The following is a 52,428-nucleotide window of genomic DNA, read 5'->3' as shown; positions in this document are numbered from 1 at the left end:
CGAGGGACAACTCGCCCTTGATCACGTTGAACAGCTGCGGCAACTCGTCCAGGGACGTCCGGCGGATGAAGCGGCCCACCGGCGTCACCCGCGGGTCGTTGCGCGTCACCAGCTTAGCGGCTCCCGCATCGCTCTGGGTCACGTACATCGAGCGGAACTTGTAGACCTCGATGAGTTCGTTGTTGAAGCCGTAGCGCTTCTGCCGGAACAGGACCGGACCGGGCGAGGTGAGGGCGACGGCCAAGGCCACGCCGAGCATCACCGGGCTGAGCGCNTCGTTGTTGAAGCCGTAGCGCTTCTGCCGGAACAGGACCGGACCGGGCGAGGTGAGGGCGACGGCCAAGGCCACGCCGAGCATCACCGGGCTGAGCGCCACCAGCATGGCGAGRCCGACGAGGCGGTCGAACACGCTCTTGGCGATGATGTCCCAGTCGGCCATSGGYTTGTCGAACACGTCGAGCACCGGCACCGTGCCGAGGTAGGAGTAGGCGCGCGGGCGCAGGCGCAGYTTCGAGGCCTGGGCCGAGAGGCGGATGTCGATGGGCAGGACCCAGAGCTTGGCCAGCATCTGGAGGATGCGGTCCTCGGCGGTGATGGGGATGGTGAAGATGACGAGGTCGAGGCGGGTGGTGCGGGCATAGGCGACGAGGTCGTCGACGGTGCCGAGCTTGGGGTAYCCCGCCACSACGGTGTCGGAGCGCCGGTCGCCGCGGTCGTCGAACACGCCGACGATGCGGATGCCGGACTCGGCCTGGGCGTCGAGGGCGCGGATCAGGTCCTCGGCCACGGGCCCGCCGCCCACGATGGCCGTGCGCCGGTCGAACCGGCCACGCCGCNCGCCGCGGTCGTCGAACACGCCGACGATGCGGATGCCGGACTCGGCCTGGGCGTCGAGGGCGCGGATCAGGTCCTCGGCCACGGGCCCGCCGCCCACGATGGCCGTGCGCCGGTCGAACCGGCCACGCCGCGTCTGGGCACCGATGATCCGGGACAGGATGAAGCGGCCCAGCAGGAGCAGGCCGAGGCCCGCGACGAAGACGGTGCCCAGCCAGACGCGCGAGTAATGGTCGGCGACCTTGGCAAACACCATCACGGTCGCCACGACGAGGAGAACGAGCGTCCAGGCGGCCACGAGGCGCAAGGCCGGCTTCAGGAAGCCGCGCAAGGCCCCGATGCCGTAGAGCCCCATGACTTGGAAGAGGATCACCGCGACCGTGGCGATGCCGAGGATCGCCGTGGCGTAACGCGGACCGAGCGGAACGACGCCCGCGAGCTGGAGCCATTGCGTGGCCAGACCCGTGACACCGATGAGGGCGAACTCCGCGATCCGCACGCAGCCCGTCAGCACGACGGGCGAGAAGGCCGGTGCCGGCCGAGCCGTGGCCTCGGCCGGGGGGATCGCGCTCGAGCCGCTCGGCAGAGAAGCTTCCTGTTCGGAAGCGGGAAACGGTCGGGCCGCGGCTTCCAAAAGGTCGCGGACGTCGAAGGCACTCATCGTCAGGGCTTCCGGACTTCGGTCAACGTCGCGTCACCACGACGATGATCCACTCTGTCAGGAAGGCCTCACGGAACGTTTAACGGCCCCGGTGGTACGGGCTCCGGATCAGATCGCCTGTCCCGCATGCGCGGCGGCGGGCTCGGCTTTGACACGGGCTCGGAAGGCGGCGGCATAGCCCGACAGGACATCGGCGCCCATGCGCTTCATCGAGAAGCGCACCTGGACCGAGGCACCGAGATCGGCGAACCGCGCCGCGCGGGCATCGGGGGCTTCGTCGAGCACCCGGACGATGGCGTCCTTGAGAGCGCCCGCATCCCGGGGAGGGACGAGGTGGGACGCAGCCGCCCCGAAGATTTCGGGAATCCCGCCGACATTCGTCGCCACCAGGGGGTGCTGGGCCGCAGCCGCTTCGAGCACCACGTAGGGCAGGGATTCGGCCAGGGACGGCACCACCATGATCCTGCCCCGCGCCAACACGGCACGGATGGGCTGAGGCGCCTCGAACGCGACGGCGTCGCCGAGTCCCATGGCCCGGACACGGGCGGCCAGGAGGTCGGCATCGGGACCGGAGCCCACCATCAGCAGGCGTAAGGTCCGGCCCTCTTCTCGCAAACTCGCCAAGGCTTCGAGGAGAAAGGGCACACCCTTGGCATCCCGCAATTCGCCGATATAGAGCAGATCGTAGGGATCTGCCGCGGGCGCGACGGGCAGGAACTCGGATTCGCAGATCCCATTGTGGACGATCCGGGTCAAGCGGGCCGTACCCGCATGAGCGCGGTGGCGCCCGGCGACGTACTCGCTCTCGAACAGGAACAGATCCGTCCGCAGGGCCAGAAGGCGCTCGATGCCCATGTAGAGCCTGTGCCGGATCGTGCCGGGCTTGTAGTTGTAGCTGCCCCCATGGGGCGTATAGGCCCGAATCGGATTGGGTCCGGCGACCCTCGCCGCCCGCGCGTAGACGCCGCCCTTGGCTCCATGGCCGTGCAGCACCGTAGCCCCCGTGATCCTGGCCCGCTCGGCGAGGACGCGCAGAGCCGTCAGGTCGGAGGGATGGGGATTCCGGTGCATCGGCACCCGAACGATCCCGAGTGCCAGGCTGGGCGCGAGTGCTGCGAAGGCCTGGGCCGCCCGATCCCCACCGGTGTTCGCATCGCAGACGATGCCGACCTGATGACCGGCCGCTGCCTGCAGTCGGGCGAGATCGACCACGTGGCGGAACAGGCCCCCCACGGGGGCTCGGAAAACGTGGATGATGCGGTGAGAGGTGGGTGACGGGCCTTCGGCCAGGGTGGCGGAACGAGATGCGTTCGAAATGGAAGCGGACGCACTCACGATCGGATTCTCCACGCGGCAACCGGCGGGCGGCGGCGCCCGGATGGCCGTGATCCTGTCGTCAGCGGGATGGCGGGAACATTAAGAGCATCCCGGTCACATGCTCCAACTTCGACTTGCGGTTACGCAAGGCTTAAAGGCGCCGTTTCGCGCGGATGCCTCAGAAGAAGCGCTCCTTGACCACAATGGTGTCGCCCGGGCGAACCGGGTAGGTCATCGGCACGATGCCCGAGACGAGGCCGCCACGACCCTCACGGGTCAGGACAGCGTAGTCGCGCGCCGCCCGCGGGCCGAATCCCGCGGCGATGGCCACGGCCGTCTCCACGGCCATGCCGTTGACGTAAGGGTATTGGCCGGAGTTCGTGACTTCGCCCAGGATGTAGAATGGGCGGTAGGCATCGACCTCCACGGTGACGTGCGGCTCACGCACGAAGCCGGACGCGAGCTTGGCCTCGACGGTACGGGCGGCCTGCGCCGTGGACTGACCGCCAACCTTGACGAGGCCGATGAGGGGCATCGCGATACTGCCGTCCCCATCGACGGCATAGATGTTGGATAGGTTGTCCTGCCCGAAGACGATCACCCGCAGGCGGTCGCCCGCCGACAGGGTGTAGCGCGCACCGATCGAGCCCGTCGTCGTGGCGTCGAGCTGTTCCGTCCGGAAGTCCGGACGCAGGCAGCCGCCCAGCGCGAAGCTGGACGAAAGAGTGAGAAGAAGTGTGCGTCGGTTCATCACCAATGCCGCCATGACCATGAATTCTGGTCTCGATCCCTAGGGGCATATGGTTAAGGAATGCTGATCCGGGCTCCTGCCCGGTGGTTCTGTGCCGGGACTGCCCGGTCTTAACGCGTGATCAACCTTAATATGATTGCCTGATGCGACGAAGGCCGGCCTACGGCCGCTGCCTCGCACGAGCGTAAAGATCGATCCATGCCTCGCTCATCGCCGAACTTTGCCGGTCCGTCGGTCCTGCACAGGGCCGGGGACGGCCTCGGGCTCGCCCAGCTCGCCAGCCTTCTGCGCCGCTCCTGGCGTTGGATCGCCGTCCCGACGGTGGTCGCGGGGCTCGGTGCCATCGCGTTCGTACAGGTTGTGCCGCCGCGCTACACCGGCGAGGCGAAGCTTCTCCTCGAGAGCCGGGAGGCAGCCTTCACGCGCTCGACCCAGGAGCGGGGCGAGCAGGTGGCGCCCATCGACGAGCAGGCCGTCGCCAGTCAGGTCCAGGTGGTGATGTCCCGCGATCTCGCTCGCGAGGCGATTCGCCGGCTCAAACTCGTGGGCAACGCCGAGTTCGATCCGGAGGTGGCCGGCATCGGCCCGGTTCAGCGTCTTCTCATGATGATCGGCCTCGCCAAGAACCCCCTGGAACGGGCGCCCGAGGATCGGGTGCTCGAAGCCTATTTCGACCGACTCCTGGTTTATCCGGCGGGGAAGTCGCGGATCCTCACGGTCGAGTTCCGCGCGAAGGATCCGGAACTCGCCGCGCAGGCCGCCAACACCATCGCCGAACTCTATATCACCTCTCTGGAGGCCGCGAAGACCGATACCGCCCGCTACGCCTCGACCTGGCTCGGCGGCAACATCGAGACCCTGCGAACCCGCGTCGCCGAAGCCGAGGCGAAGGTCGAGGCGTATCGTGCCCGCAACGGCCTCATCGGAGGCGGTACGGCGAGCCAGCCGCTGAGCGCGCAACAACTCGGCGAACTCTCGACGCAGCTATCGCAGGCCCGCACCGTCAAGGCCGATCTCGCCGGACGGGCCAAACTGATCAAGGAAATGATCAAGGACGGTCGTGCCTTCGAGATCCCGGATGTCGCCAACAACGAAATCATCCGCCGCACGGTGGAGCAGCGCATCACCCTGCGCGGCCAGCTTGCCCTGGAGGCCCGCACGCTCCTGCCGGCCCACCCGCGCATCAAGGAACTGACGGCGCAGATCGCCGACCTCGACACGCAGATCAAGGCCACCGCCGAGCGCATCGTCCGGACCATGGAGAACGACGCCCGGATCGCCGAGGCCCGCGTCGAAAGTCTGAGTGCGACCGTCGATGCCCAGCGCGATGTCGTCTGGAAGGGCAATTCGAGCGAGGTTCAACTGCGGGCCCTCGAGCGCGAGGCCAAGGCCCAGCGTGAGCAGCTCGAATCCTACCTATCCCGCTACCGCGAAGCCTCCGCTCGCGACGCCGAGAGCGCGACCCCCGCCGACGCCCGCATCGTTTCGCGCGCCGTGGTGCCGGAAACTCCCTCCTTCCCCAAGAAGCTGCCGGTCATCACGCTGGCTGTGATCATGGCTCTTCTGTTTTCGATGGGCGGCGTCATCGCCCGCCATCTTCTCACGGATCCCGATGATATCCGGCGCAAGCGCGCGGATGCGGATGCTGAGACCAAGGCCGAAGCCGATGGGGGCGAGCCGTCCGGCTCCGCATCGTCGCGCTTCACCTTCCCGGAGGCGTCGCCGGCATTGGCCCGCCACGGCGTCACCACCGCGACTTCCTTCGAGCCCATGGTCGCCTCGGCATCGGTCGTTCCCGCCGCCGCGCCCGTTCCTGCAGTCACTCCGGCGCCCGGCCGGTTTGCGCTCGACGGGCTCGTGGCGCGCCTGAGTGAGGATGCGTACGCGGGAATCGGCCGCCGGGTCCTCTTTGCGGAAACCCTGGATCCGGTGGAAACCCAGGACGGCGGCATGGGTGACCCCGCCGGAACCCTGGCGGGTACCCTGGCCGAAGCCCTTGCGGTCGGTGCGCGCACCGTGGTGCTCGATCTGAATGGCCCAGCCTGTGGCCCCGAGGATGCCGGCCTCACGGACCTCGTCGCCGGCGAAGCGGCTTTTCTCGATGTGATCCAGCGAATTCCCGGGTCGCGCCTCGACAGGGTCCAGCGCGGCTTCCTCGACATCGACGTGCTGAGCGAGGAGCCGGAAGCCTTGGAGATTGCCCTCGATGCCCTGGCGCAAGCCTACGATTGGGTGCTCTGCCGCCTTCACGGAGCGGAGACCGAAGCGGCCCAGGCGCTTCTGTCGGCGGTGGGCGGCGCCATGGACACGGTGGTGATCGCTTCGAACCGGGAGGCGGACGATGCCGAACTCGTTCATCTCTTCGCCCTGGCAGAAGCATCCGGCGCCAGCCGTATTCTCGTGGCCCGGGACCGGACCGTCGCCGAGACACCCGTTCGGGGGTTCGGTGCCGACCTTGAACTGCGTCGCTCGGCGGCCTGAACGGGCGCCGACCTCTGCGCCTTCCGAGCGCCGGCCGCCCCCCGAGCCGACGCCTCCCGCGCTACTGCGCGAGCGCACCTGCCCGCCAGTGGCGTAGGCGGCCGACCAGGGTCGACAGGCGCGGATCACGCTTGATCCGCCGCTTGAGCCGGGCAACGCCCACGGTCTTGAGGAGGAGGATCCGACCGGGCAGGGACACGGGAATCGTGACCTCGCCGAGCTCGATGGTCTCGTCACATGTGTTGGCCTTGTAGCGCGCCTCGCCGACGCCGAGGTCGAGGGCGCGGCGGCCACGCTCCGCCTGATCCCGGATCAGATACTGCAGCAGAATATCACCGGGGCTCGATCGGCTCACAGCCGGATCCTGGTCGAACGACGTCATCATGCCGCTGTAGCGGGCCGCGTCCACGGCGCCGGCGAAGACCGCGAACACCCGCCCGCTCTCGGTGCCCACCAGGGCCGCGACTTCGATGGCCGGTTCGTCGGAGCGTCCGTGCCGGCGCGCGCCGGCGGCGAGGAAGCCGCGCACGCCCGCATCGGCATAGGGGTTGGCGATCCCCATGGCGGAAAAACGCGATGCCTTCTGGGCGTAGAACGCGTCGAGGTAGGCGGTGACCTCCGCATCGGTCCGCGCCATCCGGTATGCCACCGGGCCGAACGCCTCGACGAGCTTCTTCTCCTTGGCGCGCAGTTTCTTGCGGGCGTCGGTGCTGAACACCCGCTTGACCGTGGATTCCGCATCGGGCCCCAGCAGGAGGCCGTAGGCGTCGCTCGGCGAAGGCTCGGCCCGGAAGCCGAGGGGGTTGGCGGCACCCTCCCAAAAAAAGGGCTGGTGCGAGAAGGCGTAGGCGGCGATGCCGGTGGCCCGGGCTGCCGCTCGGAGAGGCTCTGCCAGATCCTCGGGCCGCAGGGCGGCTGCCGCGCGCGAGGCGAAGAGGGGCATATGGAAGTTGGCGTGCTTCCCGCCGACGACCCGTGCGACGCGCAGGCCGTGCTCGTACGTCAGGTGACAGGGGATCAGCACCTGCGGTCGACCGGCCGCGTCGCGTACCACGAAGACACGAAGCACGGCGTCCGGTTCGGTCCGCAGATAGGCGGAGACCCAGTCGAAGCGCTGGTAGGGGGTCATCAGGACAGCCGGATCGGCTTCCAGGCCGCGCCACAGGGCCTCGACGGCGGCCAAATCGGAATAGACCTCCGTGGTCAGGCTGCCGCGCGCCGTATCCCGTATCATCTCCACTCCGCCTAGATCGTGCACGCCGCCCGTCACCACCGTCGCTCCCGCTCGCTCGGCGTCGAGGGAGCGCTCAGGCTCTTAAACGACGGGTGAAGCGCCGGGGCCGTCCTGTCGGCGTGGGTAACGAAACCTTGCCGGTTCCGGGACGACTATCGCTGGCCCACGTTCGGAGTTTCGATGTCGACAGCCCGCCGCCACCGCCTGTTCGAGGCCGGGTTCCGGACCATCGCGGCGACGGGGGCCGACCGCTGGCTCGCGCCCCTGGCCCGGGGACGGGGGGTGATCCTCACCTTTCATCATGTCCGCCCCGAGCCGCCCGGCGCCTACGCGCCCAATCGGCTGCTGGCCATCACACCGGACTTCCTGGATCACGTCCTCCTCACCCTGGCCCGACGCGGGTTCGAGGTGATCTCCCTCGATGCGGTGCCCGAGCGGCTCGCGGGGACGGGGCGCGCGCCCTTCGCCGTCCTGACCTTCGACGACGGCTACCGGGACAATGTCGAGCACGCCGCCCCGGTCCTGAGACGGCACGGCGCCCCCTGGACCCTGTTCGTCACCAGCGACTTCGCCGGTGGGCGCGGTCGCCTGTGGTGGCTCGAACTGGAGCGGGCGATCGGTCGCCTCCGGCGGGTGCGGCTTCCCGGTACGCAGATCGACCTGCCCGCGGGCAGCGACGCGGAGAAACGGGCGGCGTTCGAGGTGGTCTACCGCCACCTGCGCGCCGGACCCGAAGGGCATCTTCTCGCGGAGATCGCGGGCCTGTGCGAGCAGGCCGGCATCGCGGCAGGGACCCTGGCACGCGAACTGTGCCTGAGCTGGGACGAGCTCAGGGGGCTCGGCCGCGACCCGACCGTGACCTTCGGCGCCCATACGATCAGCCACCCGATGCTCGCCAAGCATGACGCGGCGACCCTGCGGCGGGAGGTCGAGGCGGGCCGCGAGGATCTCGCCCGCGAACTCGGCCGCCCGGTGCGGCACCTGTCCTATCCGGTCGGCGACCCGAGTTCCGCGGGCCAGCGGGAGTTCGCCCTGGCGCGGCAGCTCGGCTTCTCGACGGCGGTGACGACGCGGCCGGGCCACCTGTTCCCTGGGCACGTCGACCACCTGCAGGCCCTGCCGCGCGTCTCGGTGAACGGCTGCCACCAGAGCCCGGCCGCCCTCGCGTCCCTGCTCTCGGGTGTGCCGTTCCTGGCCTGGAACCGGGGGCGGCGCCTCAACGTCGGTTGAACGGAAAGGTCTTGGCGATCAGTCGGATCAGCGCCGGCGGTGACGGCGATACGAGCGCGACCCGCCGCCGGTGTCGAAGCTCGCGCTCTGGCGGCCGTGGCGGCCGTAGCGACTGCGCCGTCCCCGACGGCCGGTCTCCTGCACCGTCGGCAGGGCGGCGGCGATGCTGGACGGCAGGGCCGCCAGGGCCGTGGCGACGGAGGCCGAGGCGGTCGCCGCTCCTGCGGAAATGCCGGCCGCAACGTTCTTGGCGGCAGGGCCGAACATCGCCAGGCACTGGTTGTAGGCGAGATCGTTCTTGAGGCGTTCGCACTCGCCCACGGAGCGCGGTGCGCCTTGGGCGGCGGCCAGGGTGGGGGCGAGGAAGGCCAGGAGAACCAGAGTCGGGCGGAGCGGCATGATGCGGGGAATCGACCTTCGGCGCGTTCGGGAGCGGGGCCGTTTGTGCCCCGCGAGTGCGGCGAAATCCCGGCGCCTTCCGGTCAAGCGTCGGAGTCGGGCCGCTGCATCCAACTGATGAGGGGCATCAGCGGGATGATCCAGGCGATGCCCAGGATGCAGTAGAGCACCGCCTGCACGGGGGCCGGGGTCTGCGAGATGCGGCTGTCGGCGAGCGCCATGGCGAGCGGCGCGTAGACGACGACGAAGGCCAGCATCGTGATGGTGCCGATCAGGGAGCGGGTGCGGCGGCGCATCGGCCTTCTCCTCGGGCGGTCCTACGGAGAAAACGGACGCCCCGGGCGGGGTTAAGCCCGGCGCACGCGCGGCGCAATGCGCCGGTCCGTCGCCCGGATGGAACGGCGCACGCCCCCCATGCGCCGAAGGCGCCGGTACGGTTCGGCCGGCGCGGCGCCGTCACAACTCGGCCGAGCGGCCCGACAGTTCGGTCCGCAACTGGCGGGCGGCCTCCAGCAACGCGGCGTCGCGGCGGCGGCGGGGCCGGGGCACCGTGACGGTCATCTCCGCGGCGACCCGGCCGGGGGCGCCGGCCAGGACCACCACCCGGTCGGCCAGGGTGACGGCCTCGTCGATGTCGTGGGTGACGAACAGGATGGTCTTGCCGGTGGCCGCCTGGATGCGCTGCAGCTCGTCCTGCAGGCCTTCGCGGGTGAAGCTGTCGAGGGCCGAGAACGGTTCGTCCATGAGGAGCACGTCGGGATCGACGGCGAGGGCCCGGGCGATGGCGACGCGCTGGCGCTGGCCGCCCGAGAGCTGGTGCGGCCAGCGCTGGCCGAGGTCGGCCAAGCCCACCAGCGCCAGCATCTCGGCCGCCTTGGCGAGGCGCTGGGCCTTGGTGAGGCCGCTGCCCTCCAGCCCGAAGGCCACGTTGGCGACGACCCGGCGCCACGGCAGCAGGCGGGCGTCCTGGAACACCAGGGCCATGGGCGTGCGGCAGCCGGGGCGGGGCTCGACGCGCACGGTGCCGGCGCTCGGCTGGGCGAGGCCGATGAGCACCCGCAGGACCGTGGACTTGCCGACCCCGGATTCGCCGACGATGACGAGGAATTCGCCCCGCGCGATGGTGAGGTCGAGGTCGGCGAGGATCGTGTTGCGCACTCCTTCCCGCTCGTAGGCGAGGCTGAGGCCCTGGATGGCGATGATGGGCGAAGAGACGGGCGGGGGGACGGGCGTGCTCACGCGCGCCACCGCAGGAGCCAGCCCTGGAGGGCGACGAAGCCGGTGTCGAACAGGCCGTAGAGGCCGGCCATGGTGAGCATGTAGACGACCACGATGTCGGTGGAGAGGAGGCTGGAGGCCTGCATCATCCGGGCGCCGACGCCCGGCACGCCGAAGATCTCGGCGGCGACCACGGCCATCCAGGCCTGGCCCAGGGCGGTGCGCAGGCCCACGAGGATGCCCGGGGTGGCGGCCGGCAGCAGGATCTTGACGAGGCGCGACCACGGCGAGCGGAAGCCGAAGGCCTGCGCCACCTCGACGAGGTCGCGGTCGACGCCGCGCACGGCGCCTTGGGTGGCGAAGAACACGATCCAGAACACGCCGATGGCGATGATGAACACGGCGGCCGAGGGCTGGACCCCGAACCAGATGATGGCGAAGGGCACCCAGGCGAGGCCGGGGATCGGCCGCAGCAGCCGCACGATCCAGGCGGTGACGGCCTCGAACCCCGAAAACATGCCGCTGAGGAGGCCGAGCGCGATGCCGGCCCCGGCGCCCACAGTGAGGCCGACGACGTAGTGGCTCAGGCTCGACCACACGGCCTCGCCCCACACGCCAAGCTGGATCTCCCGCAGGAAGGCGGCCGGAATCGTGCTCGGCGGCGGCAGGAAGGCCGGGTTGATGAGGCCGAGGCGCGGCATCGCTTCCCAAAACACCAGGAAGGCGGCGAGGCCGAGGGCGGAGAGCGCCGTGGCGCGGAACGCGGGCATGCGGTTCAAGCGGGCGCGCGGCTCAGCGCGCGGTCGCCTTCTCGTAGGGGCGCGGGTCGAACAGACCGTCCAGCGGCACGTCCTTGTCCAGCGTCCCGATGGAGACCTGATAGGCCTGCATCGCCTTGGTGGCCTCGACGATGGCGCGGGGATCGGCGGTGAATTTCGCCGCCGGCGAGGTGATGGCCTTCTGGATGGTGGCCAGATCGGTGATGCCCTTGCCCAAAGCCGCCTCGACGGGCTTCGCCGCGCGGGCCGGATCGGATTTCAGCAACTCGCTCGCCTTGATCACGGCCTTCACCAGGCCCTCGACGGCCGCCGGGTTCTTGTCCGCGAAGGCGCCGAACACGCCCACCACGGTGCCGGGCTGGTTGGGGAACATCTCACCGCCCGTGGCGATGAGTTTGATCGCCGGGTTGCGCTGCTGGACGATGGTGAGCGCCGGCTCGCGGATGGAGGCGCCGTCGACGGCCCCGGCCAGCACCGCCTGCTGGGTCGCGTCGATGCCCATGGCGACGACCTCGGCATTCGCCTTGTCGGCCTTGGCGACCTGCCAGAGCCAATGCTGCAGGGTGGTGTTGGGCACGGAGCCCGGCGGCTGGGTGGCGAGGCGGGCGGGCCGGCCCTCCTTGGCCTTGAACTGGGCGAAGGCCTCGGCCTTGCCGGCGCCGTTCGCGAAGTAGGGGGCGAGCTTCGGCCCGGCCACGAACACCATCTCCTCGATGGCGGTGGCGGCCACCACGCGGACGTCGATGCCCTTGGTGCGGGCGACGGCGAGCGGCGCGACGCCGGCGACGTAGACGTCGATGGTGCCCGACGCCAGGGCCTGGATCATGTTGGGGCCGGATTCGAAGGTGGTGAAGGTGGGGGCGAGCCCCGCCTCCTTGAGCCAGCCCTCGCCATTGGCGACGAAGACCGGCGCCGCGCCGACGACCGGGATCACGCCGATGCGCACGGGCACGGGGGCGGTGCTCTGGGCCGAGGCGACGCCCGTCATGGAGAGCAGCAGGGCGAAAACGGGCAGGAGGCGCATCGGTCAGGTCCGGTCAGGGGCGTCGAGAAGGGTGGCCGACGGCACGGGGCGCCCCAGGGCTCCACCGCACGGATCGATCGGGGCTTCTGGTCCCGGGCCTTGGCACGGGGCGCCGGGGCACGCAAGAATTTGCTCGCGTCTCCGGCCTGTTGCCCCGTGCTTTGGAAGATCCCTCTCCGTTCGCGGGGGCGGGCAGGGCGGTTCTGTCGCGGCCCGGGCGGGTTCCGGCGCGGCTTTCGGGAACGGCCTCGTCTCGCTTCCGTTATCCCCCCGCTGCGGCCACCGGGCCGGCGGCGGCACCAGAATCAGGGATTTCCACCATGAGCCTCCTCGGCAGCATCGTCAGCAAGATCCTCCATCCCTTCGGAGGCGGCGACGCCCAGGCCAAGCCCGCCGACGCCCCGGCCACCACCGGCGGCTCCGACGCCTCCACCTCGACCGGCACCGCCACGGGCGGGTCCGTCCCGGCCGGCTCCGTCGATGTCGAGGAGGTTCTCAACGGCATGGCCACCAAGAACGGCCAGACCCTCAACTGGCGCACCTCCATCGTCGACCTGATGAAGCTCCTCGACCTCGATTCGAGCCTCACCGCCCGCAAGCAGCTCGCCGACGAGTTGCACTACACGGGCGACAAGGAGGATTCGGCTTCCATGAACGTCTGGCTGCACAAGCAGGTGATCAAGAAGCTTGAAGAGAACGGCGGCAAGGTGCCGGCCGATCTGAAGGATTGATTGTCAATTCAGGCTCGGAGCGCATTCGCGCCTGAGCCGTTCGGCAGGCCCGGTTGCCCTTGCGGCAGCCGGGCCTTCGTCGTTTGAATGCCGAGGGGAAGGCAGCAAAGCCGCTTGGACGTCTCGGATACGTCGGCCCGTGATCCTACGCGCACCGACCGGGCATCGATCGTGGCGAAGATCGAAGGCGGAGGTCTTGCTGGCGATCCAAGGGTGTCGTGGGAGCCGTGCCTCCGGTTCAAAGCGTAGGTTGCCCTCGGCAAATCGAGGTGTACCTTCTGTCGCTTCGAAGCGGGATCTATCAACTTCGCTTTAGGATTGCGTGTGCATGGTGTGTGCAAACTAGGGTTCGCACATGCATCCGAGAGTCTTGGCGTCGACCACTGCCGCCGCCGTGACGGCGTGCGCCCTCGGCATGACGGTCGCGACCGGGCTTCGGGTCGAGTTGTCTCACTTGCTGCTGTGGGCTGCGGGCATCTGCGTCCTCTTCGCACTCCAGGCGTTCTACACCTTCTACCGGCGGGAACCTTTCATCGCCGATAGCCTCGGTACGCTCGCCGTGACCGGGTGCAGTCTGACCATGCTTGGGGTTCTTGCGTTGGCAGGCCTGGCCGTCAACGCGCCGCTCATCGATGGGGCGCTGATTCGAGCCGATGAGATGATCGGTCTCGATGCGCGAACGATCGTGGCGTTCGTGTCCCGGGTGCCGGCACTGCACGACCCCCTGGTCTTCGCTTACCACGCGTCGTTCAAGGTACTCATCTTCGTGCCCCTGATCCTCATTCTCATGCGGAGAGCGGACGCGGCATGGCGGTTCTGTGCGATGATCGCGCTCGCCGGGTTCACCTGTGCCCTCATCGCGATTCCATTTCCGGCCATCGGAGCCTTCGCCGGACTGCAACTCGCCGAGGATGTCGTTTCACAACTACCGGAGGGCGCGGGCCTCTATCACCTCGCAACGTTCGATGCGTTCCGCTCCGGAACGACGAAGCATGTCCGTCTTTCCGAGTTGAATGGAGTCATCACGTTCCCCTCGTTTCATGCGGCCTTCGCCTGTGTGACCGCCCACGTGTTCATGTCCTTGCGAATATTGCCCGTGCGCCTGTTGCGCCTATCGATCCTGATCTGGACCGCCATCGTCATGGTATCGACGATCGTCATCGGCGGGCATTATTTCGTGGATGTGTTCGCCGGTGTCGCCCTGTTTGCGGTTGTGGTGTCGATCACGCGGACGCGGAAGCCCTCTCCCGATCTGTCCATGCCGTTGCGAGCCCTGAACCCCGCGACGTGAGGGGGGGGTCGGCTCGCGACCGTTCCGACGAGGGTTACCGGTAACACCCTGTGCCTCGAACGTGGTCTCGGCCGGGACGCTCCTCGCAGGGCGCGCCCGGCCCGGCGCCGGAGAGGGGCGATCCGGTTTCGGGATGTCCATTCAATCGAAGGCGGCGCTTGGAGCCTTCTTCCCGCAGGAGTATGCCTCGGTGAGCCGCAGAGGCTGGTTCGAGGAACTGGGTCATGGCGTGGAGCGCGCGAACCTTCTGCATCGTCATTGGTGGCGCTGCCGCACAGCTTCTGGTCTATCATGCCCTGCGAGGGTGGGCCGGTCTGACATCACCCGTGGCGAGCGTGCTTGCGGGTGTGCTCGTCACCTCCGCCTGTCTCCTTGTGGCGAGCGAGCGCCCCGCGCGTCTGCGATGGGGGCTCGAGGACTATTCTGCCCTTCACATAGTCTCGTTTCTGGCACTGCTGCCGGCGGCGCGCGATGGGTTCAATCTCTTCGTCGGGTTGGCCTCCGATTCGTTTGCGGCGGCGACCGCTTTCATCTGCCTCCCGTTGCTGGCGATCCAGGCGCTGACCCGACGCATTCTCTTCAGCCGGGCGGAAATCGAGAGCCTGCGCGGAGACCGAACCCGGTCCCGCGCGCTCGAGGAAGAGCGGGGCGTTTAGTGTCTGTCACAAAACTCCCGCTGCACCGCCGTATTCAGAGCGAGAACCGATGGTGACCGGCAGGTTTGCGAGGCACTCTTAGCGCCCGTCCCCGCGTCCGGGCTGGAAAGCGGGGGCGTGCGCCGGACGATCCGCGCGGTCACCCCAACCGCTGCCCCAGCCGCCCCGCCAGATCCTGAATGTACTGGAACGCCGTGCGCCCCGAGCGCGAGCCCCGGGTGGTCGCCCATTCCAGGGCCTCGGCCCGCACGGTGTCGGGGTCGGCGGTCAGGCCGTGGCGGGCCACGTAGGCGCGGACCATGGCGAGGTATTCGTCCTGGCTGCACTTGTGGAAGCCGAGCCACAGACCGAAGCGGTCGGAGAGCGACACCTTCTCTTCCACGGCTTCGCCGGGATTGATGGCCGTGGAGCGCTCGTTCTCCACCATGTCGCGGGCGAGCAGGTGCCGGCGGTTGGAGGTGGCGTAGAACAGCACGTTCTCGGGGCGCCCCTCGATGCCGCCGTCCAGCGCCGTCTTCAGGGACTTGTACGAGGTGTCGTCGCCGTCGAACGACAGGTCGTCGCAGAACACGATCCAGCGGTGCCGGTCGCCCCGCAGGGTCGCCATGAGGTCGGGCAGGGCCTCGATGTCTTCGCGATGGATTTCCACGAGCTTGAGCGGGAGGGCGTCGCCCCGGCCCGCGTTGATCTCGGCGTGCACGGCCTTGACCAGGGACGACTTGCCCATGCCGCGCGCGCCCCACAGCAGGGCGTTGTTGGCCGGCAGGCCGGCGGCGAAGCGCCGGGTGTTCTCGGACAGCGTGTCGCGGGCCCGGTCGATGCCCGTGAGCAGGCCGATCTCGACGCGGTTGACGGAGCGCACCGGGATCAGCCGGCGCTCGGGCCCCCACAGGAACGCGTCGGCCGCCGCGACGTCCACCGCCGGGCGGGCGGGGGGCGCGGCCCGCTCCAGGGCGGCGGCGATGCGCTCCAGCACGGGCAGCAGATCGGGGTGAAGGGTTTCGTGCGGGGCCGGGTCGGTGGCAGAGGTCATCGCGAAAGGTCCTTCGGGCGGGCGCGGGGGCCGGTTTAGGGCAAATCCGCCGAAAGATCAGCGTCCCCGGGGCAGGGGGCTTGCGCCCGGGACCGTTTCGCCCCAGGCCCACGCCGTTGCTTTCACTTAGGCCGTGGCTATAGTCCGCGCGCTTTTTCGACAGGCCCGCACGCCCCCTCGCCCGAGGGGATCGGGGCCGTATCCTTGAGGAGTCACGCGCTTGATCACCCCCGCCTTCGCGCAAGGGGCCTCCGCGGCCGCTGGCGGAGCGGACATCGCCTTGCAGGTGGTGCCGTTCGTCCTCATCTTCGTCATCATGTACTTCCTGATCCTCCGCCCGCAGCAGCGCCGCGTGAAGGAGCATCAGAGCATGGTCAAGAACGTGCGCCGCGACGACACCGTCGTCACCACCGGCGGCATCGTCGGCCGCGTCACCAAGGTCGCCGACGACGCCTCGGAGATCGAGGTCGAGATCGCCCCCAACGTCCGCGTCAAGGTCGTCCGCACCATGATCGCGGAAGTCCGGGTCAAGGGCGGGCCGGTCAAGGCCGCCTGAGCCATCGACGGACGAGGCCGGCGCAAGGGCCGGCCTCGCAATCAAGAAACGGCAAGGGACGGGACTTCCGGATGCTGCGCTTCTCGCGAACCAAGATCGTCACGACGCTGGCCGTCATCCTCATCGGCCTCAGCCTCGCCGTGCCGAGCTTCTTCTCGCCGGAGCAGCGCAAGGGCTTCATGGCGGGGCTGCCGGGCTGGTTCCCGAGCTGGATCATCCCCCAGCGCGCCATCGTGCTCGGCCTCGATCTTCAGGGCGGCTCGCAGCTCCTGCTGGAGGTCGACCAGAACGAACTCGTGGCGTCCCAGGGCAAGGCGCTCCGCGACGACGTGCGCCGCATCCTCCAACAGGAATCCGTCCGGGCCGAGGGCGGCATTCAGCTCTTGCAGCGCGGCGTTCAGGTCCGCGTCCCCGACGATGCGGCGCGCGCCAAGGTGCTGCCGAAGCTGCGCGAACTCGCCCAGCCCATCGCCAATCCCCTCGTCGGCCAGGGCTCGGGCCGCACCCTCGACATCGCCGAGCAGCCCGACGGCGCCATCCGCCTGAGCCTCACCGATGCGGGCATCACCGAGCGCACCCGCCGCGCCGTGAGCCAGGGCATCGAGGTCATCCGCCGCCGCCTCGATTCCACGGGCACCACCGAGCCGTCGATCCAGCAGCAGGGCGCCGACCGCATCCTGATTCAGGTGCCCGGCGAGCAGAACCCGGAGCGCCTCGAGAAGCTCCTGGGGAGCACCGCCAAGCTCGAATTCCGCATGCTGTCGGACTCGGCCTCGGGTGACGTCGATCTGCTGCCTTCCAAGGACGAGAAGGGTGCCAAGGTCCCCGTCGAGCGCCGGGTCATGGCCGATGGCGGCGACCTCACCGACGCCCAGCCGGCCTTCGACCATCAGACCCAGGAGCCGATGGTCTCCTTCAAGTTCAACCTGAAGGGCGCCCAGCGCTTCGGGCAGGCGACGGCCGAGAACGTCGGCCGCCGCATGGCCATCGTGCTCGACAACGAGGTGGTCTCGGCGCCGCGCATCAACACGCCGATCACCGGCGGCTCCGGCCAGATCACGGGCAACTTCACGGTCGCCCAGGCCAACGACCTCTCGGTGCTCCTGCGCGCCGGCGCCCTGCCGGCGAAGTTCACCGTGGTCGAGCGCCGCGTCGTCGGCCCGGGCCTCGGCCGCGACTCGATCCAGGCCGGCAAGCTGGCGACGTTGGTCGCCGGCGCCCTGGTCATCGTGTTCATGTTCGCCACCTACGGGGTGTTCGGCTTCTTCGCCAACATCGCCCTCATCGTCCATGTCGGCCTCATCCTGGGCCTGATGTCGGTGCTGGAGGCCACCATGACCCTGCCGGGCATCGCCGGCATCGTGCTCACCATCGGCACGGCGGTGGATTCCAACGTGCTGATCTACGAGCGCGTGCGCGAGGAGGTGCGGGCGGGCCGCTCCATCGTCTCGGCCCTGCAGGCGGGCTTCGACAAGGCGTTCGCCACCATCATCGACTCGAACTCGACCATGGCCATCGCCGCCCTGATCCTGTTCTTCCTCGGCTCCGGCCCGGTGAAGGGCTTCGCCGTGGTGTTCATCCTCGGCATCCTCACGACCGTTATCACCGCCGTGACCCTGACCCGCATGATGATCGCCCTGTGGTACAATATCGCCCGGCCGAAAGCCCTGCCGTTCTGATCGTCCCCACCGGGGACGCCCGCCGGCCCTTTCGACCCTGAGACACATTCGAGACCGATCATGCGTCTGCTCCGCCTCTGGCCCGACGAATCGCACTTCGATTTCATGCGCTTCCGGCGGTTCACCTTCCCGCTTTCGGCGCTGATGTCGGTGGCGACCGTGATCCTGTTCCTCACGGTGGGCCTCAACTTCGGCATCGACTTCAAGGGCGGCACCCTCGTCGAGCTCCAGGCGAAATCCGGCACCGCCGATGTCGGGGCCGTGCGCCACACGGCGAACGGCTTCGGCTTCGGCGAGACCGAGGTGCAGGAACTCGGCGGCCAGGGCACCATCCTGGTGCGCTTCCCGCTCCAGGCCGGCGAGCAGGGCCAGACGGCGGTGATGCAGAAGGCGCACGCCTCGTTCGACGCCGAGTACGAGTTCCGCCGCACGGAGACCGTCGGCCCCCGCGTCTCGGGCGAACTCGTGCAGTCCGGCACCATCGGGGTGGTGCTCTCGGTGCTGGCGGTGCTGTTCTACCTGTGGTTCCGGTTCGAGCGGGAACTCGCCCTCGGGGCGATCGTGGGCACCCTCCACGACATCGTGCTCACCATCGGCATCTTCGTCATCACCCGCATCGAGTTCAACATGACCTCGATCGCCGCGATCCTCACCATCGTGGGCTACTCGCTCAACGAGACCGTGGTGGTGTTCGACCGGACCCGCGAACTGATGCGCCGCTACAAGACGATCCCCACGGTGGAGCTCCTCAACCTGTCCATCAACTCCACCATGTCCCGCACGGTGATGACGGCGACCTCCGCCTTCCTGTCGCTGCTCGCCCTGGTGCTGTTCGGCGGCGAGGCGATCAAGGGCTTCGCCATCGTGATGCTGGCCGGCGTCGTCATCTGCACCTACTCGGCGATCTTCGTCTCGACGCCGGTGCTGATCTACCTCGGCCTCATGCTCTCGGGGGTGAAGGCGCAGGCCGCCCGGTCGGGCGGGCGGGTGCCCCAGGCGGCGGAGTAGCGCATGGCAGCCGGCAGCCTCCACGACGGCTACGTTCCCGGCCGCCACATCATCGACGCCTACGGCAACGGCGGCTTCCGCTTCGCCGAGATGTCCCATCGCGGCTCGATCCTGATGCTGCCCTCGGGCGTCCGCGCCTGGGCGCCCGACGACGCCCGGGCCATCGACCGCAACGCCCTGCGGCCCGTGGTGGCGGAGGGGGGGGCGGTCGAACTCCTCCTCATCGGGACCGGCCTCGACATCGCGCCCCTGCCCGACGCCCTGCGGCGCTGGCTGAAGGAGGCCGGCATCGGCCTCGACGTGATGCAGACGGGTGCGGCGGCCCGCACCTACAACATCCTGGTGGCCGAGAACCGCAAGGTCGCCGCCGCCCTGGTGGCGGTCGCATGACGGACACGGACACCAAAGCCGGCCCGGCCGGCGGCCTCGACTTCGCGTTCGGGCATTGCGAGGCCCTGGTGAAGGCGGGCGACCCAGACCGTTACTTCGCCACCCTGTTCGCCCCCGCGAGCGCCCGGCCGCACCTCATCGCCCTCATCGCCTTCAGCCTCACCATCGCCCGCACCCGCGAGGCGGCCTCGAACCCCATGGCGGGGGAGATCCGTCTGCAATGGTGGCGCGACGCCCTCCAGGGCGAGGCGCGGGGCGACGTGAAGGCCAACCCCGTGGCGGCGGCCCTCGACGACGCCATCGTCAAGCGCAAGCTCGGGCGCCAGCCCTTCGTCGATCTCATCGACGCCCGCGTCTTCGACCTCTACGACGACCCGATGCCGCGGGTGAACGACCTCGAGGGCTATTGCGGCGAGACGGCCTCGGCCCTCATCCGCCTCGGCGGCCTCGTCCTGTGCGACGGCGCCGAGCCCGGCGGCGCGGCGGCCGCCGGCCATGCGGGCGTCGCCTACGGCATCACCGGCCTGCTGCGGTCCCTGCCGTGGCATGCGCGCGGCGGCCAGGTCTACCTCCCGGCCGACATCCTGAAGACCTACGGCGTCACCCGCGAGGACGTGGTGACGGGCCGCGGCGGCCCCGGCCTCGTGCACGCCTGCGCCGACCTTCGGGCGCTGGCCCGCCGCCACCTCGCGGCCTACGCGGCGGCGCGCGGCACCATCGCGCCCGCCGCGCGGGCCGCCTTCCTCCCCGTGGCCCTGGTGGAACCCTACCTCGCCGCCATGGAACGCCCGGGCTACGACCCGCTCAACACCCTCATCGAGGTGCCACGCTGGCGCCGGCTGTGGCGCCTGTGGCGGGCGTCCCGAGGGGCGTTCTAGGGGCGAACGCGTTTCGGTCGGGTCCGAATCCATGGGGCCGGGCAAGGATGCGTTATGGGTTGACCCCTGCCCGTAAGATCGGACTCATGACCACGCTGAAAGCTAGGCTTCAGGCCCTCTACGAAGGCGACACCGACCGAGCGCACCGCTTCCGTTACGCACTGCTGGCGTTTGACATAGCGACGATCGCTTTCGTCATCGTCACATCTTTTCTGCCACTTTCACCTTGGATCGTCGTACTCGACGTGGCGCTTGGCGCAGGTGTTCTGGCCGATTTCCTCGGCCGCCTGCTGATTAGCCGGGCGCCGGCCCGCGAGTTCCTGCGGCTGAGCACTTGGACGGACGTGGTGGCGATCGTCTCATTCCTGGCGCCAATGGTCGTGCAGGGCGTCGGCTTTCTGCGCATCCTGCGCACCCTTCGACTGTTGCGCACCTACCAACTGCTTGAACGGTTGCGGCACGATAGTCCGTTTTTCCGGCGGAACGATGATGCCATTCTGGCCGCCACCAACCTTATGGTGTTCGTGTTCGTAATGACCGGTGTCATCTACGTCACGCAAGCAGGGAGCAACCCAGCGATCGGCAGTCCGGTCGACGCACTGTACTTCACGGTCACATCCCTCACGACCACCGGCTACGGCGATATCACGTTACCGGGACCGACCGGGCGCCTGATCTCGGTGTTCGTGATGATATGCGGGGTGACACTCTTCTTCCGGCTCGCCCAAGTCGTATTTCGCCCCTACAAGGTACGCTTCCCGTGTCCGACCTGTGGGCTGCAGCGTCACGAGCTGGATGCTGTACACTGCAAAGCCTGCGGCACCACGCTGAACATCCCCGACGAAGGCGCATATTAAGACAATTGTGTAGGGCGGGATCAGGCTCGGGAAGAAGTCCGACCGACGCAGATCGCGGCAGCACTCCAACGATGGACGTTCCAAAGGCTCCAGTTCGTTGAATTTCGGTCATTACGGAGGGCACACCCCAACGCCGATGATGGACCGGAGGCGGAGCGTCCGCTTCAGGGCAAGGGGTCAGGGCCCGCTCCCCACCCACCAAGGGCGCCACGCTCCCGGGTTGACAGCGAGGTCTGCCGGCGCTTCTGTCATGTCGGCTCGTGCAGCCGGCCGCTCGCACCGCAAGGCATGGTGAATGCACGTTTCCCCCGATTCGGTCTGACCCCCTGGGCGGTCCCCTCGGCAATGCGAGCCCCGATACGAGCGACTGCCCGGTTCGAGGATCGGACGCATGCATATCCCACATGACCCGAAGGCGATGGCCAAGAGCCTTCGTCAGGCGCTCGCCGAGCGCCGTGTCGAGATTTCCCACGGCGACAGTCTGGAATGTGTCGCGCGTCAGTTCGGCTGGCGCGACTGGAATACCCTGGCGGCCCAGCTCGACCGGCCCGTCCTGCGCCTCCCCGAAGATTGGACCGTCGCCGGCACCCGCAGCGACGATTACGAGATGGGTCTCGATCCGGCGGAAGGCTGCGCGCTCATCCGCTACCGGGTCGCCCTGGCCGACCCGTCCCTCGGTCCGGCATCGACGGGCTTCGGGGCGCTCATGCAGAACTTCCGCGCCGATGGCTTCCGCGACAAGCGCCTCGAACTCAGCGCGCACCTGAGAGCACGGGACGTCACGGGCGCCGGATCGCTGTGGATGCGGATCGATGGTGACAAGGGGCGCATGCTGGCCTTCGACAACATGGATGGGCGCACGCGCGAGGGGCCGCTCGTCGGCACCGTCGGGTGGCAGGAACGGTCCATCGTCATCGACGTGCCCCCGGAGGCCCAGTCGATCCATTTCGGGTTTTTCCTGCGCGGCGGAGGCAGCCTGTGGGCCCGGCGGTTGCGCTTTGCCGAAGTGGGGGCGTCCGTGGCGGTGACGGATCATGCCGTCCCCCGGCGGGCGGCCCCGACGAATCTCGATTTCGCAGCCGGCGCGTAGTCTCGGGGCCAGTCCGGGCGACGGTCGCCCGGACTGGCCCCGTGCTCGCAAACCACCCGGACCAAGATGCGCAGCCGCCGCAGACGGAGCGATCCGAGCGCGCAGTCAGGGTCGACACGTTCGGCCGAACCAGAAGGGGCGGCCCCGAAGGAGCCGCCCCTGTTTCACATCGAGAGAACCCGCCTCAGCGCGCCTTGAGGGTCAGCTTCTTGGCGATCTCGAACATCTCCTCCGGGGCGTAGTCCGGGGTGAAGGCCGAGGGGACACCCGTGAGCTGGTGGATCTTGCCGCCGTCCGGCATGCCCTCGACGACGGAGAGCTCGCCGGGCGGATCGCCCGGAAGGGCGACTTCGCCGTTGCCCCAGATGCCCGCCATCTCCTTGTAGTCGCTCGGGCTGAAGGTGTAGAGCCGGCGGTGCGAACCCTCCTGCAGGTACTTCTGACACTCGGGGATCTTGTCGAGATTGATGTTCGGGGTTGGCAGGAACTTGTCGAGCTCGACGCCGGTGATCTTCTTGAGCGCCAGGGCGTAGGCGTGGGCGTGGACCGAGCCGCGCACCAGAAGATAACCGCAGACTTCGCGGCCCGTCGGGTCGGTCAGGGTTTCGTAGACCCGAAGCTTATGCAGGCGCGCGCCGCATTCGAGGTGGAAGTTGTGCAGCAGATCGACCACCACGTTGCCCGTGGTGGTGATGAAATCGTTGTTCCACGAGGCACCGTTGGAATTGACCGGGGTCACGCCGCCGCCGTTGGACAGGAACGCGGCCGCGAGGCGAATGTCCTTCATGTCCTCGAACGGGGCGCCCGAGATGTCGCCGCCGTTCGTCTCGTCGCCGTCGTTGTCCGGGCCGTTGTTGAGCATGGCGACGCCGTTGCTCACGAGCTCGACATGGCCGAGTTCCTCGGCCGTGATGGCTGCAACCAGACTATAGAACGGACGCAACTTGGACTTGCTGCGGAAGTTGAAGCTCTGGAACATGTAATTGCCCAGTGTCGACATCTCACCGTACTTGCCGCCGAGCAGTTCCTGTAGGGCCGCGGCGGCGTTCGGATCTTTCTTTTTCGGGGCGGGAAGCTCGGCTTGAAGCTGATCGACGCGCATAAACATAAGTTATTCTCCGGTTCCGGGGCTGATCGGCGTCTCGGTGGAACCGGAGCGAAGCGGGCATGTTCCGCCGTTGCGCCATGATCACGCAGGCGCGACCGAGCCGGAACCGACGGGCCGCACGCGCCACGGCCCCGGCCGGCGCCGTGGTGGCGCGCTCGCAACTGTCTCTGAATACATGATTAACCCGCGTTGAGCCGGCTCCGGGCGTCTGCTAGCAACGATTCCAAGGTTCCGGCGGAGATCGGGGCCACCTTGGGAGGACGTTGCCCGTGAACACCGTGACCACCTGGAATCAGGTCTACGACCCGTTCGGGAGCCCCTGGCTCTCGACGCTCGCCGCCTCGCTGCCGGTCATCGCGCTGCTGGGCATGATCGCCAGCGGCAAGGTCAAGGCCCACATCGCCGCCGTCCTCTCCCTGGTGCTGGCCTTCTGCGTCGCCGTGTTCCTGTTCGGCATGCCCGCCGATCTCGCCGCCCGCGCCTCCGGCTACGGCATCGCGCTCGGCCTGTTCCCCATCGGCTGGATCATCCTCAACGTCATCTTCCTCTACCGCCTGACGGTGGAGAAGGGGTGGTTCGCCACCCTTCAGCAATCGGTGGCGGGCATCACCACCGACCGGCGCCTGCAGCTGCTCCTCGTCGCCTTCGCCTTCGGGGCGTTCTTCGAGGGCGCCGGCGGCTTCGGCACCCCCGTGGCGGTGACCGGCGCCATCCTCATCGGGCTGGGCTTCTCGCCGCTGGCGGCTTCCGGCCTCTCGCTCATCGCCAACACGGCGCCCGTGGCCTACGGGGCGCTCGGCGCCCCCATCGCCGGCCTCGCCTCCGTGACGGGCTACGACCCCTACATCCTCGGCGCGATGATCGGCCGGCAGCTGCCGTTCTTCTCCGTGCTGGTGCCGTTCTGGCTCATCTGCGTGTTCGCGGGCTTCCGCGGCATGCTCCAGATCTGGCCCGCCATCCTCGTCTGCGGCGGCTCGTTCGCGCTCGCCCAGTTCGGCATCTCGAACTACGTCAACCCGTGGATCGTCGATATCGGCGCGGCGCTGGTGTCCATGGGCGCCCTGGTGCTGTTCCTGCGCTTCTGGCGCCCGGCCGTGATCTGGACCTCGCCGGCCCTGCGTGGCAACGACCCGTCCATCGGCTACGTCACCGCGGTCGACGGCCCCAAGGCCGCCGCCGCCACCCGCACCGCCACCTCCTCCGAGATCCTGCTGGCGTGGGTGCCGTGGATCATCCTCTCGGTGATCGTGGCGATCTGGGGCACCAAGTTCTTCAAGGATATCGTCGATCCGATCTTCATCTGGAACTATCCGGTGCCGGGCCTGCACAACGTCATCATGAAGGTGCCGCCGGTGGTGGCCACCGCCCATCCGGAAGCCGCCGTCTTCAAGTTCGCCTACATGTCCTACACCGGCACCGGCGTGCTGTTCGCGGCCATCCTCTCCGGCCTGCTCATGCGGTTCTCGCCGTGGCGCCTCGTGACCGCCTACATCGAGACCATCTGGGTCCTGCGCTACTCGCTCATCACCATCTCGGCGATGCTGGCGCTCGGCGTGCTGACCCGCTACGCGGGCGTCGATGCCACCCTCGGCCTCGCCTTCGCCGGCACCGGCATCCTCTACCCGTTCTTCGGCACCCTGCTCGGCTGGCTCGGCGTCGCGCTCACGGGCTCCGACACGGCCTCGAACGTGCTCTTCGGCGGCTTGCAGAAGATCACCTCGGAGCAGCTCGGCCTGTCGGGAATCCTCATGGCCTCGGCGAACTCGTCCGGCGGCGTCATGGGCAAGATGATCGACGCCCAGTCCATCGTCGTCGCCTCCACGGCCACGGGGTATTTCGGCCAGGAGAGCAAGATCCTGCGCTTCGTGTTCTGGCACTCCATCGTGCTCGCCTGCCTCGTCGGCGTGCTGGTGATGCTCCAGGCCTACGTCTACCCGTTCAACGCCATGGTGATTCACCCCTGAGGGTGAACGCCCGACGAACGCGACGCAGCCCGCCCCGGTCCGCCGGGGCGGGTTTTTTCGTGCGGGGTGTCCGGCCGGGGCCCCGGACAGTGTGGCCGGATCGTCCGGCGCCATCGCTGTCGCGGGGGCGGGGAGGCAGCTATCGCCGGGGTTCCTCGCCAAGAAAGGGACCCCGATGCGACGGACGACGCGGGGATGGGGCAGCGGCCTCCTCGGAATCCTCATCTTCAGCGCCTCCCTGCCGGCGACGCGGGTCGCCGTCGGGGGCTTTTCGCCCCTGTTCCTCACCGCGGCACGGGCGGTGATCGCCGCGCTCCTCGGCGCGGGGCTGCTCCTGGCGCTCGGCCAGACCCGGCCGGCCCGGCGCGACCTCGGATCCCTGGCCCTCGTGGCCGTCGGGGTGGTGGCCGGCTTTCCGCTGCTCACGGCCCTGGCGCTCCAGCACGTCACGTCCGCCCATTCCGTGGTGTTCGTCGGCCTGCTGCCGCTGGCCACCGCCGGGTTCGGAATCCTGCGCGGCGGCGAGCGGCCGCGTCCGGCCTTCTGGGCGTTCTCCGTTACCGGGGCGGCGGTGGTGGCGGGCTTCGCCCTGGCCCAGGGCGGCGGCGGCTCGTCGGTCGGCGACCTCCTGATGCTCGCCGCCATCCTGCTCTGCGGCCTCGGCTACGCCGAGGGCGCGGTCCTGTCGCGGCGCCTCGGCGGCTGGCAGGTGATCTCGTGGGCCCTCGTCCTGTCCCTGCCGGCGATGGCGGCCCTGGCCCTCGCGACCTTGCCGGCGACCTGGCGCGGGATCGGCTGGCCGGCCTGGGCCGGCCTCGCCTACGTCTCGGTGTTCAGCATGCTCGTCGGCTTCGTGTTCTGGTATCGTGGGCTCGCGCTCGGCGGGATCGCGGGCGTCGGGCAGCTGCAGCTCCTGCAGCCGTTCTTCGGCCTGGCGCTGGCCGGGCTCCTCCTGCACGAGCCCGTCGCCTGGTCCATGCTGGCGGCGGCCGGCCTCGTCGTCCTGTGCGTGGCGGGAGCCAAACGGTTCGCGTGAAGACCCGATGATGGGCTAGGATGGCGGCGCCATGTTCAAGCTCGCCACACGCTACTCCCTCGCCAAGCTCTCCCCCGTGGAGACCGCCCGCCTGCGCCTCGCGCCCCTGGGGCCCGGGGACGCCGAGGCCGTGCGGGCGCTCACGGACGATCCGGCCATCACCGGCGCCATCGACTTCCTGCCCAGCCCCTTCACCCTGCAGGCGGCGCGCGGGCTCATCGGCCCCGCCAAGGTGAGGACCGATTGCTTCCTGGGCGCCCGCACGCATGCGGGGGCCCTCGTCGCCATCGTCGGCCTGCACCTGCGCGGCGACCACGCCGTCGAACTCGGCTACTGGGTCGGGGGCGGGGCACGGGGGCAGGGCTACGGCGCCGAGGCCGTGACCGCGGCCATCGGCCTGCTGCGCCAGCGCTTCCCCCACCGATTCCTCGTCGCCGAGTGCCGCCCGGACAACGCCGCCTCCCGCGGCCTTCTCCTCAAGGTCGGGTTCCGCGACACCGGGGACGAGGGCCACCGGCCTGGGCGGACGATCTTCGTGTACGAGCCGAAAGCGGATTGAATCGAGGACGATCGAGGCATGCGTCGCGCGCCCTCGATGCGACGCGATCAACCGGATTTGGTCTCCGCCGCGTCCTTCCCCAGAAGACTGCTCCAGTCGATGCCCAGGGCCCGCAGAGCGGCCTCCGGCTCCCGGTCGAAGATGGTGAGGAGCGAGCGCGCGGCCGGGTCGGGCACCTTCCGGCCTTGTTCCCAGTTCCGGTAGGTCGTGACCGGAACACCGAGGGCATCGGCGAAGGATTGCTGCGTGACGCCGAGATTCTTCCTGATCTCGGCCGGCGCGCGCGCGAGAACATACCCTGTGGGGGCTGCGTCCGGGTCACCTCCGTCCTCGCGGGTATGGCGGCGGATGTCGGCCTCGGTCGTGGCTTCGATCTTTTCGCGGTTCGCCTGAGGACGGTTCAGTCGAAGTTGATCGAGGCTGATGCGTGCCGTCGTTGGCGCTCCCTGCGATTTGCGCGACGGGCCGAAATGATCCACCGCACAGAGCCGCGATCCGTAAAGGTAACGTGGGAGAGATCGCCCTCGATCTCTCCCAGGGCGTTCTGGCGAACCTCGCCGTAATCCCGCCGGTCGTCGGACTTCAGGAGCGTGCACCCGAGGAAGATCAGGGCGGCGAAGTCGAAGCCGAATCCGCGCTCCCCAAGATCTCGGTTCGACTTCTCATCGTGCCACGCGAAGTCCATGGGTCAACCTACGCCCAGGGCTCACGGAATGCAACGAGTCATACGCCCTGGGCGCAGTGATGGTCCGGGCGTGTCCGGCGCGATGGAGTCGGGGCAGGCGCCCGCTACTCCGCTGCGATCCGCGCCGCATCCGCCCCGATCCAGGCGGCGAGATCCGCCCGGCCGCGATCGGTGAGGGCCTTCTTCTTGGCCACCGCCTTCTCGGGTCCCTTGAGGCGCTTGCCGCCTTCGCCCTTGGGGGCGTGATCCAGGGGCGGGAATAGGCCGAAATTCACGTTCATCGGCTGGAACGAGCGCGGGGCGCCCGCATCCTCGGCGGCGATGTGCCCGGCGGTGATGTGGCCGATCAGCGCCCCGAGCGCCGTGGTGGGCGGCAGCGGCGCGAGCGTCTGGCCCCGTGCCTCCGCCAGGGCGAAGCGTCCCGCCATGAGCCCGATGGCGGCGCTCTCGACGTAGCCCTCGCAGCCGGTGATCTGGCCGGCGAAGCGGAGCGAGGGCCGCGCCTTCAGCCGCAGGGTCGCGTCGAGGAGGCGGGGGCTGTCGAGGTAGGTGTTGCGGTGCAGGCCGCCGAGGCGCGCGAACTCGGCGTTCTCGAGGCCCGGGATCGTGCGGAACACCCGCACCTGCTCGGAATAGGTGAGCTTCGTCTGGAATCCGACCATGTTGTAGAGGGTGCCCAGCGCGTTGTCCTGGCGCAGCTGGACGATGGCGCAGGCCTTCACCGTCGGGTCGTGCGGGTTGGTCAGCCCCACGGGCTTCATCGGGCCGTGGCGCAGGGTCTCGGGGCCGCGCTCGGCCATGACCTCGATGGGCAGGCAGCCGTCGAAGTAGGGCGTCGAGGCCTCCCACTCCTTGAACCCGATCTTGTCGCCGTCGACGAGGGCCTGAATGAAGGCGTCGTACTGCTCGCGGTCCATGGGGCAGTTGATGTAGTCGGCCCCCGTGCCGCCGGGACCGACCTTGTCGTAGCGCGACTGGAACCACGCCTTGTCCATGTCGATGGAATCGCGATGGACGATGGGCGCGATGGCGTCGAAGAACGCGAGCGACTCCGCACCCGTCAGGTCGCGGATGGCTTGCGCCAGGGACGGCGCGGTCAGGGGTCCGGTGGCGACGATGGTCCGGCCCCACTCCTCTGGCGGCAGGCCTTCGACCTCCTCGCGCACGATGGTCACCATCGGATGGGCTTCGAGGGCGGCGGTGACGGCGGCGGCGAAGCCGTTGCGGTCGACGGCGAGCGCCCCGCCGGCCGGCACCTGATGCGCGTCGGCGGCCTTGAGGATGACGGAGCCGAGGGTGCGCATCTCCTGGTGCAGCAGGCCGACCGCGTTGCCGTTGGCGTCGTCGGAGCGGAACGAGTTCGAGCAGACGAGCTCGGCCAGATCCTGGCCGTGATGCGCCTCGGTGCCGCGCACCGGGCGCATCTCGTGCAGCACCACCGGGTGGCCGGCTTGCGCGATCTGCCAGGCGGCTTCCGAGCCCGCGAGCCCGCCGCCGACGATGTGGATTGGCAAAGGGTCTGCTCTGTCCGTCATCGTGTCGGGATAGACCCGCCGGGCGCCCGGATCAATGCAGGGGCGGGGAGACGAGGAAGCGGTCGCGGTTGGCCGACGTCACCGCGAGCTTGATGGTCTGGCCGTCGCGCCGGATGGTGAGGGGCACGCGCACCCCGGCCTCGCCGAGCGCCCAGACCTGCCGGAAGAAGCCCGCGAGATCCGCCACCGGCTCGCCCGCCACGGCGGCGACCACGTCGCCGGCCCGCAGGTCGGCGGCCTCCGCCGGGCCGTCGTCGGCGAGCCCCATCACCACCACGGCATCGTCGCCGTCGCTGGCGTAGAGGCCGAGCCAGGGCCGGGGCGCCCGGTCGGCCCGGCCGCGGGTGACGAGGTCGTCGAGGATCGGAGTCAGGAGGTCGATGGGCACGATCATGTTGATGGTCTTCGGCCCCTCCGGGGTACCCTGCTGGAGCTGGAGCGAGCCGATCCCCAGCAACTCGCCGGCCGCCCCGATGAGGGCGGCGCCGCCCCAATGCGGGTGGGCGGGGGCGGTGAACAGGGCCTCGTCGAGGACGTATTCCCAGTAGCCGGCGAATTCCTGACGGGCGACGATCTCCACGGCGACGCTGCGCTGGCGGCCGCCGACCCCGGCGACGATGGCGCGGTCGCCGACCTTCACGCCGGCGGAGCGGCCGAGCGGCAGGGCCGGCAGGCCGAGGGTGCCGAGGGCCTGGACGAGGCCGAAGCCCGTCACCGCGTCGTAGCCGACCACATGGCCGGGGATCGAGCGTCCGTCCTGGGTGGTGAGCCACACGGTGTCGGCCTCCATGACGAGGTAGCCGATGGTGACCACGAGGCCGTCGTCGCCGATGACGACGCCGTTGCCGGCCCGCTCGGTGCCCAGCGTCTCGGCGGTGAAGGCCTCGTCGGGCACGCGGGTCGAGAGGGCGACGATGGCGGTCAGCGCCTGCGCGAGGTCGAAGGCATAATCGGCGGCCTTGGGCTGCACGGATGCGGGGATTTTCCAGTCTCCGGGCGAAGCCATGGGGGCGTCTTTCCTACCGTCTTCATGCGAGAGACCGTGAGATAGGTCGCCGGCCAAACTTTCAAAAGGTTCGGGCGGCGTCTTCCCGCAGCGACCGCCGCCCGGACTTGGGCGAAGGCTGCCCTCAGACCAGCAGTTTGTCGAGGGTGATGGGGAAGTCGCGCACCCGCACGCCGGTGGCGTGCCACACGGCGTTGGCGATGGCGCCCGCCGTGCCGGTGATGCCGATCTCGCCGACCCCCTTGATGCCGAGCGGGTTCACGTGCGGATCGTGCTCCTCCACCAGGATCGCCTCGATGGACGGCACGTCGGCGTTCACCGGCACGTGGTACTCGGCGAGATTCGGGTTCATCACCCGGCCCGACCGGGTGTCGACCACCGCGTGTTCGTGCAGCGCCAGGGACACGCCCCAGATCATGCCGCCGTAATACTGGCTGCGCACGAGGCGCGGGTTGACGATGCGCCCGGCCGCGAACGCGCCGACCAGCCGCGTCACCCGGATCTGCCCGAGATCGGGGTCCACCGTCACCTCGGCGTAGACCGCCCCGTGCGCGTGCATGGCGTAGGTTTTTCGCGATGCCGGGTCGCCCGCCCCCGTGCCCTTCGCCTCCACCGAATCGCGGCCCGCTCGAGAAAGAATCTCCGCGAAGCCCTCGGCGCGGGTGGGGTCATCGCGGCGGACGAGGCGCCCATTCTCCGCCACCGTGCCGGCATTGCCGGCGCCGTAGAGGGGCGAGGCCCGGTCATTGACGGCGAGGTCCGCGAGCTGCGCCAGGGCCGCTTGCGTCGCCGCGTGCACGGCGCTGCCGGAGGTGGCGGTGCCGGTGGAGCCCCCGGCGAGCCCGCCGTTCGGAAGGTCGGAATCGCCGATGCGGAGTTCCACCCGGTCGCCGTCGAGGCCGAGCCCGTCGGCGGCGATCTGGGCCAGCACCGTCCAGGCGCCCTGGCCCATGTCCTGGGCGGCGGTCTCGATGAGCGCCGTGCCGTCGGCCCGGATGGTGGCGCGGGCCTCGCCCTGCATCATCCCGGCCGGATAGGTGGCGGTGCCCATGCCCCAGCCGACGAGGAGGCCCTGGTCGTCCCGCATCTGGCGCGGCTGTTTCGGGCGCCTGCTCCAGCCGAAACGCTCGGCGCCCTGCGCGTAGCATTCGCGTAGGGCCTTGGAGGAGAACGGTCGGTGGGTGATGGGCTCAACCTCGGCGTAGTTCCTCAGCCGCAGGTCCAGCGGGTCCATGTCGAGCTTCAGGGCGAGTTCGTCGAGGGCCGATTCCACCGCGACGCTGCCGGGGGCCTCGCCGGGGGCGCGCATGAAGATCGGCGTGCCGATATCGGCCCGCGAGACCGCGTGCGTCGTGGAAATCGCCTCGGAGGCGTAGAGGTGGCGGGCGATGAGGCCGCAGGCCTCCACGAAATCGTCGTGGCGGCTCGTCAGCGTCAGGGTGTGGTGATCCAGCGCCGTGAGGGCGCCGTCGGCCCGGGCACCGAGCTTGAGGGTCTGGCGGGTCGACGCGCGATGGCCGACGGGGCCGAACATCTGCTCGCGCCGGGTCACCAGCTTCACCGGCCGGCCGACCAGTTTGGCCGCCATGATCCCAAGAATCTGCGGGGACGAGATGAAGCCCTTCGAGCCGAAGCCGCCGCCGAGATAGTGGCTGACGATGTGGATGTTGCCTTCCGGAATCCCGAACAGGCCGGCGAGGCGGCCCTTGGCGATCCACAGGGCCTGGGTCGGCGTGTGGAGGGTGAGGCGTTCGCCGTCCCACTGCGCCACGCTGGTGTGGGGTTCCAGCGCGTTGTGATACTGCGCCGCCGTCTCGTAGGTGGCCTCCATCCGGGTCTCGGCGGCGGCGAACCCGGCCGCCAGGTCGCCCGCGCCCTCCTGGGTCGGCGAGCCGGCACCGACGGTTCCGGGCGTGAAGATCTCTTCGCCGCCCAGTTCCACGCTCGCGGCTTGCGCCTCGTAGCGGGGATCGAGCAGGGCCGCGCCCTCGGTGGCCGCCTCCAGGGTCTCGGCGATCACCACCCCGATGGGCTGGTTGGCGTAGCGGACGCCCGAATTCTGCAGGAGGTCGAGGCGGAACGCGAAGGGATTGTCCTTGTCGTCCGGGGATTTGGCGAGTTTGGGCGCGTTCTCCGGCGTCATCACGGCGACGACGCCCGGATGCGCCTGCGCCGCCGTGACATCGAGGTGGGTCACCCGGCCGCGGGCGATGGCGCTCACGGCCAGGACGGCGTGGAGCATGCCCGCGGGGTGGAAGTCGGCGCTGTAGCGGGCCGCGCCCGTGACCTTGGCGGGGCCGTCGCGCCGGGTCAGGGGCTGGCCGATGGAGGCGCCGTGGCGCATGCGCTCGGTCATGGTCGGGCTCCGAAAGGACTGGCCGGCAGGGCCGGGATGCGCGCTGGGGTGCCGGCCTGCGCCAGGGTGAGCGCCCGCACGACGATGCGGCGGGCGAGCTCGATCTTGGCGGCATTGTCGCCGGACGGCCGCGCCCCGGCGAGCGCCGCCGCGGCGGCGCTCGCGAACAGTTCGGGGCTCGGAACCTGCCCGGCGAGCAGGGCTTCCGCCTCCCGCGCCCGCCAGGGCTTGAGGGCGACGCTGCCGAGGGCGAGGCGGGCCTGCCCGATGCGGCCCCCGTCGAAGGTGAGCCCGACGGCCGCCGAGACCAGTGCGAAGGCGTAGGAGGTGCGCTCGCGGACCTTGAGGTAGCGCGAATGGGCCGCGAAATCTTTTGCGTCGGGGGGCAGCCGGACAGCCACGATCAATTCGCCCGGCGCCAGCTCGGTCTCGCGCTCCGGCGCGTCGCCGGGCAGGCGGTGGAAGTCCGCGAGCAGGATGTCCCTGCGTCCGGCCGGGCCCTCGACCTCCACCACCGCGTCGAGGGCGGCCAGCGGCACGCAGAAATCCGACGGGTGGGTGGCGATGCAGTGCTGGCTCCAGCCCAAGATCGCATGGGTGCGCGTCGCCCCGCCAATGGCCTCGCAGCCGGCGCCGGGCGCGCGTTTGTTGCAGGCGCTCGCCGTGTCGTAAAAGTACTGGCAGCGGGTGCGCTGCAGGACGTTGCCGGCGGTGGTGGCGGCGTTGCGCAACTGCGCCGAGGCGCCCGACAGCAGGGCCTCGGCCACGGCCGGATACGCCCGGGCGAAGGCCGGATCGTGGGCCAGCGTCGCGTTGCGCACCAGAGCGCCGATGCGGACGCCGCCGTCCGGCAGGGTCTCGAGCGCATCGAGGCCCGATACCCGCGAGATGTCGATGAGGCGTTCGGGCCGGGTGACGCCGCCCTTCATCAGATCGAGGAGGTTGGTGCCCGACGCCAGATACGCGGCCCCCGCCCCGTGGGCCGCCACGGCCTCGGCGACGCTGCCGGCGCGGACGTAGTCGAACCGGTTCATGCCGCGTCCTCGATCAGGTGGCCGCCGGGCAGGACGTCCGGCGCGTTCATGGCCGCCTGCGCGGCGAGCACGGCTTCGGTGATCCCCGCATAGGCGCCGCAGCGGCACAGGTTGCCACTCATGCCCTCGCGCACCCGCTCGGGATCGTCGCCGGCCTGGCCCTCCCGGATGAGGCCGACCGCGCTCATGATCTGGCCCGGCGTGCAGAAGCCGCACTGGTAGCCGTCGTGATCGACGAAGGCGGCCTGGACCGGGTGCAGCACGTCGCCGTCGGCCAGGCCCTCGATGGTGGTGATGGCCGCACCGTCGTGGCTCACGGCCAGCGCCAGGCAGGCGTTGATCCGCACCCCGTCGAGCAGGATGGTGCAGGCGCCGCACTGGCCCCGGTCGCAGCCCTTCTTCGAACCGGTGAGGTCGAGGCGCTCGCGTAAGGCGTCGAGGAGGGTGACCCGCGCATCCTCGAGGACGAGGCTGCGGGATTCGCCGTTCACGATCAGCGTGATGGGAAAGCTCATGCTCGGGCGGCTCCGCGCGGCTTGTCTGGAACCCGTCCAGATAGGGCCGGGCCGGAGTGCGACCAGCGGGGGGACGGATCGGGCGCGGGGGCGCCCGAGACGTTCCGATGGCGTACCCTGGCCCCGGCGCGGCCTTTCTACTTCGCCGGCGCAGGCTTGCGCTTCAGGATCGCCTGCATCTGGGCGATCTCGGCATCCTGGGCCTTGACGATGCTCTCGGCCAGCGCCCGCACCTCGGGGTCCTTGGAGTATTGCAGGGCGACCTTGGCCATGGCGATGGCGCCCTGGTGGTGCGGGATCATGCCGGCTGCGAAATCGCGGTCGACGTCGCCCGAATAGGTGATGTCCATGTCGCCGTGCATCTGCGTCCCGGCTTCGCGGAAGGCGCGGGTGGAGGGGGCTTCGGCGCCCGCCGTCGCTGCCGGATGGGCATGATGGGGCGTGCCGTGGCCCGCATGGTCGTCGGGCCCGGGGGCGGCCTGGGCCGGGCCCGAAATCAGGGCCAGGCCGAGGAGGAGGGCGCCGGCGATGGCGGTCCTGTTCGAGGGGGAAGTCTTGTTAGAGGGGGAAGGCGTGTTCGTGGTGGAAGGCGGGTTCGTCTTGCGCGTCATGGCGGTGCAGCTCTCTTCGGAACGCGGATGGGTGCCGGAACGGGGCGAGGCGCCGAGGAGTAGGATCGGGGCGCGTCCGTTGTCGAGGCGTCTCGCGCCCAGCCGGCGGCCCGCCACGCACGGTTTGTGGCCCCGATCCTTGGCCTCCATCCGTGGCGTTGTCCCGCCCGGGCTGGCCGTCGCCCCGCGACAGAGGCGATTTTCTCGCTTAGGCTGACGCCGCGGCGCGAATTCCGGTTCGTCGCCGTAAGAGCATGATAAGACAGGGACTTCGGGCCGGACTTCGGTCCAGGGAACGAGGCCGAAGCCGGGCGATGGGTCTGAGAGCGCGTCACATGTTGCGAACCATCCGGGTCATCGGCATCGGGACCGGCAACCCCGAGCACGTCACCGTCCAGGCGGTGCGCGCCCTCAACACGGTCGACGTGGTGTTCGTCCTCGACAAGGGCAGCGAGAAGGCCGACCTCGTCGCCGTGCGCCGCGAGATCTGCCAGCGCTACATCACCGAGCGGCCCTATCGCTTCGTCGAGGCGCAGGACCCGGAGCGCGACCGCAACCCGGCCGATTACGGGGCGACGGTGGAGGCCTGGCACGCCGCCCGGGCCGCCCTCTACGAGGCGATGATCGAGGGCGAATTGCGGCCCGACGAGTGCGGCGCCTTCCTCGTCTGGGGCGACCCCTCCCTGTACGACAGCACTCTGCGGATCATCGAGCGCATCGTGGCGCGCGGCCGCGTGCCATTCGTCTACGACGTGATTCCGGGGATCAGCAGCGTCCAGGCCCTGGCGGCGAGCCACCGCATCGCCCTCAACCGCATCGGCGCGCCGATCCACATCACCACGGGCCGGCAGATCGCCGAGGGGTTGCCCCCGGGTGCCGACACCACGGTGGTGATGCTCGACGGGCATCCGCGCTTCGACCACCTCGACCCGGAGCTCACGATCTACTGGGGCGCCTACCTCGGCACCGCCGACGAGATCGTGCTGTCCGGCCGCCTCGGCGACATCGCCGACGCCATCGGCCGGACCCGGACCGAGGCCCGCGCCCGCCACGGCTGGATCATGGACACCTACCTGCTGCGCGCGCCCGGCGAGGCGTAAGCCGCCCAACCCCTTGCCCCTGCGACATATTCGGCCGGCCTTGAGGATGCGATCCTGCGTGCGGCGTTCGCGGCGGGAGATCGATCCGCCCGCGTCGGCACGGGCAGGCGAGACCGTCTCCGGAGGCCCGCGCGCCGCCCGGCGCGGCGATTTCCGGCGCCGGTGGGGGATTTGCCGAAGCCTTGCCAGGGGCGATCATCCCCCGAACGCGTCGTCGCGACGCGTTCGGGAGGCCTCGGTCGGATGGCAACGCGTACGGGAACGGCAGGGTGGGGCGGACGCCTCGGACGCATCCTCGGGGCCGGAACCGCCTGCCTGACCGGGGCCGGGTGCCTGACCTTCGCAACCCTCGCCTGCCTCGACCGGCCGGGCATGAACGACCCGGGCATGAACAATCCGGGCATGAACACCAGTGTGAGCACCGGTCTGGGTCCGGTCATGAGCGCGGCCTATGCGGCCGTGTCGCTCCGCCTGGAAGAGCGCTTCGGCACCCAGACGCCCGCCGCGCCCGCCCGGGTCGTCCTCGGGCCCCACGGCCGCGACATTCGCCTGTCCGGCGAACTGGGGGAGGGGACGGCGGAGCGCCTGCGTGCCCTCCTCGACGCCAATCCCCGGGCCGAGCGCCTGCACCTCACCAGCGAGGGCGGTCTCGTGGAGGAGGGCCAGGCCCTCGGCGACCTCGTCGCGGCGCGGGGGCTCGCCACCTACGTGCCCGATTACTGCGTCTCGGCCTGCACCCTCGCCTTCGTGCGCGGGCCCCGGCGCTTCCTCGTAGAGGGCGGCCGCCTCGGGTTCCACGCCCCCTACGAGGCCGGCCTGTTCGGGCAGGCCATCCAGGCGGACGGGACGTTCGAGCGCGCGGCCTACCTCGCCGCCGGCCTCGACCCCGCCTTTGTGACCGAGGCCCTGGCCACCGCCTCCGCCGACCTCTGGGTTCCGGAGGCAGGCCGGCTTCTCGCCGCCCGCGTCGTCACCGAGATCGTCGACACCGGGCGGTTTCCCGACTCGACCCTCGACGACGATGCGAGCCCCGCCGGTGCCCGGGCGGCGGTCCTGCGCACCCTGCCGCTCCTCGCCGCGGCACCGGGCGCCGTGGACGGGCTCGCCGCATGGTACGCCGACGCCTACCGCGACGGCCGCCCGGAGGCCGAGTCCGTCGCGGGCCTGCGCCGGCGCGCGGCCCTCGGGGTCGCCCGCGGCCTCGCCCGCGCCGACGATCCGACGGTGCTGGCCGCGGGCCGCGTGCTCCTGCGGGCCATGCTGGCCGCCCGCACGGAGGACCGGGACGCCTGCGCGCGGATCGGCGCGGGGGCCGACCTCGTCGAGGCCGGGGAGGTGTTGGCCGATGCGACGGAGGTGCCGGCCCTGGTGGCCCGCACCGGGCTCGCCCCGTGGATCGAGCCAGTGTCCGACGCCGCGGCCGCCGCGCCGCGCGGCTGCACCGCCGAGATCCACGCCTATGCCCGGGCCCTCGGCAAGCCCCCGGCCGAGGCGGCCCCGGCCCTGCGCGCCCTCGCGGCGCGGGTGGCCCGCCCCGTGCGCGCGGCGTCCGCCCTGCCGTGACCGCGCGGGGGGGGGGCGGGTTCCGCCGATCCCCTCAGAGGAAGCGGCGCGGATCGAACGGCGCGAGGGGGATCTCGGGCTCGGCCCGGCTCGCGAGCTGGGCGACGAGGCGGCCGGTCCGGGCCGAGCCGACGAGGCCCACATGGCCATGCCCGAAGGCGTAGATCACGTCGGCGGTGGTCCGCGCCGTTCCGATGCAGGGGCGCCCGTCCGGCATGCTCGGCCGGTGGCCGAGCCAGACCCGCAGGCCCTCGGCCGACACGGATCCGGCGAGATCCGGGAACATCGAGACGAGGTGATCGCGCAGGATGTCGGCGCGCTTCCAGTTGGGCAGCGCCGCGAGCCCCGCGAACTCGACCTGCCCGGCGGCGCGCAGCCCGCCGTTCATGTGGTTGACGATCATCTTGGCGTCGGAGGCCATCACCGGCGTGCGCGGACCCACCGCCGCGTCGGGCAGCATCACGTGGTAGCCGCGCTCGCTCTCCAGGGGCAGCGGGTCGCCGAGCGCGGCGGTCAGCGCCCTCGAACGCGCGCCGGCCGCCACCACGGCGCAGTCGCACGCGATCTCGCCCTGCTCGGTCACCACGGCGGCGAGCCGGCCCGCCGCATGGCGGAACCCCGTCGCCCGGGTGGTGACCGGGGTCGCGCCCCGCGCGCGGGCCAGATCCGCTAGGGCGGCGACGTAGCCGCCGGGATCGCGGCAATGCCCCGCCTCCTCGACCACGACGCCGAAGGTGTAGCGCGGATGGAGATGGGGCTCGCGCTGCCGCACCTCCTCGGCCGAGAGTTCGAGCCATGCGACGCCGACCTTCCGGCGGATGGCCCAGGACCGGGCCTCGGCCGCAAAGGCCGCCCGGTCGGGATAGACGTGCAGCACGCCGCGGCGCTCGATGAGGTGCGACACCCCGGCCTCGGCCGCCAGACCCGCGTGGAGCTTCGGCGCATCCACCAGCAGCGTCCGCATCGCCCGCGCCGTCCGCTCGATCAGGGCCGGATTCCGGGCCGCCAGCAGGTAGCGGATCAGCCAGGGCATGACCTTGGGCAGGTAGGTCCAGCGGATCGAGAGCGGGCCGAGGGGATCGAGGAGGAACGAGGGGACCCGCCGCCACATCCCCGGCTCGGCCGGCGGGATCACGGAATGCGAGGAGAGCCAGCCGGCGTTGCCGTAGCTCGTGGCGTGCTCGCCGCCCGGCTGGCCCGGATCGACCACGGTGACGCGGTGCCCCGCCCGCAGACATTCGAGGGCACTCACCGTGCCCACCGCGCCCGACCCGATGACGACGACGTGGCGACCTGACCCTGCGGACATCCGCTGCCTTCCCAAATGCACTGGCGCGTCGTCGCCCGGCCCGTGGCCGTGGGCACGATCGCGTTCGGAAAGGCCGGTGTAGATCATCTTCCGGGGCGAGGGGGGGGCGGATTCTCGCCGTCGGCCCGCCGTTGCGGCGAGGCGGGGGCCGGGTTCGCCGCGGGCCGCGATCCCGCCGGATCGATCCGAAGGGGTCGCCGACTCCCACGGAAGGCCACGGCGCGGCAGGAGCCGCGGCCCGGCAGGGGGTCAGTGTCGGCGCTCGCCGGCCGCGTCCCGGAGGTGGCGGGCGAGTTCGCGGCCGATCTCCCGCATCAGGCCGTCGAGGAGCCGGGCGAGGGCAGGGCGGTGCAGGTGCCCGACGAGGCCGTGCAGGGCGATGGCGTGCTCAGCCATGCGGTTCACCGCGTGCTGGGCCGGCCGGTCGAGCCCTTCCTCGTGGGTGAGGTCGAGGGCGATGCCGCGCCCGTGCCGGGGCTGCCCGGCGTCGTCGCACTCGATCCGTCCGCGCAAGGACAGGGTGCGCCCGCTCCGCGCCGTGCGGAAGGCCACGTCGAACGGCGCGGCGCCCACGATGGCGGCGTGGACGACGTTCTCCACCCGGGCACGGTCCTCGTCGTGAATTCCGCCGAGGAGGCTCTCCAGCGGCATGCCGGGCGCCGCAGGTTCCTGCTTGGGATCGAGTTCCTGCCCGGGCTCGAGTTCCTGCCCGGGCTCGAGTTCCTGCCCGGGCTCGAGTTCCTGCCCGGGCTCGAGTTCCTGCCCGGGATCCAGGATTTCGGCGAGGTCGCCCGAGAGCACGAGGCGATCCGTCCAGATGTCGTAGGTCCACAGGCCGACGACGCCGGAGGCCGCCAGGGCCGCCTGCACCTCGTCGCCGTTCGCCGCCGCGTGCATGAGCCGGGACATGGATCTCCTGGAGGGGGCACCGCGAAGGGGCACCGCCGGAGCGCGGGGTCCGGAGCCGGTCGCGGGGCAGGCGGTGGAATTTACCTGAGGTTGATCGTGCGCGCGGCGCGACACGCCCTGGTCGACCCAGGCTACCCGTGAAACCAGCTTAGGAGAAGGGGGCGGTTGCGCTTTTATGGCCAACCAGCAACCTCAGATTGGATTTTGGGAGTGGCGGCGGGGGCGGAGGACGGGCCGCGGTTTAACGAAGGATTAACCATGATCGGGGAGATGGATCAGGTCATCCTTGCGTCACAGGACGAACCGGCCCGCGCGGCAGGTCCTGGGTGGCCGGGACACGTCGAGAGCCGCGAAGGGGCGCCAGGATGAAGGCCATCACGTTCGTCACGCAGAAGGGGGGCAGCGGCAAGAGCACCCTGTGCATCTCGCTCGCCGTCGCCGCGCAGGAGCGCGGCCTGTCCGTGTGCATCCTCGAGATGGACCGGCAGGCGACGATCTCCGACTGGCTCGACCACCGCACCGCCGACGGTCCCGAGGTCGCCCAGATCGACGCGACCCAGATCGACGGGGTCATGGCCAAGCTGCGCGAATCCTCCTACGATTACGTCTTCATCGACACCCCGGGCGTCGATTCCACCGGGACCCTCTCGGCGATCCGCGCGGCGGATCTCTGCATCATCCCGTGCCGGCCGACGCCGGCGGACCTGCGGGCGTTCAAGCCGACCCTGGCCGCCGTCTATCGCCTCGAGAAGAAGTTCGCCTTCGTCCTCAACCAGACCCCGCCGCGCTCCTACCGCATCCGCGACGCCGCCGACGGCCTCGCGGTGCTCGGCATCCTGCCCGACGTGAACATCGTCGCCCGCACGGACCACCAGGACGCCATCGGGGTCGGCCAGGGCGTCACCGAGTTCAATCCGAAGGGCCAGGCCGCGGGCGAGATCCGCAAGCTCTGGACCTGGATCGAGAAGCGGATGCAGGTCTCAAAGCATGTCAAAGCCGCCTAAGCCGAGCCTCGCCGCCATCGTCGCGGCCTCGGCCACGACGGGGCGCCCCCCGCACGCCACCGCCGAGATCGTCCAGCTCGACGTCGGCCCCCCCCGCCCCCGGCCCGCCGCCACCCTGAAGCAGCGGGCGCGGCAGATGTCGGTCTACCTCGAGCCGCCGGTCTACGATCAGCTGCGCGACATCGCCCATGCCGAGCGGGCCAAGATGCACGGCCTGATGCTGGAGGCCCTCGACCTGCTGTTCCGCCAGCGCGGCGCCCGCTCCATCCAGCAGCTGACGGAGACCGACCCGCGCTGAGGCGGGTCGGCGCGGACCCGTGTCGCTTCCGCGCGGCAGGGTTCGGTGCCTGCCCTGGACAGCCGAGTCTCCGCGCCTGGGATGATTCCTCGTTTCGATTAAGATGGTTACGCTGGGATTTCGATCCAACCTCTCAGCGCAACGCCCGAACCCCGGCCCTCGCGCGAGCGAGGCGGCTCACAGATTCATTGTACTGATCGTCAGGTTTTTCATATTCTTTGGATTGTGTAACGGGTTCGCCTCGATTCTGAAGGTAGTGCGTGACCCTGCGCTGGGCCGGCTGACCCGCCCGCACGGCAATCCCGTCGATCCCATTCAGCCTTCGTTTACGGCAAAGCGACAAACCTGCGGCCCTCGGGATGGCGTGCGTTCGCGCCGCTCCGGGCCCCGGTGGACCTCGTCGTCTCGGTCGCGGGTGTGTGTTGCGTAACGAGGCGGCGGGGCGGATTCTTGGGATGACGCGTTCGACGAAGGCCGGCCTCGTATCCGCTGTGCCGGGCCGCCCCCTGTGGCAGCTCCTCGGTGTCTGCGCCGTGGCGCTCACCACCGCCAACTGCGCCCAGAATCCGCAGCAGAAATTCGCCGGGCCCTCGGGCTCCACCCTCGATCCGAAATACGGGGTCAAGGCGAGCCCGCGCCTCTACAAGGAGGGCGACGTGATCCCGAAGGGCGGCGGACGCCGCTTCTCCGGCAAGCCCTACGTGGTGGCCGGCCGCACCTACGTGCCGCGCGAGGACGCCAAGGGCTACGTCCGCGAGGGGCAGGCCTCGTGGTACGGCGCCGCCTTCCACGGTCGCCTGACCGCCAACGGCGAGGTGTTCGACCGCAATTCCATCGCCGCCGCGCACCCGACCCTGCCCCTGCCGAGCTACGCCCGCGTCACCAACCTCGCCAACCGCCGCTCGATGATCGTGCGGGTGAACGATCGCGGGCCCTACCACGCCGACCGCATCATGGACGTGTCGGAGGAGGTGGCCCAGGCGCTGGAATTCCACCGCGGCGGCACCTCCCGCGTCCGCGTCGAGTATGTCGGCAAGGCCTCCACCGCCGGCAGCGACGACCGCAAGCTGCTGGCGACCCTGCGCACGGACGGCGTGCCCGCCGCGATCCGCGGGGCCTCGCCGGTGATGGTGGCCGACCTCGGCCCCGACGAACCCTTGGCCCGGGGCCGCTCCGCCCTGGCGTTCAAGCCCGCCGCCGACGAGGCACCGCGCGAGACCGCGCCGGAGGCCGCTTCCGAGACCGTTCAGGAGACGCCGCGCGAGGCGCCCCGTCCGGCACGGGTCCAGCCGATCCTCCTGGCGAGCGCGGCCGGCCTCGCCGTGCCGGCCGCCGTCCAGCCGACCGCCGTGCGGGAGACCACCTTCCGGCATGTGCCCACCGCCCCCGTGCGCCTCGCGCCGGCGCCCCTGGTCCTGACCCCGCCGCCCGTGCGGTTGGCGGCGCGCGGGATCGAGGACGGTCACCGGACCGGGGGCCGGATGCAGGCCGCCGCCCAGCCCCTCACCCGCACCGCCGCCGCCTGGCCTGCGCCGTCCGTTCAGCCGAAGGCCGTGGCCAGAGGGACCGGCAGGGACGTCGCCCCGGTGCACGCCGTCGCTGCGGGCAAGACCACCGCTGCGGACAAGACCGTCGTTGCCTCGAAGGGCGGCGTGGGTAAGACCGTCGACTCAGCCAAGGCGGGCGGACCCGTGAAGGCCGTGGCGGTCGCGAAGGCAACGCTGCCGCCCGCGAAGGTGACGGCCAAGGCCACGCCTGTCCTCGCGGGCAAGGCCACGCCGACACCCGTGGGCAAGGCCGCCCCGGCCAGGACCGCCGTCGTGGCCGGCAAGCCCGCGCGCGCGCGGGTGGCCGAGGCGCGCTGACCCGGAACTCTGCCCCGGAACTCTGCGGCGTTGTGCGATGCGAAATGCCGTGAGGCATCACGCATTTGGGTTCGATCTCGCACGCAAATCCCTGTATCGTCACGCTTGATCACTGGTGGGGGCCGGTGATCGGGGTGACGAGATTCTGGCGTCGAGTGGTGTGAGGCGAAAGATGCGCGCGATGGTTCTTCACGCGAGCCGGACGGCCCTGGTCTGCGGCCTGCTCGCCGCCTCCGCCTGGGGCGCCCTTGCCCAGAGCTTCCAGTCGGCGGCGCCGCACGCGATCCTCATCGATGCCGATTCCGGCTCGGTGCTGTTCGAGAAGGGGGCCGACGAGCCCTTCTCCCCGGCCAGCATGGCCAAGCTGATGACCACCGAGATCGTCTTCAACGAGATCCGGCAGGGCCGGCTCACCATGGAGTCCGAATTCCAGATCACCGAGGACGCGTGGCGCCGGGGCGGGGCCGGCGGCGGCGGCTCCTCGATGTTCGCCCAGCTCAACAGCCGCATCAAGCTGTCCGACCTCCTGCGCGGGCTCATCGTCCAGTCGGGCAACGACGCCGCCATCGCGATCAGTGAGGGCATCGCCGGCTCGGAAGAGAATTTCGGGCGGATGATGACCAACCGGGCCCGCGAGATCGGCCTGTCGCGCTCGACCTTCCGCAACGCCACCGGCTACGCGGCGCCCGACCAGAAGGTGACCGCGCGGGACCTCGCCAAGCTTGCCCTGCACCTCATCGAGACCTACCCCGACCTCTACAAGATGTTCGCCGAACGCGAGTTCACCTGGAACAAGATCAAGCAGCAGAACCGCAACCCGCTGCTGGCGCTGGACATCGGCGCCGACGGGCTCAAGACCGGCTACCTCGAGGAATCCGGCTACGGCCTGACCGGCTCGGCGGTGCAGAACGGCCAGCGCCTGATCATGGTGGTGAGCGGCCTCAAGACCGCGCGCGACCGGGCCGCCGAATCCCGCAAGCTGGTGGAGTGGGGCTTTCGCGCCTTCGAGCCGCGTCAGGTCTTCGCCGCCGGCGAGACCGTGGCGGAGGCCTCCGTCTACGGCGGCGCGCAGGGAAGCGTGCCGCTGGTGGCGAAGAAACCCGTGCGGGTGCTGCTGCCGCGCGGCACCGGCGACAAGATCACCGCCAAGGCGGTCTATGACGGGCCTCTCGTCGCCCCCGTACAGGAGGGCAAGGCCGTGGGCCGCCTGCGGATCATGCGCGGCGACATCCAGGCCCTCGACCAGCCGCTCTATGCCGGCGCCGACGTCCCGGCCGGCACGATTCCGCAGCGGGCCCTCGACGCGGCCCTGGAGGTCGGCACCGGCCTGTTCCGCCGCGCCTTCGAGAAGGCCGGCGCCAAATCGTGACGGACAGCGAGTCGTGACGGAAGACAGGTCTTGACGGAAGGCGCGACAGGGATCGGCGCGACGGGGGCGTTCATCACCTTCGAGGGCGGGGAGGGGGCGGGGAAATCTACCCAGGTCCGGCGCCTCGCCGAGCACCTGCGCGCCCGCACCGGCCGCCCTGTGGTGGTGACGCGCGAGCCCGGCGGCTCGCCCAAGGCCGAGGCGATCCGCGCCGCCCTGCTCGCCGGCATCGCCAAGCCGCACGGCCCATTCGCCGAGGCCCTGCTGTTCTCCGCCGCCCGCATCGACCACCTCGACACCCTGATCCGCCCGGCCCTGGCCCGGGGCGAGACCGTGCTGTGCGACCGGTTCGCGGATTCGACCCGGGCCTACCAGGGCGCCGCCGGCGGCCTCGATCCCGCCCTCGTCCTCGGCCTGGAGCGCGTCGTCGTCGGTCCGACGCGGCCCGACCTCACCCTGATCCTCGACCTCGACCCGGCGCTCGGCCTCGCCCGCGCCGCCAAGCGCTCGGACGCGGCACCCGACCGGTTCGAGGCCGAGGCCCTCGAGTTCCACGCCCGCCTGCGCGCCGCGTTCCGTGCCATCGCCGAAGCCGAGCCGGAGCGCTGCGCCATCGTCGACGCCGGCGCCGACCCCGAGGCGGTGGAGGCGGCGATCCGGGCGGCCGTGGCGGCGCGGCTGCCCTTGCTTCTCGGCGAGGCGCCTATCGGTGAGGGACATACCAGGGAGGAGCATACCAAGGAGGGACATACCAGGGAGGAGCATACCAGGGAGGGACATGGCGATGCGGCCTGAACGCCTGCCCGAGGATGTCGAGCCGGGCGACCTGCCCCACATTCCCCGCCCCCGCGAGCAGGCGGGCCTCGTCGGCCACACCGAGGCCGAGGCCGCCCTCGTCGCCGGGATCGCGTCCGGGCGCCTGCACCACGCCTGGCTCATCGGCGGCCCCCGCGGCATCGGCAAGGCGACGCTGGCCTACCGCATGGCGCGCTGGCTCATCGCCAATCCGGGCCTCGACGCGATCCCCGAAACCCTCCACGTCGATCCGGGCCACCCGGCGGCCCGCCAGGTCGCGGCCCTGTCCCACCCCAACCTCGTCGCCCTGCGCCGGACACGGCCGCCCACGGCGAAAACCCTGGCGACGAAGATCTCCGTCGATGCCGCGCGGGGCGCCCTGGAGCTCTTCGGCTCCACCGGGGGGGCGGCCGGCTACCGTATCTGCATCGTCGACAGCGCCGAGGACCTCAACGCCAACAGCGCCAACGCCCTCCTGAAGATGGTCGAGGAGCCGCCGCCCCGCTCCCTGTTCCTCATCGTCAGCCACGCGCCGGGCCGGCTTCTGCCGACCATCCGCTCGCGCTGCCGGGCCCTGACCCTGCGGCCGCTGCCCGAGGCCGAGGTCGCCCGGGTTGTGGCGGGCTTTCCCCCGCCCTTCGTCCAGCCCGAAGCCGAGGCGCTGGCCCGGGCCGCCGCCCTGTCGGAGGGCTCGGTGGCGCAGGCGATGGCGATGCTCGATCCCGCCACCGCCAACCTCGTCGCGGAAGTCGAGACCCTCCTCGCCCGCCTCGACCACCCGGACTGGCGCCGCATCCTGGCGCTCGCGGAGAAGCTCTCGGGCCGCGACTCCGACGACCTGTTCGCCGCGAGCCTCGACACGGTGTTCCGCTTCGTCTCGGCCGAACTCGACCGGCGCGCCCACGAGGGGCCGGCCCGCCTTGCGGCCCTGGTCGAGGTGTGTGACAAGATCGCCCGCGCCGCGCGGGAGGCCGCGACCTACAATCTCGACCGCCGGCCGCTGGTCCTGTCCCTGTTCGGAGACCTCGCCGGCGCCCTGCGCGCGGCGGCCTGAACCGGACGGACGTCCTACGAGTCTTCGTCCTGTGATCCCATGAACCCAGCCTCCGGGGATACTTCGACGTGACCGACCCGGCCTCCGAAAAAACCTTCGGCCTCACCACCGCGATCTCCTACCCCAACGGCGCCCCGCATATCGGCCACGCCTACGAGGCGATCGCCACGGACGCCATCGCGCGCTTCAAGCGCCTCGACGGCTACGAGGTGCTTTTCTCCACGGGCACCGACGAGCACGGCCTCAAGATCCAGCAGGCCGCCGCCAAGGCCGGGCTGTCGCCGCGGGCCCTCGCCGACAGCATGGCCGGCCTGTTCGAGACCATGGTCAAGGCCCTCAACTGCTCGCACGACCGCTTCATCCGCACCACCGAGCCCGTGCACTACGCCGCCGCGCAGGAACTCTGGCGCCGGATGGAGGCCAACGGCGATATCTACCTGTCGAAGTATTCCGGCTGGTACTCCGTGCGCGACGAGGCCTACTACGCCGAGGACGAGACCGAGATCGGCCCCGACGGGGAGCGCCGGTCGCGCGAGACCGGCACGCCCGTGACCTGGATGGAGGAGGAGAACTTCCTGTTCCGCCTCTCGGCCTATGGGGACCGGCTGCTGGCCCTCTACGAATCCCAGCCCGATTTCATCGGCCCGGAGACCCGGCGCAACGAGGTGGCGAGCTTCGTACGCTCTGGCCTCAAGGACTTCTCCGTGAGCCGCACGAACTTCGACTGGGGCGTGCCGGTGCCGGGGCATCCCGACCACGTCATGTACGTCTGGGTCGACGCGCTCACGAACTACCTCACCGTCACGGGCTTCCCGGACGAGGCGGACGCGCGCAAAAAGTTCTGGCCCATGGACCTGCACGTCATCGGCAAGGACATCGTCCGCTTCCACGCGGTGTACTGGCCGGCCTTCCTGATGTCGGCCGGACTGCCGCTGCCCAAGCGCGTCTTCGGTCACGGCTTCCTGCTCTCCAAGGGCGAGAAGATGTCGAAGTCGCTGGGCAACGTCGTCGACCCCATGGACCTCATCGCCACCTACGGCGTCGACCCCGTGCGCCACTTCGTCCTGCGGGAGGTACCCTTCGGCGGCGACGGCAACTACTCCCACGAGGCCATCGTCACCCGCACCACGGCGGACCTGTCCAACGGGCTCGGCAACCTCGCCCAGCGCTCGCTCTCGATGATCGCCAAGAACGTTTCGGGATTGGTTCCGGAGCACGGCGACCTCACCGAGGACGACCGGGCGCTCCTGGCCCTGGCCGACGCCCTGCCGGGCGCCGTGCGCGATGCCATGGACCGGCTCGCGCTCCACACGGCGCTCACCGAGATCTGGGCCGTGGTGACGGCCTCGGACCGCTATTTCGACGCCCAGAAGCCCTGGGTCCTGCGCAAGACCGACCCGGCCCGCATGGCCGCCTCCCTCTACGTGGTGGCCGAGACCCTGCGGGCCATCGCCATCCTGGTGCAGCCGTTCATGCCGGATTCGGCGGGGAAGCTCCTCGACCTGCTGGCCGTGCCGGGCGACCAACGCCAGCTCGCCCATGTGGGGGAGGGCGGTCGCCTCGTGCCCGGCACGCCGCTCCCCGCCCCCGTCGGGCTGTTCCCGCGCTTCGTCGAGCCGGCGGCCAGTGTGGGGTGATGCGGGGGTCGAGGCCGCCGTTCCAGGATGAGGTTTCGCGCGGGCCCCCTCCCTTGGAAGGAGAGGGAGCCTGCCGCGACCGCTTTATCCGAAGCGATCAAACAGCTTCGGCATCACGTGTCCATCCAGGCTCGAGATCGTGAGGTTCGATAGCCTCGATGCGATGTTGCCTGTCGAGCCCCTCAGCTCGGCCTACAACGCGCTGAGCGACGAGGAAGCCGCCAGCCGCGCCGCGGCCGATCCGGACGCTGGTGTGATTCCCGTAGGCTTCTGGGAAACAGTTGCGCCCGTCGCATTTCCGTCCGCAAAGAAACCCTGAGCAACAATGCTGGTCGACAGTCACTGCCACCTCGATTTCCCCAACTTCGCCGAGGACCTGCCGGGCGTCATCGCCCGCGCGCGCGCAGCGGGGGTGACCCGCATGGTCACCATCTCGACCAGGGTCGCGAAGGCGGAGACCTACGCGGCGATCTCCGAGGCCCATCCCGAGATCTGGCACACCATCGGCACCCACCCGGACGGGGCCGGGGACGAGCCCGACGTGCCGACGGAGACGATCGTGGCCCTGAGCCGGCATCCGCGCTGCGTCGGCATCGGCGAATCCGGCCTCGACTTCCACTACGACAACGCCGCGCCGGAGGCCGTGCAGGAGCGGGTGTTCCGCCGCCACATCGCGGCGGCGCGCGAGACCGGCCTGCCCCTGGTGATCCATTCCCGCGACGCCGATGCCGAGATGGAGGCGATCCTCGTCGACGAGATGGGGCAGGGGGCCTTCAAGGCGGTGCTGCACTGCTTCTCGTCGGGCGCCCGCCTCGCCGAGGTCGGGGTCGATCTCGGCCTCTCCGTGTCGTTCTCCGGCATCGTCACCTTCCGGCGCTCGCACGAACTGCGCGCCATCGCCCTCAAGGTGCCGCGCGACCGCCTGCTGGTGGAGACCGACGCGCCGTTCCTGGCGCCCGAGCCGCACCGGGGCCGCACCAACGAGCCGGCCTACACCGCCGACACGGCGCGGGCCCTGGCGAAGACCCTGGAGATGGAGTTCGACGCCTTCGCGGCGCTCACCACCGCGAACTTCCACCGCCTGTTCCACAAGGCCGCCGCCTGAGCGGGCAGGGGACAGGCGAGGGGGGCGTGACATGCCCCTCCCCCCTCCGATACCAACGGCAGCGGAGGTGGCGATGGGTTCCTTGACGGTGACGATCCTCGGCTGCGGCTCGTCCGGCGGCGTGCCCCGGGTCGCCTATGGCTGGGGCGCCTGCGATCCGGCCGAGCCGAAGAACCGGCGGCGGCGCTGCTCGCTCCTCGTCGAGCGCGGCCCGGAGACCGGGCGCACCAGCGTCCTCGTCGACACCGCGCCGGACCTGCGCGAGCAGCTCATCGGCGCGGGGGTGACGCATCTCGACGCGGTGCTGTTCACCCACGCACATGCCGACCACACCCACGGCATCGACGACGTCCGGCCCCTCGTGCTCCACATGCGCCGGCGCATTCCGGTCTATGCCGACGCCCTCACCCGGGCGCTCCTGGAGCGTCGCTTCGGCTACTGCTTCGAGACCCCGCCGGGCAGCGAGTATCCGCCGATCCTCGACATGAACGATCTCGTCCCGGGCGAGACGGTGGAGGTCGGCGGGGCGGGCGGCGCGGTGACGGCCCTGCCCTTCGCCATGGAGCACGGCAACGAGGCGGCGCTCGGATTCCGGTTCGGCCCGGCGGCCTACGCACCCGATGTCAGCCTGATGCCGGCGGGGTCCCAGGCGCACCTGCACGGCCTCGACCTGCTGATCATCGACGCCCTGCGGGAGACGCCGCACCCGACGCACTACTCGGTCTCGGACGCCCTCGCCCTCATCGAGACGGTGCGGCCCCGCCGCGCCATCCTCACCAACCTCCACACCGACCTCGACTACGCCACCCTGGCGCGCAAGCTCCCGCCGCACGTGGTGCCGGCGTATGACGGCTTGCGGGTGACCGTGGACGTGTGAGCGGCGGCGGAGGAGGGCGGTCCGGGATCAGTTGCGGGCCGGAGTCTCGTCCGGCAGGCCGGCACTCACCAGGATCTGCGTCATCGCCGCCTTGGCGAGATGGTTGTAGCCCGCATCGGTCATGTGGAGGCCGTCGGGGCCGATCATCTGGGTGGGCGTAAGCAGGCCCTTGGCCACCCAGGCGCGCATCATGGCGTTGCGCCGGATCACCGGAACGTCGAGTTCGCTGGCGACGGCGTGCAGGGCGGTGCCGTAGAGCTCCGATCCGGCGGTGCCGGACAGGCGCTTGCACCATTGCTGGTCCATGAGGATCACGTCCGCCCCCGTGGCGCGGATCGCCAGGATGCCGGCCCGGGTCAGTTCGGCGAAGCGCTCCACGCTGACGCCGCTCATCGGGTCGTTGCTGCCCGTTTGCCAGATCACGAGATCGGGCTTGTCGGCCAGCACGTCGCGTTCCAGGCGCCGGGCCATGGCCTCGGCATCGTCGCCGCCCTTGCCCCGGTTGAGCACGGTGACGAACTGGTGGTCCGAGGCGGCCTTGTCGAGCCGCGACTCGAGATCCTCCTGCAGCTGCGCCGGATAGGTCGCAGCCGGGGAGGTGGCGCCGATGCCCTCCGTCGAGGACGAGCCGAACGCCACGATGCGGATATCCGCCCCCTTGGCCACGAGGCCGGCGAGGCGCGGCAGACGCGCCAGGGTGCGGGCGTGAAGCGCAGGACGCACCGTCTTGGGCTGCGGGATCGCGGTCTCCGCGTCCAGTCCGGCATGGACCGCATGCACGGGAACGGGCTCGGACCGGGCCGGCGCACAGAGCGCCACCAGGGCGAGGCCGAGCATCGGGATGACGGGAAGGCGTGCGGGGATCGGCATCACATTCGCTTCGGTAACGGTCTGCGCCCGGGGCGGTGCAGCCGTGTAGCACCCCTTGTGAGCCGGGATTATGACGAAGGCGAGGGCGTTTAGCGCCTCCTGTGCCACAACCGGACAGGATTGTTCGGGTTATGCGCCGAAGTCGGCGGACAGAATGAATTCAACGTTCACGGGTCGAGGAGCCCGCCGATCGGGTCGGGACGCCCTGGGGTACGAAGGCCCCCTGCCCCTGATTCCCTAGCTCTAGGTTCCATAATATATCTTATGCGAACGGCGTTCGGGAGGTGGGAAAGCGCTTTGGGAGCGCCTTGGGGCGGCTTCGGGTAGTGTCGGCGCGATTGCGCCATCCCTTCAAAGCGTCTCCAGCCAAGTTTCGAGAGCCAAGTTTCGAGGTCCGCCCCGCCGTGACGTCCGTCGCCCTGCCCTACACCCCGCCCTACGACTGGCCGGCGATCCGCGACTACCTCGCCGCCCGTGCCATCCCGGGCGTGGAGGCGGTCACGCCGGAGGCTTATCGCCGGACCATCGACCTGTACGGACGGCACGGCGACGTCACCGTCGGCCCGGGCGAGGGCGACGTCCTGGTGGCGCGGATTCGGCATCCCGACCCCGGTGCCGTGCCGGCGGTCCTGGCCCGCCTTCGGCCGATGTTCGACTGCGATGCCGATCTGGCGGCGATCCGCATGGGCCTCGCGGAAGATCCCCGTCTGGCGCGTCTCGTCGCGGCCCGGCCGGGCCTGCGCGCGCCCGGCGCGTGGGACGGGTTCGAACTGGCCGCGCGCGCCATCCTCGGCCAGCAGGTCTCCGTGGCGGCGGCGACCCGCCTCGCCGGCCGGCTGGTGGCCGCCTTCGGCGCGCCGCTCACGGACCCCACCGACCCGCCGGGCCCGAGCCACGTCCTTCCCTCGAGCCACGTCCTTCCCTCGAGTCACGTCCTTCCCTCGAGTCACGTCTTCCCGACGCCGGAGCGGCTGGCGGGGGCCGACATCGCGGCGGTCCTCGGCATGGCCGCGTGCCCGGGGGGAGGTGGTCCGGACCCTGGCGGCGGCCGTGGCGGAGGCGCCCGGCCTGCTGGCGCCGGGCCAGCCGCCCGAGGCGGTCGTCGCCGCCCTAAGGCGCCTGCGCGGCATCGGCGACTGGACGGCGCAGTACATCGCGCTCCGGGCCCTTCGCGCGTCCGACGCCCTGCCGGCGGGCGACCTCGCCCTCCTGCGCGCCCTCGACGACGGGGGCGGGCGCCCGAGCCCCGCCGGTCTGCTGGCCCGATCGCAGGCGTGGCGGCCGTGGCGGTCCTACGCCGTGCTCCACCTCTGTGCGAGCGAGGGCGACCGGAACGGAATTCGGCAGCAAGAACCGGGATGCGCCCCCGGCCCGAAGGCGCCAGGGTAGGGGCATGACCGGTCCCGTTCCCAGCCGCTCCCTCCCCGCTCCCCCGGACGATGCCCCGGCCGCCATCGACGACGCGTGCTGGGCCGCCGTCGCCGCCCGCGATCCGGCGGCCGAGGGGCGCTTCGTCTACGCCGTGCATACCACCGGGGTGTATTGCCGGCCGGGCTGCGGTGCCCGCACCCCGCGCCGGGACAACGTGAGCGTCCACGCCACCCCGGCGGCGGCCCGCGCGGCGGGGTTCCGCCCCTGCCTGCGCTGCCGCCCGGACGATCCGCCCCGGGCGGAGCGTCACGCCGAGGCCGTGGCCCGCGCCTGTCGCCGCATCGGTGAGGCGGTGGAGCCCCCTGCCCTCGCGGCGCTCGCCCGGGCGGCGGGCTTGAGCCCGTTCCACTTCCACCGCGTCTTCAAGGCCATCACCGGCGTGACCCCGAAGGCCTATGCCGGGGCCGTGCGGGCCGAGCGCCTCGCCGCTGCCCTGCCCGCGGCCGGCACCGTGACCGAGGCGGCCTATGCGGCGGGCTACGGCACGGCGGGCCGATTCTATGCCGCCGCCGGCCAGCACCTCGGCATGACGCCCGGCGTCTTTCGGAAAGGCGGGGCCGGGGTCGCGATCCGCTTCGCCGTGGCGGCCTGCGCCCTGGGTTTCGTCCTGGCGGCGGCCACCGAGCGGGGCCTCTGCGCCATTCTCCTCGGCGACGATCCCGAGACCCTGGCGCAGGACCTGCGGGTGCGCTTCCCCCGCGCCGACATCACCGGGGCGGATGCGGACTTCGCCGCG

The 52,428-nt window shown here is 70.5% G+C and carries 50 protein-coding genes and 4 pseudogenes (1 of these 54 running past the window's edge); 30 read left to right on the top strand and 24 right to left on the bottom strand.

Going from position 1 to position 52,428, the window contains the following annotated elements; genetic code table 11:
- The 5 genes and pseudogenes from ASF25_RS23205 to ASF25_RS06670 all read right to left on the bottom strand — a co-directional run.
- A pseudogene (locus tag ASF25_RS23205) lies at positions 1–274 on the bottom strand (sugar transferase); the annotation flags it as partial.
- A 1-nt stretch (position 275) separates the two neighbouring features.
- Positions 276–836 (bottom strand): annotated as a pseudogene (locus ASF25_RS23355) (sugar transferase); the annotation flags it as partial.
- 1 nt (position 837) lies between these two features.
- Positions 838–1,189 (bottom strand): annotated as a pseudogene (locus ASF25_RS23545) (undecaprenyl-phosphate glucose phosphotransferase); the annotation flags it as partial.
- 414 nt (positions 1,190–1,603) lie between these two features.
- Positions 1,604–2,812, bottom strand: a complete 1,209-nt coding sequence (locus tag ASF25_RS06675; RefSeq protein WP_244472930.1) for a glycosyltransferase family 4 protein — start codon at positions 2,810–2,812, stop codon at positions 1,604–1,606.
- Positions 2,813–2,990: 178 nt separating this feature from the next.
- On the bottom strand, positions 2,991–3,563 hold the full coding sequence (locus tag ASF25_RS06670; protein ID WP_056171477.1) for a polysaccharide biosynthesis/export family protein: 573 nt from the start codon (positions 3,561–3,563) through the stop codon (positions 2,991–2,993).
- A 198-nt stretch (positions 3,564–3,761) separates the two neighbouring features.
- On the opposite strand from ASF25_RS06670, the gene ASF25_RS06665 reads away from it, so the two are divergent.
- The gene (locus ASF25_RS06665) at positions 3,762–6,044 is read left to right on the top strand and encodes a GumC family protein (protein WP_056303999.1); all 2,283 of its coding nucleotides are present in this window, start codon (positions 3,762–3,764) and stop codon (positions 6,042–6,044) included.
- Positions 6,045–6,105: 61 nt separating this feature from the next.
- On the opposite strand, the gene ASF25_RS06660 is transcribed toward ASF25_RS06665, so the two are convergent.
- Positions 6,106–7,278, bottom strand: coding sequence for a GNAT family N-acetyltransferase (locus tag ASF25_RS06660; RefSeq protein ID WP_056304022.1), 1,173 nt, complete (start codon positions 7,276–7,278; stop codon positions 6,106–6,108).
- Between the two features lie 180 nt (positions 7,279–7,458).
- On the opposite strand from ASF25_RS06660, the gene ASF25_RS06655 reads away from it, so the two are divergent.
- On the top strand, positions 7,459–8,508 hold the full coding sequence (locus ASF25_RS06655; protein WP_056171470.1) for a polysaccharide deacetylase family protein: 1,050 nt from the start codon (positions 7,459–7,461) through the stop codon (positions 8,506–8,508).
- 27 nt (positions 8,509–8,535) lie between these two features.
- Here the strand turns inward: ASF25_RS06655 and ASF25_RS06650 are convergent, their stop codons facing one another.
- From ASF25_RS06650 to ASF25_RS06630, 5 genes are all read right to left on the bottom strand, one after another.
- Positions 8,536–8,907, bottom strand: coding sequence for a hypothetical protein (locus ASF25_RS06650; RefSeq protein WP_056171468.1), 372 nt, complete (start codon positions 8,905–8,907; stop codon positions 8,536–8,538).
- Between the two features lie 83 nt (positions 8,908–8,990).
- Positions 8,991–9,203: a DUF2842 domain-containing protein gene (locus ASF25_RS06645; RefSeq protein ID WP_056171466.1), complete on the bottom strand. Its 213-nt coding sequence runs from the start codon at positions 9,201–9,203 to the stop codon at positions 8,991–8,993.
- 160 nt (positions 9,204–9,363) lie between these two features.
- The gene (locus tag ASF25_RS06640) at positions 9,364–10,146 is read right to left on the bottom strand and encodes an ABC transporter ATP-binding protein (RefSeq protein WP_056304020.1); all 783 of its coding nucleotides are present in this window, start codon (positions 10,144–10,146) and stop codon (positions 9,364–9,366) included.
- The gene (locus ASF25_RS06635; RefSeq protein ID WP_056171464.1) at positions 10,143–10,895 is read right to left on the bottom strand and encodes an ABC transporter permease; all 753 of its coding nucleotides are present in this window, start codon (positions 10,893–10,895) and stop codon (positions 10,143–10,145) included. Before ASF25_RS06635 ends, ASF25_RS06640 begins: the two co-directional genes overlap by 4 nt.
- A gap of 22 nt (positions 10,896–10,917) precedes the next feature.
- Positions 10,918–11,892 (bottom strand): ABC transporter substrate-binding protein, encoded by a 975-nt coding sequence (locus tag ASF25_RS06630; RefSeq protein ID WP_244472929.1) that lies wholly within the window; start codon positions 11,890–11,892, stop codon positions 10,918–10,920.
- Positions 11,893–12,248: 356 nt separating this feature from the next.
- On the opposite strand from ASF25_RS06630, the gene ASF25_RS06625 reads away from it, so the two are divergent.
- The 3 genes from ASF25_RS06625 (at position 12,249) to ASF25_RS06615 (ending at position 14,606) form a co-directional block, all read left to right on the top strand.
- Positions 12,249–12,659: a DUF3597 domain-containing protein gene (locus ASF25_RS06625; protein WP_056303997.1), complete on the top strand. Its 411-nt coding sequence runs from the start codon at positions 12,249–12,251 to the stop codon at positions 12,657–12,659.
- 370 nt (positions 12,660–13,029) lie between these two features.
- Complete coding sequence (locus ASF25_RS06620; RefSeq protein WP_056303994.1) at positions 13,030–13,950, top strand: phosphatase PAP2 family protein; 921 nt, start codon at positions 13,030–13,032, stop codon at positions 13,948–13,950.
- 224 nt (positions 13,951–14,174) lie between these two features.
- Entirely contained in the window at positions 14,175–14,606 is a 432-nt protein-coding gene (locus tag ASF25_RS06615; RefSeq protein WP_056303992.1) for a hypothetical protein, read from the top strand.
- Between the two features lie 139 nt (positions 14,607–14,745).
- Here ASF25_RS06615 and ASF25_RS06610 read toward each other — a convergent pair whose 3' ends face one another.
- On the bottom strand, positions 14,746–15,639 hold the full coding sequence (locus ASF25_RS06610; RefSeq protein ID WP_056303991.1) for an ATP-binding protein: 894 nt from the start codon (positions 15,637–15,639) through the stop codon (positions 14,746–14,748).
- A gap of 220 nt (positions 15,640–15,859) precedes the next feature.
- Here ASF25_RS06610 and yajC point away from each other — a divergent pair, with 220 nt between their 5' ends.
- The 7 genes from yajC to ASF25_RS06575 all read left to right on the top strand — a co-directional run bounded on the left by yajC (position 15,860) and on the right by ASF25_RS06575 (position 22,097).
- Positions 15,860–16,195 (top strand): preprotein translocase subunit YajC, encoded by a 336-nt coding sequence (gene yajC, locus ASF25_RS06605; protein ID WP_056171456.1) that lies wholly within the window; start codon positions 15,860–15,862, stop codon positions 16,193–16,195.
- A 71-nt stretch (positions 16,196–16,266) separates the two neighbouring features.
- Positions 16,267–17,874: a protein translocase subunit SecD gene (secD, locus tag ASF25_RS06600; RefSeq protein ID WP_056303988.1), complete on the top strand. Its 1,608-nt coding sequence runs from the start codon at positions 16,267–16,269 to the stop codon at positions 17,872–17,874.
- A gap of 60 nt (positions 17,875–17,934) precedes the next feature.
- On the top strand, positions 17,935–18,882 hold the full coding sequence (gene secF, locus ASF25_RS06595) for a protein translocase subunit SecF (protein ID WP_056171451.1): 948 nt from the start codon (positions 17,935–17,937) through the stop codon (positions 18,880–18,882).
- Positions 18,883–18,885: 3 nt separating this feature from the next.
- Positions 18,886–19,272 (top strand): MTH938/NDUFAF3 family protein, encoded by a 387-nt coding sequence (locus ASF25_RS06590; RefSeq protein WP_056171450.1) that lies wholly within the window; start codon positions 18,886–18,888, stop codon positions 19,270–19,272.
- A complete protein-coding gene (locus ASF25_RS06585; protein WP_056303986.1) occupies positions 19,269–20,150 on the top strand; it encodes a phytoene/squalene synthase family protein in 882 nt (293 codons plus the stop codon). Before ASF25_RS06590 ends, ASF25_RS06585 begins: the two co-directional genes overlap by 4 nt.
- 86 nt (positions 20,151–20,236) lie before the next feature.
- Entirely contained in the window at positions 20,237–21,007 is a 771-nt protein-coding gene (locus tag ASF25_RS06580) for an ion channel (protein WP_056171446.1), read from the top strand.
- 391 nt (positions 21,008–21,398) lie between these two features.
- Entirely contained in the window at positions 21,399–22,097 is a 699-nt protein-coding gene (locus ASF25_RS06575) for a glyoxalase superfamily protein (protein WP_082478847.1), read from the top strand.
- Positions 22,098–22,281: 184 nt separating this feature from the next.
- On the opposite strand, the gene ASF25_RS06570 is transcribed toward ASF25_RS06575, so the two are convergent.
- A complete protein-coding gene (locus tag ASF25_RS06570; protein WP_056168855.1) occupies positions 22,282–23,205 on the bottom strand; it encodes a manganese catalase family protein in 924 nt (307 codons plus the stop codon).
- Between the two features lie 278 nt (positions 23,206–23,483).
- Here ASF25_RS06570 and ASF25_RS06565 point away from each other — a divergent pair, with 278 nt between their 5' ends.
- The 3 genes from ASF25_RS06565 (at position 23,484) to ASF25_RS06555 (ending at position 26,764) form a co-directional block, all read left to right on the top strand.
- Positions 23,484–25,169 carry an L-lactate permease gene (locus ASF25_RS06565; protein ID WP_056169028.1) on the top strand — a complete coding sequence of 562 codons (1,686 nt, stop codon included), beginning with the start codon at positions 23,484–23,486 and terminating at the stop codon, positions 25,167–25,169.
- Between the two features lie 175 nt (positions 25,170–25,344).
- Positions 25,345–26,205, top strand: coding sequence for a DMT family transporter (locus tag ASF25_RS06560; protein WP_056262507.1), 861 nt, complete (start codon positions 25,345–25,347; stop codon positions 26,203–26,205).
- Positions 26,206–26,236: 31 nt separating this feature from the next.
- Positions 26,237–26,764, top strand: a complete 528-nt coding sequence (locus ASF25_RS06555; protein WP_056303983.1) for a GNAT family N-acetyltransferase — start codon at positions 26,237–26,239, stop codon at positions 26,762–26,764.
- Between the two features lie 47 nt (positions 26,765–26,811).
- Here the strand turns inward: ASF25_RS06555 and ASF25_RS06550 are convergent, their stop codons facing one another.
- The 8 genes from ASF25_RS06550 to ASF25_RS06515 form a co-directional block, all read right to left on the bottom strand.
- Positions 26,812–27,243 (bottom strand): helix-turn-helix domain-containing protein, encoded by a 432-nt coding sequence (locus ASF25_RS06550; protein ID WP_244472928.1) that lies wholly within the window; start codon positions 27,241–27,243, stop codon positions 26,812–26,814.
- Complete coding sequence (locus tag ASF25_RS21820; protein WP_082502518.1) at positions 27,165–27,449, bottom strand: BrnT family toxin; 285 nt, start codon at positions 27,447–27,449, stop codon at positions 27,165–27,167. The genes ASF25_RS06550 and ASF25_RS21820 overlap by 79 nt, the downstream gene beginning before the upstream one ends.
- 104 nt (positions 27,450–27,553) lie before the next feature.
- Positions 27,554–28,984 (bottom strand): methylenetetrahydrofolate--tRNA-(uracil(54)-C(5))-methyltransferase (FADH(2)-oxidizing) TrmFO, encoded by a 1,431-nt coding sequence (gene trmFO / locus ASF25_RS06540; protein ID WP_056303979.1) that lies wholly within the window; start codon positions 28,982–28,984, stop codon positions 27,554–27,556.
- Between the two features lie 31 nt (positions 28,985–29,015).
- The gene (locus tag ASF25_RS06535) at positions 29,016–29,990 is read right to left on the bottom strand and encodes a S1C family serine protease (protein WP_056168873.1); all 975 of its coding nucleotides are present in this window, start codon (positions 29,988–29,990) and stop codon (positions 29,016–29,018) included.
- A gap of 124 nt (positions 29,991–30,114) precedes the next feature.
- A complete protein-coding gene (locus ASF25_RS06530) occupies positions 30,115–32,346 on the bottom strand; it encodes a xanthine dehydrogenase family protein molybdopterin-binding subunit (RefSeq protein WP_056303977.1) in 2,232 nt (743 codons plus the stop codon).
- Entirely contained in the window at positions 32,343–33,380 is a 1,038-nt protein-coding gene (locus ASF25_RS06525) for a xanthine dehydrogenase family protein subunit M (protein WP_056303975.1), read from the bottom strand. The genes ASF25_RS06530 and ASF25_RS06525 overlap by 4 nt, the downstream gene beginning before the upstream one ends.
- Complete coding sequence (locus ASF25_RS06520; RefSeq protein WP_056168881.1) at positions 33,377–33,895, bottom strand: (2Fe-2S)-binding protein; 519 nt, start codon at positions 33,893–33,895, stop codon at positions 33,377–33,379. The genes ASF25_RS06525 and ASF25_RS06520 overlap by 4 nt, the downstream gene beginning before the upstream one ends.
- Positions 33,896–34,032: 137 nt before the next feature.
- A complete protein-coding gene (locus ASF25_RS06515; RefSeq protein ID WP_056304016.1) occupies positions 34,033–34,506 on the bottom strand; it encodes a DUF305 domain-containing protein in 474 nt (157 codons plus the stop codon).
- 338 nt (positions 34,507–34,844) lie between these two features.
- Between ASF25_RS06515 and cobF the strand changes: the two genes are divergently transcribed.
- Both cobF and ASF25_RS06505 read left to right on the top strand, forming a co-directional pair.
- Positions 34,845–35,606 (top strand): precorrin-6A synthase (deacetylating), encoded by a 762-nt coding sequence (cobF, locus tag ASF25_RS06510; protein ID WP_056262687.1) that lies wholly within the window; start codon positions 34,845–34,847, stop codon positions 35,604–35,606.
- A 243-nt stretch (positions 35,607–35,849) separates the two neighbouring features.
- Positions 35,850–37,169, top strand: coding sequence for a hypothetical protein (locus tag ASF25_RS06505; protein ID WP_056303973.1), 1,320 nt, complete (start codon positions 35,850–35,852; stop codon positions 37,167–37,169).
- Positions 37,170–37,203: 34 nt separating this feature from the next.
- On the opposite strand, the gene ASF25_RS06500 is transcribed toward ASF25_RS06505, so the two are convergent.
- Entirely contained in the window at positions 37,204–38,478 is a 1,275-nt protein-coding gene (locus ASF25_RS06500) for an FAD-dependent oxidoreductase (protein WP_056169036.1), read from the bottom strand.
- 249 nt (positions 38,479–38,727) lie between these two features.
- Complete coding sequence (locus ASF25_RS06495) at positions 38,728–39,387, bottom strand: hypothetical protein (RefSeq protein ID WP_056303972.1); 660 nt, start codon at positions 39,385–39,387, stop codon at positions 38,728–38,730.
- 365 nt (positions 39,388–39,752) lie between these two features.
- Between ASF25_RS06495 and ASF25_RS06490 the strand changes: the two genes are divergently transcribed.
- From ASF25_RS06490 to ASF25_RS06450, 10 genes are all read left to right on the top strand, one after another.
- Positions 39,753–40,391: a ParA family protein gene (locus tag ASF25_RS06490; RefSeq protein WP_056168893.1), complete on the top strand. Its 639-nt coding sequence runs from the start codon at positions 39,753–39,755 to the stop codon at positions 40,389–40,391.
- The gene (locus ASF25_RS06485) at positions 40,375–40,689 is read left to right on the top strand and encodes a ribbon-helix-helix domain-containing protein (protein WP_056168895.1); all 315 of its coding nucleotides are present in this window, start codon (positions 40,375–40,377) and stop codon (positions 40,687–40,689) included. Before ASF25_RS06490 ends, ASF25_RS06485 begins: the two co-directional genes overlap by 17 nt.
- A 455-nt stretch (positions 40,690–41,144) precedes the next feature.
- The gene (locus tag ASF25_RS06480; protein ID WP_056303970.1) at positions 41,145–42,554 is read left to right on the top strand and encodes a septal ring lytic transglycosylase RlpA family protein; all 1,410 of its coding nucleotides are present in this window, start codon (positions 41,145–41,147) and stop codon (positions 42,552–42,554) included.
- Positions 42,555–42,735: 181 nt separating this feature from the next.
- Positions 42,736–43,923, top strand: coding sequence for a D-alanyl-D-alanine carboxypeptidase family protein (locus ASF25_RS06475; RefSeq protein WP_244472927.1), 1,188 nt, complete (start codon positions 42,736–42,738; stop codon positions 43,921–43,923).
- A 30-nt stretch (positions 43,924–43,953) separates the two neighbouring features.
- Complete coding sequence (tmk, locus tag ASF25_RS06470; protein WP_244472926.1) at positions 43,954–44,718, top strand: dTMP kinase; 765 nt, start codon at positions 43,954–43,956, stop codon at positions 44,716–44,718.
- Positions 44,708–45,772 carry a DNA polymerase III subunit delta' gene (locus ASF25_RS06465; protein ID WP_056304012.1) on the top strand — a complete coding sequence of 355 codons (1,065 nt, stop codon included), beginning with the start codon at positions 44,708–44,710 and terminating at the stop codon, positions 45,770–45,772. Before tmk ends, ASF25_RS06465 begins: the two co-directional genes overlap by 11 nt.
- A 68-nt stretch (positions 45,773–45,840) precedes the next feature.
- Positions 45,841–47,409, top strand: coding sequence for a methionine--tRNA ligase (metG, locus tag ASF25_RS06460; protein WP_056303968.1), 1,569 nt, complete (start codon positions 45,841–45,843; stop codon positions 47,407–47,409).
- A gap of 139 nt (positions 47,410–47,548) precedes the next feature.
- Positions 47,549–47,728, top strand: a complete 180-nt coding sequence (locus ASF25_RS22575) for a hypothetical protein (protein ID WP_156368879.1) — start codon at positions 47,549–47,551, stop codon at positions 47,726–47,728.
- 6 nt (positions 47,729–47,734) lie between these two features.
- Positions 47,735–48,514 (top strand): TatD family hydrolase, encoded by a 780-nt coding sequence (locus ASF25_RS06455; RefSeq protein WP_056262484.1) that lies wholly within the window; start codon positions 47,735–47,737, stop codon positions 48,512–48,514.
- A gap of 73 nt (positions 48,515–48,587) precedes the next feature.
- Entirely contained in the window at positions 48,588–49,391 is an 804-nt protein-coding gene (locus ASF25_RS06450; RefSeq protein WP_056168908.1) for an MBL fold metallo-hydrolase, read from the top strand.
- A gap of 27 nt (positions 49,392–49,418) precedes the next feature.
- On the opposite strand, the gene ASF25_RS06445 is transcribed toward ASF25_RS06450, so the two are convergent.
- On the bottom strand, positions 49,419–50,261 hold the full coding sequence (locus tag ASF25_RS06445) for an SGNH/GDSL hydrolase family protein (protein WP_244472925.1): 843 nt from the start codon (positions 50,259–50,261) through the stop codon (positions 49,419–49,421).
- A gap of 284 nt (positions 50,262–50,545) precedes the next feature.
- Here ASF25_RS06445 and ASF25_RS23540 point away from each other — a divergent pair.
- The 3 genes and pseudogenes from ASF25_RS23540 to ada form a co-directional block, all read left to right on the top strand.
- Positions 50,546–50,962 (top strand): annotated as a pseudogene (locus ASF25_RS23540) (AlkA N-terminal domain-containing protein); the annotation flags it as partial.
- A gap of 325 nt (positions 50,963–51,287) precedes the next feature.
- Entirely contained in the window at positions 51,288–51,650 is a 363-nt protein-coding gene (locus ASF25_RS23535; RefSeq protein ID WP_244472931.1) for a hypothetical protein, read from the top strand.
- A gap of 4 nt (positions 51,651–51,654) precedes the next feature.
- A protein-coding gene (gene ada / locus ASF25_RS06435) for a bifunctional DNA-binding transcriptional regulator/O6-methylguanine-DNA methyltransferase Ada (RefSeq protein WP_082502517.1) crosses the window boundary here: on the top strand, positions 51,655–52,428 show its 5' portion. The gene runs 396 nt beyond the window's last position; the window shows 774 of its 1,170 coding nt (coding positions 1–774); its start codon is at positions 51,655–51,657; the stop codon falls past the right edge of the window.

This window comes from Methylobacterium sp. Leaf100 (genome assembly GCF_001422845.1).
Classification (GTDB): domain Bacteria; phylum Pseudomonadota; class Alphaproteobacteria; order Rhizobiales; family Beijerinckiaceae; genus Methylobacterium.
This window is presented reverse-complemented; position numbering and strand designations above follow the sequence as displayed.

What these genes read in the sequence shown, in the direction of transcription:
- ASF25_RS06655 (WP_056171470.1), top strand. Translation starts at nt 7,459, where the DNA reads ATGTCGACAGCCCGCCGCCACCGCCTGTTCGAGGCCGGGTTCCGGACC.
- ASF25_RS06480 (WP_056303970.1), top strand. Translation starts at nt 41,145, where the DNA reads ATGACGCGTTCGACGAAGGCCGGCCTCGTATCCGCTGTGCCGGGCCGC.
- ASF25_RS06635 (WP_056171464.1), bottom strand. Translation starts at nt 10,895, where the DNA reads ATGCCCGCGTTCCGCGCCACGGCGCTCTCCGCCCTCGGCCTCGCCGCC.
- ASF25_RS06530 (WP_056303977.1), bottom strand. Translation starts at nt 32,346, where the DNA reads ATGACCGAGCGCATGCGCCACGGCGCCTCCATCGGCCAGCCCCTGACC.
- ASF25_RS06450 (WP_056168908.1), top strand. Translation starts at nt 48,588, where the DNA reads ATGGGTTCCTTGACGGTGACGATCCTCGGCTGCGGCTCGTCCGGCGGC.
- trmFO (WP_056303979.1), bottom strand. Translation starts at nt 28,984, where the DNA reads ATGACGGACAGAGCAGACCCTTTGCCAATCCACATCGTCGGCGGCGGG.
- ASF25_RS06455 (WP_056262484.1), top strand. Translation starts at nt 47,735, where the DNA reads ATGCTGGTCGACAGTCACTGCCACCTCGATTTCCCCAACTTCGCCGAG.
- secF (WP_056171451.1), top strand. Translation starts at nt 17,935, where the DNA reads ATGCGTCTGCTCCGCCTCTGGCCCGACGAATCGCACTTCGATTTCATG.
- ASF25_RS06645 (WP_056171466.1), bottom strand. Translation starts at nt 9,203, where the DNA reads ATGCGCCGCCGCACCCGCTCCCTGATCGGCACCATCACGATGCTGGCC.
- ASF25_RS06580 (WP_056171446.1), top strand. Translation starts at nt 20,237, where the DNA reads ATGACCACGCTGAAAGCTAGGCTTCAGGCCCTCTACGAAGGCGACACC.
- ASF25_RS06500 (WP_056169036.1), bottom strand. Translation starts at nt 38,478, where the DNA reads ATGTCCGCAGGGTCAGGTCGCCACGTCGTCGTCATCGGGTCGGGCGCG.
- ASF25_RS06535 (WP_056168873.1), bottom strand. Translation starts at nt 29,990, where the DNA reads ATGGCTTCGCCCGGAGACTGGAAAATCCCCGCATCCGTGCAGCCCAAG.
- ASF25_RS06615 (WP_056303992.1), top strand. Translation starts at nt 14,175, where the DNA reads ATGGCGTGGAGCGCGCGAACCTTCTGCATCGTCATTGGTGGCGCTGCC.
- ASF25_RS06660 (WP_056304022.1), bottom strand. Translation starts at nt 7,278, where the DNA reads ATGATACGGGATACGGCGCGCGGCAGCCTGACCACGGAGGTCTATTCC.
- ASF25_RS06525 (WP_056303975.1), bottom strand. Translation starts at nt 33,380, where the DNA reads ATGAACCGGTTCGACTACGTCCGCGCCGGCAGCGTCGCCGAGGCCGTG.
- ASF25_RS21820 (WP_082502518.1), bottom strand. Translation starts at nt 27,449, where the DNA reads ATGGACTTCGCGTGGCACGATGAGAAGTCGAACCGAGATCTTGGGGAG.
- ASF25_RS06610 (WP_056303991.1), bottom strand. Translation starts at nt 15,639, where the DNA reads ATGACCTCTGCCACCGACCCGGCCCCGCACGAAACCCTTCACCCCGAT.
- ASF25_RS06590 (WP_056171450.1), top strand. Translation starts at nt 18,886, where the DNA reads ATGGCAGCCGGCAGCCTCCACGACGGCTACGTTCCCGGCCGCCACATC.
- ASF25_RS06485 (WP_056168895.1), top strand. Translation starts at nt 40,375, where the DNA reads ATGTCAAAGCCGCCTAAGCCGAGCCTCGCCGCCATCGTCGCGGCCTCG.
- ASF25_RS06515 (WP_056304016.1), bottom strand. Translation starts at nt 34,506, where the DNA reads ATGACGCGCAAGACGAACCCGCCTTCCACCACGAACACGCCTTCCCCC.
- ASF25_RS06665 (WP_056303999.1), top strand. Translation starts at nt 3,762, where the DNA reads ATGCCTCGCTCATCGCCGAACTTTGCCGGTCCGTCGGTCCTGCACAGG.
- ASF25_RS06465 (WP_056304012.1), top strand. Translation starts at nt 44,708, where the DNA reads ATGCGGCCTGAACGCCTGCCCGAGGATGTCGAGCCGGGCGACCTGCCC.
- ASF25_RS06495 (WP_056303972.1), bottom strand. Translation starts at nt 39,387, where the DNA reads ATGTCCCGGCTCATGCACGCGGCGGCGAACGGCGACGAGGTGCAGGCG.
- ASF25_RS06445 (WP_244472925.1), bottom strand. Translation starts at nt 50,261, where the DNA reads ATGCCGATCCCCGCACGCCTTCCCGTCATCCCGATGCTCGGCCTCGCC.
- ASF25_RS06560 (WP_056262507.1), top strand. Translation starts at nt 25,345, where the DNA reads ATGCGACGGACGACGCGGGGATGGGGCAGCGGCCTCCTCGGAATCCTC.
- ASF25_RS06670 (WP_056171477.1), bottom strand. Translation starts at nt 3,563, where the DNA reads ATGAACCGACGCACACTTCTTCTCACTCTTTCGTCCAGCTTCGCGCTG.
- ASF25_RS06585 (WP_056303986.1), top strand. Translation starts at nt 19,269, where the DNA reads ATGACGGACACGGACACCAAAGCCGGCCCGGCCGGCGGCCTCGACTTC.
- secD (WP_056303988.1), top strand. Translation starts at nt 16,267, where the DNA reads ATGCTGCGCTTCTCGCGAACCAAGATCGTCACGACGCTGGCCGTCATC.
- ASF25_RS06475 (WP_244472927.1), top strand. Translation starts at nt 42,736, where the DNA reads ATGGTTCTTCACGCGAGCCGGACGGCCCTGGTCTGCGGCCTGCTCGCC.
- ASF25_RS06630 (WP_244472929.1), bottom strand. Translation starts at nt 11,892, where the DNA reads ATGACGGGCGTCGCCTCGGCCCAGAGCACCGCCCCCGTGCCCGTGCGC.
- ASF25_RS06520 (WP_056168881.1), bottom strand. Translation starts at nt 33,895, where the DNA reads ATGAGCTTTCCCATCACGCTGATCGTGAACGGCGAATCCCGCAGCCTC.
- ASF25_RS06625 (WP_056303997.1), top strand. Translation starts at nt 12,249, where the DNA reads ATGAGCCTCCTCGGCAGCATCGTCAGCAAGATCCTCCATCCCTTCGGA.
- ASF25_RS06555 (WP_056303983.1), top strand. Translation starts at nt 26,237, where the DNA reads ATGTTCAAGCTCGCCACACGCTACTCCCTCGCCAAGCTCTCCCCCGTG.
- ASF25_RS06490 (WP_056168893.1), top strand. Translation starts at nt 39,753, where the DNA reads ATGAAGGCCATCACGTTCGTCACGCAGAAGGGGGGCAGCGGCAAGAGC.
- ASF25_RS06575 (WP_082478847.1), top strand. Translation starts at nt 21,399, where the DNA reads ATGCATATCCCACATGACCCGAAGGCGATGGCCAAGAGCCTTCGTCAG.
- ASF25_RS06650 (WP_056171468.1), bottom strand. Translation starts at nt 8,907, where the DNA reads ATGCCGCTCCGCCCGACTCTGGTTCTCCTGGCCTTCCTCGCCCCCACC.
- ASF25_RS06570 (WP_056168855.1), bottom strand. Translation starts at nt 23,205, where the DNA reads ATGTTTATGCGCGTCGATCAGCTTCAAGCCGAGCTTCCCGCCCCGAAA.
- ASF25_RS06505 (WP_056303973.1), top strand. Translation starts at nt 35,850, where the DNA reads ATGGCAACGCGTACGGGAACGGCAGGGTGGGGCGGACGCCTCGGACGC.